Below are 57,671 nucleotides of genomic sequence, written 5' to 3'. Positions count from 1 at the left end.
TCGAAGGTGCTCTTCCCATCGGTTTTGTCTAAATAAGAGCGGAATAAAGAAAATCACATCTATAATATTCAATTTAATGTATAATTTTCTTATATATTTGAATAAAACTGAATTGGCGGCTATGAGAAAAGGAACTGCTGCCATTTTCCTGACTTTAATATTTTTTCCAGGACATTATATCCTTGCACAGCCTACCGTGCTGAAGGGCGCTTGGGTTACACCTGAGCAAGACCTGATCGAAATTCGAAACCTTGGCAGGGATTCAAGTAATGTAATGGCTAATAAGTTAATGCAAGAAGATTATTTTCACCTATTCATGCTAGGGGACACGCTGAGCTTTCAACACATTTATACTAACTCGCGGACGCAATTTAAAATTGAATATGTAGACAGGTATGACTTAAAGGTGGTCAGCTGTGATAAATCAAGTCTGATTGTGAAGCCTGTATCTAAATTGTCAAAAGCCTATTTCCAGAACCGGCCGCTACTGAAACTCAAAAGGAAAGAACAAGTTATCGATACGACGTTCGTTTTTGAAAAATTGGTTTATCACGCCACACAAGCCTGGTTCAGCCCAACCGTTTCATTGCAGCTTGATAATCGCAAAAACCTTTACCTGGAAATCAACAATGGTTTCTACGGTCATAATAAAGACCTTGCAACGGGTCAATATATGGCCGTGTTAGATGACAGTACTTATAAACAGTGTATCACCATACTGCAAAACAGCAGTATAAGAAGTCTGAGATTTGGAAATGTCGAAGTTAAAGACTCCCCGGAAATTACGCTCATCATCTACTTTAATGGGCAGCGAAAATATCTGAAATCCACTTTTACCCCCAGAGTCGCTAATGATCTCTTATCGTTTATAACCTGGCGGTTGCAAACTTACGCTAGTCTGAAGCTTATAGACAGGGGGTATGAGTTGGAGCGTTAATTGACATATAATGAGAAGCGGGAGAGGATTCAATGTTTTCGCTTCACTGAGCCGACACACACATTCTGTAGTCCAAGTTTCCATGAACGACGATCCTATCCGGCATATTTGTAATCAGTCGCCTTGGGGATCGTGGCGACTTCATATTTCAAATTCCACTCTTTAATGTGTTCTAAAATCGGCAAAAAAGCTAAGCCCTTTTCAGACAACCGATATTCTACCCTTGGCGGTAATTCCTTGTAAGCCAGTCTTTCCAATAAGCCGTCTTCTTCCAGCTCTTTCAACTGTTCGGTCAGTACTTTCCTTGAAATGTGCGGCACTATGGCATCTAACTGACCGAAACGCATGGTACGGGTGCCCATTACATTGATAATAATGGGCTTCCATTTATTACCAATCGTGCCTATCGCTCTTGTAAAGGGGCAATTTGAATTGCAAAATCTGTCGTCTCTCATATCCCGAAAAATTTGTAGTTACCCATTGGTAACCAGAATAGACTGTAATAGTTTCAAAAGTAAACTATCGATAGTTCCTTTGCAACACAAATTTAAAATGAGTGAGACAATGAACAAATTAGAAGATAAAGTAGCAGTTATTACAGGCGGAAATAGTGGCATTGGGTATGGCATTGCCCAGGAATTCGTAAATGAAGGTGCTGTGGGAGCTATTGTCGGCAGATCTCAGGAAACTCTTGATAGTTCTGTGGCTCAACTGGGTGGTAATTTCATTGGCATCAATGCGGATGTAACTAACCTTGCCGACCTGGAAAGGGTCTTTAAAGAGACATCAGAGAAATTCGGTAAAATAGACGTGATTGTAGCCAATGCAGGTGGCGCCGTTACGGGAGCAGCATTTGGTTCTGTGGCTGATACCAGTGAAGCAGACTATGACAGGACAATGGACCTGAACCTGAAAAGTGTCTATTTCACTGTCCATAAAGCATTGCCGTATATGAATGATGGTGGTTCCATTATTCTTATCGGTTCGAATGCAGCGCACCGAGCATATGCCTCATTTTCACTTTATGGCGCTGCCAAAGCGGCTGTCATTCATTTCGCAAAAGGCTTTTCAAACGACCTTTTGCATAGAAAAATCAGAGCAAATGTAATATCACCCGGTACAACAGATACACCCGTATTTGACAGGTTTGTCCCCTTAGAACAACTTGAAGCTGTGAAAAAATACTGGGCAGATGTAATGCCGATAGGCAGGATCGGGCAACCCTCTGACATTGGCAAAACAGCGGTTTTCCTGGCTTCCGATGATTCATCGTTCATGCTTGGCGCTGAACTTCTTGTTGATGGCGGACTAAGCTATTTGTCTAAATAATTGACTCCACACCTACGCAGGCTTATTAAGCTGTGTCAAAAAATAATTTCAAAATGAATAAATCAAAAAATAAAGAAGCGAGCTACGCAATTGTCGGCTTCGGAAAGATCGGTCAGGCTTTGGCCAAGGCGTTTGCCCGCAAAGGCATCGAAGTATCCGTTGCAACGGCGCGCGACCCGGAGAACTTTGCATCCGATGCGGCCGCAATCGGACCCACAATCATTCCCACAACCCTGTCGGAAGCCGTAAAGGCGGATGTAATATTTTTGGCGGTGCGTTTCGAATCGCACGCGGAAGTCGCAAAGGCGCTACCCAGCTGGGAGGGAAAAATCATCGTCGATGTGACCAATGCCTACGGCGTATCTCCTGAAAAGCTGGGAGGACAGCCTTCTGCAATAGTCGTTGCCCGGGCCTTCACCGGCGCAAGACTCGTTAAGGGCTTCAACCACTTAGTTGCTGCCGTCATTGAGCAGAATCCGGCCGTACATGGTGGCAGGAGAGTCGTGTTCCTGGCGAGCGACGATGAGGGCGCAGCAGCGGATATTGGTGTGCTCGCGGAAAATCTCGGTTTCTCCCCGATCCAACTTGGCGGGCTTTCGGAAGGCGGATTGCTTGTGCAGGCACGCGGAAATAGCTGGGGTCACCTGATCTTTAAGGACCTGGTCAAGTTCAACGAATAAGTCGTGATCGCAAATTTCGATGCGATCCTGCCTCGTGGGCGAAAAGGCCCACAGTCTCAATTTTCAAAAAAAGAAATAATGAGTAACTTAAAAAACAAAGTAGCCGTCGTGACGGGTGCTTCAAAAGGAATAGGTGCGGCTATCGCAAAACACTTTGCCCATGAAGGCGCAAAGGTGGTTGTCAATTACGCTTCAAGCAAAGAAGGAGCGGATAAAGTGGTGAAAACCATTACCGATCACGGAGGCACAGCCATTGCGGTACAGGCCGATGTATCGAACGAAGCCGACGTAATCAGGCTGTTTGAAGAAACAAAGCAGGCTTTCGGTACATTGGATATTTTAGTAAACAATGCCGTCTTTCAGCAATTTTTACCTATTAAGCAGGCGTCAGCAGAAGCTTTTCACCAACATTTCAACGTCAATGTGTTGGGTCCGGTACTTACGATCCAGGCAGCATTGAAACTGTTTGGCGATAAAGGTGGCAATGTCATCAACATCAGTTCGGGTGCAAGCAAATCGCCGATGGCCGGAGTCTCTTTGTACTCTGCAACGAAGGCAGCATTGGATGCCATCACGATTTCTTTGTCGAAGGAACTGGGCGCAAAAAACGTCCGTATCAATTCCATTTTGCCGGGCGCTACGGAAACAGAGGGTGCAATCAGTGCGGGCGTCACCCCTGGCAGTGAGTATGAAAAAATGTTTGTCGCCAATACCCCGCTCGGCCGCAGAGGCCAGCCCGAAGATATCGCGAAAGCAGCCGTATTTCTTGCTTCCGATGATGCAGCATGGATTACTGGGGAGCAGATTCTGTTTCTGGCGGGATGTTTGGGTTTTGAATGAGATAACTTCCGCTGCGAATGGCGGAAGTTGTTTTATTAATCAGCAGCCTTAATCATTTTAATGTTTTCGCTTGACCGACCCTGCGCACACATCCCCCTCCTCTATGCCTGCCAGCCAGACTCTCAATGTCTTAATTCTTTCATTGGTAAGCTCGGTCTTCAAATTTGCGACACACATAGAATGAACGCTACCATAATAGCCAGGTTCCCTGTCAGGGTATCTGGCTTTTACTTCAGCATCGCGAAACTGAATCCACAGGCGTTGAGAGGCTCTTAGGTTTTTTATAAATTCCTTATCCGTGGTATATTCCTGTAAGATTTTTTGATAAACCGAATTGATCTCTTTCTCTGCTTTTGCATAAGCGTTTTCGTTCACTTGCCCGAATGAAATATTTAGCGATGCTAGAAAAAAGAGGGAAGCTAACAGGTATTTCTTCATTTGAATGTCAGTCTGATGTTTGGGTGTAATGCTGTAAAAATGGGAAATTTTCACCAACAGCCCTCGATGGCTAGCTAAACCTACTTTTTCTGCTTCTTTGCTGAAAGCATTCCAGATGCGTTTTCCAAGGCCGATCGAGAATGTCTCGTCTGGATTATTGATCGTTTAAGAGCCGATATTGGTCTGTTCGAAAATGGTCGAGTTTACTCGCGAATAGTCGAGAATGTTTGTGTTTGTTCGAGAATTCTTGAAAATACTCGAGTTTGTTCAGGACTGCCATTTTAAATTACTTTAACAGTTCTGCAAATAGCCCACCGAGAAGTTTTCTATAAGTTTGGTAAAACGCATTCTTACAGCACATGACCAGACAGCTTTACTATTTCGCAAGCTTCCTTTTTGTTATTCTGATTTTGCAGGAAATTTTGATAACGACGATGCTAAAGGTTGTCGGACGAGGGGCTTATGCCTTAGGTTCATTCATGCCATATTTTATCTTGGTATCAGTAACGCAGGCATGCTGCAGCGTAATCGCATTGGTTTATTGCTACGGCCGTCAATACATCTGGTCTTTTCGGGCTGGCTGGCTTTGTGTAATTAGGTTGTCGGTGCACACAGCGGTTGTTTATGAGATTCTTATTAATCAAAACCTTGAAAGCTGGTATTACTATTCTTACTGCGCCGTGTCCGCCGCAAATTTGCTCTTGGGGGTAAGTTTGGTTGTATCCAAAAGCCGGGAGCATTTTTGGCTGAAATGGATTGGCATCGCATCGATTTGCGTCGATACTGCTCAGATAGCACTATTGATTTGGTACAACGTCTTCGCCGATTTCCAAATGAAGGCGATGCTTTCGCAAGCTGATTTTCCGCTAAGCTGGCTCATGGTCGCAATAACAGGATTATGGATCATACATTTTGTCAGTGAGGTAAAAGCCGTTAAAAGTTTAAATAGCATACCCAAGATGTCGTTGGTTGGTTTTATACTGGTGTCCATTATCGCTAGCTATTTTTCCATCTCCCTCGGCGCCGACTTTTATGAAGAAAGCAGGGCTCCACTGCCCGAGCGAAACCTTTCGGCAACAGAACGAGCTCTTGCAAACCGTTTTGAATCGCATCTTTTTAAAAGTCATGACGGTGAAAGATTGCCTTACCGTCTGATGAAACCGCTTAACTACGATTCAACCCAAAAATATCCGGTGGTCCTTTGTCTGCACCATGGCGGAGCGCACGGGCGGGACAATGTAGCGCAGGTCCAGGGCTCCTATGGCCCGGTGTTAGCCAATTACGACAACCGCAGAAATCATCCTGCTTTCCTGCTAATACCTCAATGTGAAGTAGGAAAAAATTGGATGGACCCGGACGTGGATTCTGCCATTATGGAATTAATAGCTTCCATGGAAAAACAATACAGTATTGATACCCTACGACGATATGTGATCGGTGAGTCAGGCGGCGGCTATGGATCATGGCATTTCATTGGTAACCATCCGGGTCTGTTTGCAGCGGCTATTCCAGTCTGCGGTGGAGGTGAAGAAGGGTTGGTAAAAAACATGGCGGATGTTAGCATCTGGGCTTTCCACGGAAGCGACGACTTGCTTGTTCCGGTAAGCTATTCCAGGAAAATGATCAATGCACTTCGTAAAGCAGGCAGTAAGCCTCGCTACACAGAGTTTGCAGGTGCCGACCATTATATTGGTAAGCGGGTTGCGGAAACACCGGGCGTTTGGGACTGGCTTTTCATGCAGAGGCGTAAAATCTAAAATCTATCTAAGTTTCAGGCACTCTGATTTCAACGCAAGAAATTTCAAGTAAAATAAATCGTTAGCTAACTTCCAAAAGAATGTAATCTCTCTCATTTACATTGGACTACAATGATTTCAACTTTCAAAATGCCCAGGTTTGTAATGATTTTGTTGTCTTTATTTCTGACAATGCAGCTGATGGGGCAGTCGAAATATGAGGGGCCGAAAACGATTGGGGATCTGAAAGGTAAGATTGAAGAAGTGCTGAAAGAAACTCAAACCCCTGCCGTAGGTGTGGCGTTAGTGCAGGGGGATAGTACTATTTGGGTGACTAGTCTTGGAAAGGCAAATCTCGAAACGAGTGTAAATGCGGATGAAAATACAATGTTCCGGATCGGCTCGGTTTCGAAAATGTTCGTTTCGCTCGCTATTCTGAAATTGCAGGAAGAAGGTCGTATTAGTCTGGATGCAAAAGTGCGAGATCTGGTTCCTGATGTGGCATTTGTTAATCCATGGGAAAAACAGGCGCCGATACTAGTGAAACATTTGCTGGAACACACCACTGGTTGGGATGATTTGCAGTTGAAGGATTATGCAATGAACGATCCTAAACTTACGCTGAAACAAGGTCTTGACTACAACCCGAAATCACGGACTTCTCGCTGGATGCCTGGGACACGAATGGCCTATTGTAACTCTGGCCCACCCGTAGCTGCATACATCATTGAAAAAATTACCGGGCAGAGTTTTGAAGATTATATTCAAAATCAGTTTTTCACACCGATGGGAATGGAGTCGATGACTTATTTCATGACCGATATTTATAAAAAAAATGGTGCGGCATTATACCAGGATGACAAACTGCAAAAGTACTGGAACATTATCGTGCGACCTTCCGGGGCGATCAATGCCTCTCCAAAAGACATGGCCAAAATGCTCATATTCTTTACCAATCGCGGCCGGATTGGCAGTTTACAGTTATTGTCGGAGAAGTCTCTTGAAAGGATGGAAACTTCCACAACCACCATTGGCGCCAAAACGGATTGGAATATGGATACGGTTTGGGAAACTACACATCTGCTCACAAAAGCTTCATTTACCGCTCGCACGGCGGCGGGGTGATGGGTGGATTAACGGATTTTTCATACCTGCCAAACCATCAGTTGGGTTACGCAATCATGATCAATTCGGGCAATTTCAATGCATTAATGCGAATTCAATATCTGGTTCGCGAATTCCAAACCCACCATTTTAAATCCGACCTGGCCTTCAGGCCGGGAACACCGGGCTCAGCTCCCAAAATTGACATTAAAGGGTATTACATGTTGATCAATCCAAGGATTCAGCTCACGGACTATCTGCAACGGATTACGGATATACAACACATTTGGGGCAACGACAAATTTGTTTTCCACTCTGGTCTATTTGGTGGCGGAGTGCTAACTTACAAGGCCATCAATGACCATCAGTTTGCGTCCAAAGAGACTGGAAAAATCAAGATGGTCAAGGCAAAAGATCCCATTGCCGGCGATGTACTCCAGGCAGATACGCTGCTGTTATTGCGGATTTCACCGATAATAGTTTTTGGGCAGCTTGGCATTCTAGGTTTGTGGATTTGTTATACGGCGGGTTCAATCATTTTCGGGATCGTCTGGTTAGTGAATTATTCAAAAGGCAAACCAGGTGCAATAAAAAATCGCGCTATTATTTTGTGGCCAGTGATGGCTAGTCTGGCAATGATCATCGCTACGATTATGTCGTCTGTGGGAGCGAAAGATCCGTTTGAACTATTGGGAAAACCAAGTTACGCTTCCGTCTCACTAATGGTTTTCACAATCGCTTTTGCGTTAACCACTGCTATGTCTCTCTCTTCAAAATTTTGGTAAAGCGAAAGGCTGCTTTTCAACAAAGCACCTATGTTCACATGGCCATTTTAACAAGTCTCCACCTAATCGCAACCTGCTATTTCTTTTGGCATGGGTTAATCGGCATTCAAACCTGGAATTGATTAGAGGAATGCGGATTCCTTATTCATGCCCAACTTCCTGTGTTTCTTCTCGCGAAAGGAAAAGTAGCCCGCAGCGATGACGGTATTGAACTGTTGACTGAAATGGGGAATCTTCCAGTGCTTCGCAGGCTGACCAGACGCGCAAAGCAAGCGGCTCATTTGGATTTCTGATCTCCGAAGCCTTGCTGGTTAGCCGATTTGCGAAGCTAGCTTATTGAAATAGGATTTACCTATCCTGTGTAAATTTGCCTTAGGATCAGGAAGTGTTTCGGGTAATATCTGTGTTAGTTGAAAAAGGTCGAGTTTGTTGGAAAATGGCCGAAGAAGGTTAATAAAGGTCGGGTTGGGCGTAGGCATGTTAACGAGGCTGCGAAGCCAGGAAGTCTATTCCTATGTTGGAATTTTTAACTTTCTTGGAACTAATATATTTACATATTAATGTATTACGATGGCCAATGCATGTGCCTACTAATTTCATCTTAAGCTCTATTACTGTGAGACTATTTAAATATGTACGTCCCGAGAGGACAGATATTTTAGAAAATCTATGCATCCGGTTTACGCAGGCAAGCGAGTTGAATGATCCATTCGAGCAGTTGTTAAACGTGTCTACCTTGATGACAGAATCTCAATATCGAAATGTTCTTCATCCACTGCTGACACATCCTCAGCTACAAGGAATTTTCAATGACTTTCCTTCTTATGTAATGGAGGAGAATTTCCCAATTCTCACTAAAGCCGAAAGACAACGGATACAAAAATTTGTTACTTCACCTGACCTTAAGATACTATTGAACGCCCTTGCGGATCCCGATGCTTTACCCAAATTAATAACCAAACAACCTGATCTAAGCAGCAATCTAAAAAATAATCTAAACACGAGATTTGGAATTCTAAGTCTTACAACAAGAAACGACAACCTGACCATGTGGAGTCATTATACTCTGGACCATAAAGGCTTTGTTATTGAGTTAAGCCCGGAGTCACAGATTTTTCAGAACACCAAGGCAAAGATTAAATTACTTAGAACAGTCCAGAAGGTCTCATACAAGAGGCATAGACCCAATGCGACTTTGCTAGATGCCTTAGATTCAAATAATGGCGATGGTTTCACGAACTTGTTAAAAAAGACTTTTTTGACAAAAAGCTTGGACTGGAAATATGAGCAAGAAATGAGAATGATGTCGGCGCTTACTGATGAAGATGTCCGAGAAATCTATCCTGGAATTTTTATTAGAGATTTGAGGCCTTCATCAATACTGAACATTTTTTTCGGAGTAAATTCGGATTCAGTTTTAAAAAGTAGGGTTATGTCAATCATAGCTCATCCTAACTTATCGCATGTTGGCGTTTTTCAAAGCCTCCTCCACGAGGAAGAGTATAAAGTGATTTTTGAAAGAATTTAATATGGACATAGTAACCTTTGAAAAGCCACCAATTGAAAAAGATGTTGAAAGACCTGTGGCTCTTGCTGGACAAGGATATCCATATAATCTAATAGCTAGTACCCGCAGATTCGAAGAGCTGATTTACAGTATTTGTAAGGCAAAAATATCCGACATTTTTGACGAGGGTTTTGACGGGTTCGATGAAGTAAGTCTAATGACAGGTGTCGCAGACAGAGGGCGCGATTGTGCGCTTTTTAAAAACGGAAAAGCCCATGGTCTAGTTCAATGTAAGAATTACAGTAAAAATTATAGTAAAGAAGACTTCGGCTTAGAGATGACCAAGTTTATCCTCTACAGCCTTTTAGAAAGAAAATTAATCTACGATAAGAAAGACTTTACTTATTATATCGCGGTCTCGACTGGTTTTACAGCAGAATGCTCCGAATTCATAGTCGATTTCCAGAATAATATTCAGAACGAAGCTAACCTAGCACGTTGGATTCAGAAAAATCTTTTATTGCCTACTCTTGCGCCGCTCAGGTTGCAAGATCGAGTTGAGGAAGTAAAGGATATTCTATCGTGCATTCGTGTAAAGAGAATTATTCCCCAGGATCTTGATGCCGATTTGAGTAAGCCAGCCTGCCTGACATTTATACCTTTATTTTTTGCTGTTAGAACAGTTACAGACAATAGCCTGATTGCCGAATTGAAAGATGTTTTGACAGGGAAGCTGACAAAGGAGAAAATTGTAAAGGAGCTGAACGCAGGTTCGGTTGGATTGGAAAGTGAGAGAAACGAGTTTGAGGGCATTCACCATTCGCATATCGACAGAAACGAGACAGAGGAGTTGTTTCAATGGATTTTGGCAGAACCGTCAAGGAACGGTGAGGGTAAGCCATTAAATGTTTGCTTACTCTCCGGTCAGGCAGGATACGGGAAGACTGTCATACTTAGAGATCTATATCACCAAGTTGCTCAACAAGGTACTCCTGTTTTAGGTCTCAAAGCAGATAAGTTGTATGCTTATACGATCTCGGATCTGCAAAAAAGCATTGGCCTGTCAGTTCCGGTGGTTGATTTTGTCGAAGCGAGTTGCAGTTACTTTCCGTTGACAGTGATATTGGTTGATCAAATAGATGCCTTGTCGCAATCGATGTCATCGGATCGTACTTTTCTCAATGTGTATCGATTTCTAATCGATAGTTTTGCGAATAAAGAAAATGTTAAAATTGTCATCTCGGTACGAACAAGTGACCTCCACTATGATCCCTCTCTTAGAGTCTTTAAAGATGTAAAGACGGTAACGGCCCAGCTTCTCAGCGACTCTCAGGTTATGGAGCAGTTTTCAAAAATCGGGATAGTGAAGGACTTGGTATCCCCAAAATTATTAGAATTGCTCAGAACGCCGAATAACCTTAACATTTTCTCGCGAATAGCGCGAAATGACAGTAGCTTACATGCTACAACAGTACAGGATCTATACTTCGAGCTTTGGAATAGTAAGGTAAGAAGTATCTCCGGCCCACTTCCGGTTAAGCCCGACACGGTAAAGAAAGTTCTTTACAATATTTCAACTGAGATGTTTAAGTCTCAACGTATAACTGTTTCAGTTTATCGCTTTGAAGATCATAGCGCAGAATTGAATTACCTTGAAAGCGAATATTTGATAAAAAGCGAAGGAAAGCAGCTACAATTCTTTCATCAATCATTTTATGACTTTGTCTTTTCAAAACAATTTGTCGAAGCAGGAAAGGATTTGCATGAATATATAATTAGCAATGAGCAATCTATCCATATTCGGTCAGCCGTAAAAATGATCTTGGCGTATCTCAGGGATTTCGATCCGCACCTTTACGCCGAAATGACTGATAAGATTCTATGGGATGATCAAGTTTTCTTCCATATAAAACACCTTCTTGTATCATCCATACTTTCGCAGGTTACGCCTACCAAATATGAATTGGGAGTCATGCTGAAAGCGTTTAACACATCCGTTCATTTTGCCACTTCGATTTTCGAGCAGGCCAGTGACATTGCATGGTTCAACTGGACTGCGAAGAATTCATTGATGGAATTTTTAAAAAGGGCAGATAAAATCCCCTTCCTTGCCAGTTGGGCAGAACCGTCCATTAATGAGCTGATCTCTATTGGGCACGCTTGTACAGGATTTCTCCTCAATTTTCTATCAAACCACAATCTTACAGCCGCTTGGGCATTTGCCAAAGAAATTCATGACCGGTCGGTTATAAAAAACATTTTATACTCATTGGAAAATTTTAGTAACCCGATCTTATGTGAGCTTTTTGAACGTTATTCCAGTTTCGAAGAGGATGATTCTTTTGGATACTATCATGTCTTAAATAAAATTTTGAAAACAAATCCTGCCTTTGTACTAAATAAGATTGAGAAAGCTCTGCCTTTACATTATAAGAGTGACAAGCGGGCAAGAGAATACGAAGAAAGCACGGTTCTTAAAAATCTGGCTAAAAGTGTTCCCGAAAAATTATTTCCTGTTTTGTTTGAGATCATCCGTATAGATATCGAGAAAACAATTTTGTTTGAAGATAACATTCTTGGAGACTATAAATATCGGACTATTGATCTAGACGAAGATTACTTGGAGAGAGGGGAGTTTCTTTATCGCATGACAGCCATATGTCTTCGTAAATCGGCTACGTCGAAGGCCGCCAGTTTTAATGCGTTTCTAAGCGCTCACAAAAAATCGGAATATTATTCAATATTAAGATTGTTAGTATTCGCATTTGGCGAAAATGAGGCTACTTATAGGAATGAGGTTTTCGATTTATTTACATTTTTTATGTATAGTCGCCAAGAAGACTTGGATTCCCCACTTGGATATGAGATGCGACAGCTATTAGAGAAAACATTTCCTTCCTTTGATAGAGGACAGACCATTTACGCCTCCAGAATAATTGAAAATATAGTTAATAACGATGAGATTTACTTTTATGATGATCCAAAATCAGGAAAACGCAAAATTCGATCTTTTTGGGGGCGAACAAAATATCCATGGCTTTTAAAACTGCCGAGTGATTTTTTGTTAGTAAATCCACTTTTGCATATGCAGCTTTTGGAGCTTAAAAGAAAATTCCCTGATTATCGAGATAATGAGCCAAGGGACGCTTCAATGAGAGGAGTGTACAGTCCCATTCCCGAGAAAGCTCATGAGCATATGAGTAAAATGAATTGGATAAAGTCGTTTAAAAAATATAATGGGGAGAGAGATAGATCGGGTGAACATATTTTTGAGGGTGGAGTAGATGAGTTAGCATCAGCATTCCAAGCTGCCGTTAAAAAAAATCCTACGATAGAAAAGCTAGATATTCTAAGCTCCTCAATTGACGATCCAAATATTGACATTAAGTATGTAATCTACGGTCTTCGTGGATGGAGTGAAAGTGCTGGGGATAGAATTAAGGCAATTCCTTTATTTAAACGATTATTAGAGAAAGATCATGAGCAATATCTTCGAGATCTGATTAGTATAGCTTCAAACCTGATTGGTACAGAAAATGATGACCTTGATGTAATTAATTTCTTGGTAAAGACTTCATTGCGGTTCAACGAGGACTTCCATAAAATGCAGATGGATGATAAAAAAGGTACATCAATACGGAAGTTGGCGACGATAGGCGTCAATACACCGTATGGGGCAGCAGCGAAAGTATTAGTACATGTTGAAGACTCAAAATTTATAGACCTAATTTTTGAAACCTTCAAGGAAATTCTTTTCAACGCGCCTGTTGAAGCCAGGGCGGCTGCACTATGTCAGTTTGCGTTTCTAATGAATCTAGATCGGGATAAAGCCTGTGATCTATTCGCTTCTATTGTGAATTCGGAAGGCGACATAGATGTGCTTGCATCGGCTATTTGGTCATTTCAATATATGGGAAATTACAATTTTGCTACTTTGCATCCAGCTTATTCTAAACTGGCAATCTCGAAGGATCTTGGTAATGAAGACAGTCACCACCTATTCATACTGTTGTATGGATCTTACATGTACAATCAGCCGGGGGCAAAGGATTTATTGTATTTACTTCTAGATAACAATAAACATAGCTGCTCAGGTGCTGTTATTGATATCATGAAGCATTACAATCAATTTTTAAATGAGAAGGACAAGAATGACGCTTTGCTAGATTATGTGCTAAGCAAATCGGAGGAGGAAGATTATGAAAAATTAAGTTGGAGCTTTTTAAATGCAGAACATTTAAGGCTAGACGATATTCATTTATTTCTGAGAAAGTATGTTCAGTCAAAGCATTTTACATTGACGGAATACTTCCTTGAATATTTAACGTTACAGTCTGGCCAATCACCATTTGTTGCAGTAGAGCTGTTCGAAAAGGCTATGAACAATAGTACTTTGAAGATACAGTCACGGCTCGCGCTCCGCTTAGACAATTCCCCTATGAAGTTTATTGTCGGGGCGTTCAATGCATTAAATGATAATGATGACAATAGTAAAGCGACGCGGAAAAAACTCCTCAAACTTTTTGATAAAATATTAATCGACTATCGCTTCAAAAATAACGCGGAGAAAGTACTAGAGGAGCTTTTGTAAAGACGTACCTTCACAAAAGCTCTCTTTGGTTACCAAACTTATAAAGAATTAATGATTTCCTACATCTCCTTCAACCGCTCCCGCAACCCCTTCATATCCTCACTAATCTTCACATCCAATATCTTAGCATAAATCATCGTCTGCTTCAAAGACCGATGCCCCAGCATTTTTGAAACCGTCTCAATCGGCACCTTATTACTCAGCGTAACCGTAGTAGCGAACGTATGCCGCGCGATGTGAAAAGTTAGTGTCTTGGAAATCCCGCACAGGTTAGCAATCTCCTTTAGATAAGCATTCATCTTCTGATTACTTAAAACCGGCAGCACAACGCCAGCCGCACAGCATTGCGGATGATCCTTGTACTTCTCGATAATTTCCAGCGCCGTATCCAGTAGCGGAATACGTGTAGGAGCATCTGTTTTCTGCCGGGTCGTGTCAATCCACGGCTCGCCGTCCATGCCGATGACAATGTCAGTCGTTTTCAATTGCTTCACATCAACATAAGCTAGCCCGGTGTAGCAGCAGAATAGAAAGATGTCCCGCACCTGGCTGATCCTTTCCACTTCAAAGACCTTTTCCGTTAGTCGTTTCAGTTCGTCCCTGGATAGCGGATTCTTAACGACTTCTTTCTTGGTTAGCTTGAAACCCTGAAACGGATCTTTCTTCAACCATTTGTTATTGACGCAGATCAGCACAACCTTTTTCAGATTGCTCATATACTTAATTGCCGAGTTATGGTTGCAACCTCGAGCGCTGCGGAGCCAGAAATTGAATTCAGTAATGAATTCATAATTCAAGTCTTTGATAGCCATATCGTCCTTCTTGTACTTCCACTTGATAAAGGAGGCGGTATGCTCCTTAGCGGTCTTATAACGCTTCAAAGTGAGCGGCGCGAACTCTTGTCCGACCAGAGCTTCCATCTGCTCATTATGGTGCGAAAAGACTTCGAGGATTGTACGGGTTTCATTGCTTTTGCCAAGCAAAATGTTTTTCAAGCCTTCGGCAGAAATTTCTATGTCATCCTCGATAAGAATTTTCTTGGCTTGGTAAACCTTCGCCGTGAGCATGTCCAAATACGCATTGAGCGTTTTCGCGTCTTCCTTGTTTCCGGCTGGTCGGCCAACTGAGGAATTCCACCTTTCGGTATTCCATAATTTCTTGGTAGATAGCTCGGCGACCTTGCCGTCGACGGTAATTCGCAGATAGATGTAGCGAACTGTTCCTTTTTGATTTCTGGCTGGCTTTAAATAGAAAAGCAGACCAAATGTTTTCTCCAACATAACTCAAGCGTTTAAAAGTGGTTAAATATCGAATTACCACGCTTGCCAATCAAGATGTTTACGCCGTAAACATCTTGTCTATCAATTTGTTATGCCGTTTCCAGTGAGTCTTTTTCTCAAAGTGAGTGAACTACACGAAAGACTCACTGAAAACATGGGAATTTTTGTTTTTTTTGATATGATCTGAAAAACAAAAATGCCCGCAAATCATTGATTTACAGGCATTTTGTTTGACTTTGAACTTATTTCAAGGGAGGGAGACGGGTCTCGAACCCGCGACCTCTAGAACCACAATCTAGCGCTCTAACCGACTGAGCTACAACCTCCGTTCTGAGGGAAGAAACCCCTTTCGAGGATACAAAAGTAGGAAAAGGTTTGAAGGTTGCAAGGCCAGCTGTGCACTTTTTTTTCAACCTTCAAACCTTTACCTAAATTCACATTCCTTATTTCGCCGCAACGTAAAGAGCGTCAGCAGCTTTCCAATCCACTACATTCCAGTATGCGTCTATGTAGTCGGGACGTTTGTTTTGATATTTTAAGTAATAAGCATGCTCCCACACGTCCAATCCGATCACTGGCGTTCCTTTTGCCTCTGCGATATCCATCAATGGATTATCTTGGTTTGGTGTCGAAGTTACAGCAATTTCCCCTCCTTCTTTCACGATCAACCACGCCCATCCTGATCCAAAACGGCCTGTTGCAGCTTTTTTAAACTCATCTTTGAAAGCGGCAAAAGAGCCGAATTTCGCTGTGATCGCCTGGCCTAATTCTCCTGTTGGTTCACCGCCTCCGTTTGAAGAAAGGGATTTCCAGAAAAATGAGTGGTTCCAATGTCCACCGCCATTGTTGCGAACCGGTGCTGGTGCTTTACTGATATTTGCGATAATTTCTTCTATGCTTTTGCCTTCCAGTTCGGTTCCTGCTATGGCTGCATTCAAATTGGTAACATATGCCTGATGGTGACGGTCGTGATGTATCTCCATGGTCAATGCATCGATATGCGGCTCCAATGCATTGTTTGCGTAAGGTAAGGGATCTAGTGTAAATGCCATTTTCAGTGTAGTTTAATGATTAAAATGTACTGTACCAGTTGGCTAACAGCAGAAAAAGCCTTTATGTTCTTAATTTCCTAAAAAATTTGAGCAACAGCTCCTGCGATTCATTACCCAAAATTCCTGTCGTAAGCCGCGTTTTAGGGTGTAAAATCGGTTTGCCCAACTTTGAGAATCCACGCTTTTCGTCGGCTGCACCAAAAACCACACGACTCATCTGGCTCCAATAAAGCGCCCCTGCACACATTATGCAAGGTTCGAGCGTCACGTACAATGTGCAGTCCTGCAAATATTTGGCTCCGAGGTTGTCGGATGCCGCCGTGATGGCGATCATCTCTGCGTGGGCAGTTACATCGTTTAGCTTTTCGGTCTGGTTATAGCCTTTACCAATAATTCTTTCACCGATCACGACCACGGCGCCAACGGGAATTTCGCCTTCGTCATAGGCGATTTCTGCCTGCCGCATTGCTTCTGCCATGAAAAAGTTGTCGAGAATGTCTGCCTGAATGTCTAGTTTCATGAAGTCTGTTAATGAAAAACGGGACACTTATCGCCATGCAATAAATGTCCCGCCAAATGTTGTGTTTATCAATTTTATGGTTTCAAAATACGAATAACCGTATTCTTATTGCCATTGGTTACCCTCAACAAATATAGCCCCGAAGCATATCCTGAAAAATCCACTTCTGTCGTTTTCTGACTAATGGATTTTACAGCTCTGGAACGCCCGTTCATATCAATGATCTCTGCGTTTGCAGCTTTTGGTGCAATGTTTTCTGTGATTTCAACCGTGCATTGCGATGTCACTAACGTTGGATAAACATTCACCCAATCAGCGGATTTCGGCGGTTCTACACCCAAAATCGGGTCAACCTGCACCCTTGCACTTCCTGCACCTTTTCCTGTCCCGCAGCCGTTTGTCACTTTCGAAATCGTGTAAGTTGTGGTCACTTTTGGTGAAAGCTTAAAAGTGTAAGGCGTTACCGACGCAGTGATCAGGGAATCCTTTGTGCCATTGCTCAATGTAAATGTCCACGGCGCTTTTCCAGTCGTTTCAATCTTCATATCGGCCTTGTCTCCAACCAGGATCGTCTGCGTGCCTGTGATGGTTGCAACGGGCAGCGGACTTGCTGTGATGGTGATCGCGCTCACGCTTCCTTTGACGGTAAAATCAGGATTTGGCCCGGAACTGATCACCCTTACAAAGTAACTTCCTGCAAGCGTCGTGTCCGGGAATGTTGCTGTTACGGAACTGGCCGTTGCCACAGATGGAATCGTTACAAATTTGGCATCGGCATTCTCTTTTGAAATCTGGACTTTGAATGTGTTTTCAGCTGGAAAATCGCCCGATTGCTGGAAAGGCAGATTGAATGTTTTACCTGCACAAGCCTCTGCCACAGATGGGTTACCCGAATTAATGGTCGGCACTTTCACCGTCACTAGCGCGCTTCCAATAGGCGTTCCTTTTCCGCAGGCATTGGCAACTTCTGTTAACAAATATGTTGTCGTTGTGATTGGCTTAACCGAAATCTGATGATCGGCCTGATCCGTCGTGTCCGTTTGTCCATCGGAAAGCGCATACATCCATGGACCATCACCGGTAAATTTGATTCTGATCGTTGCTGATTGTCCCAAATCAATGGTTGAGTTTCCGGAGATAGTTGCGGAAGGCAATGCTTTGATGTGAATCCTGATTTCTTCCTTCGGACTTTCGCATCCATTGGCGCCCGTTTGCGTTACGTAGAATGAATAGTCCTGAACTTTCTCTGTAAATGGCGTAAATGGCACACCCTGGAATTCCGTGTCCGTTGCATTGCGATACCATTTCAAAATTGACCCGGTTGCATCCAGCCTTGGCGCAGCCTCGTTTTGGCAATAAGCAAGTGCAGTTGTGGTTTGTGGTTTCGGCGTCGTATTAATTTTTACATCAATTTTCGCTCGGTCCCCAAAACATCCTTCCAAAGCCTGACCTACAAAATATGAAGTGGTGCCGCCTTCTGCCGTAGATGGAATCGGTGCATTGTCACTTGGATCGCCGCCTGTTGCATTCGTGCCATACCATTTCAAAACTCCATTGGTTACCGGTGTTGCTGTCAAAGGCTGCGCTGCTACAAACTGGCATATTTCGATCAATGGTTTCTCAATTCCTGGTAATCCCGGAAGTGGTTTTACACGTATTTTTTGAGCAACTCTTGGCATTGGACTTTCGCATCCTTTTGCCGAAACCTGTGTAGCGTAAGCAATTGTCTCACCTGCATTTTTTAAGTTCACAGGCGGTGGAGTCTTTGATGCGGTCCCGCCTGTTGAGGTAGTATACCAATTGACAGTGTTTCCGCTAGCGGGTTGCGCAACTAGCATGTAAGGTTTATCGTTACGTTCCTGACATTCCGCAGCAGAGACCGTTGGCAAAGCCGCAGGTAATTCATTTATGATAACTCTAATCTCGGCACGTGGACTTTCACAGGATAATCCGCCACTTGAAACCGTTTGGCTTACAAAGTATGAAACTGTTCCTACCGCTGTGGTAATGGGCTTTGGAGCGGCTGGTAGTGGATTTCCAACCGTTTCGCCGCTGTACCACTTCAAAGCGGTGCCCGAAGCTGTTAATGCAACTGCATTGGTTACGTCCTTGCAATATTCTATGTTGGCAACAGCTGGTTTGTCCGGTAAAGCTTTTACTTCAAAGCTTACAACTGCTCTTTCGCTTTCGCAGGTTTTTACAGTTTGCGTAACATAAAAATTCTTGATTCCGGCTGATGAAGCTTTTGGAATTGGCACTGTTTCTGAACCAACGCCCCCGGTTGCACTTTCGTACCATCTTAAACCAGTTTTTTGAGCGACCGCGCTTGATAGCAGTGATGATGGCACTGTTGTATTTAAACAAACTGGATCAATTGCTGAAACGGTCGGCTTTGCAGGAGTCACACAGGCATTCACCACAACAATGATCTCTGCTCTTGCGCTTTCGCACCCACCAACAGTTTGACTCACAAAATAACTTGTCGTTCCAGCTTTGGCAGTCGATGGTTTTGGTGCAGATGATAATGGCGAACCACCAGTTGCGTTTGCGTACCACTTCAAATTTGCTCCGGTTGCAGTCAGCACTTCCTCGGGATCGCCAACTGTGTAGCTTTTATTAGCAACTCCTGGCTTCGCAGGCGGTGTACAAGCACTAACAGTCACAACTATTTCAGCACGTTCACTTTCGCAGCCACCCACTGTTTGACTTACATAAAAACTTTTTGTTCCTGCTGTTGCAGTTGATGGTTTTGGAACGGAGGCCAATGGAGAACCGCCGGTTGCAGCTGCGTACCACTTCAAGTTGGTACCGGTCGCTGTCAAAACTTCTTCGGGATCTCCAACTGTGTAAGTTTTATTAGCAACTCCCGGCTTCGCAGGCGGTGTACAAGCACTAACAGTCACAACTATTTCTGCACGTTCACTTTCGCAGCCACCCACTGTTTGACTTACATAAAAACTTTTTATTCCTGCTGTTGCAGTTGATGGTTTTGGAGCAGAGGCTAATGGAGAACCTCCAGTGGCAGTTGCGTACCACTTCAGGTTGGTTCCGGTCGCTGTCAAAACTTCTTCGGGATCTCCAACTGTGTAAGTTTTATTAGCAACTCCCGGCTTCGCAGGCGGTGTACAAGCACTAACAGTTACAACAATTTCTGCACGTTCACTTTCGCAGTTTCCCAATGTTTGACTTACATAAAAACTTTTTGTTCCTGCTGTTGCAGTTGATGGTTTTGGAGCGGAGGCTAATGGAGAACCGCCGGTTGCAGCTGCGTACCACTTCAAGTTTGTTCCAGTCGCTGTCAAAACTTCTTCGGGATCTCCAACTGTGTAAGTCTTATTAGCAACTCCCGGCTTTGCAGGTGGTGTACAAGCACTGACAGTTACAATTATTTCTGCACGTTCACTTTCGCAGTTTCCCACTGTTTGACTTACATAAAAACTTTTTGTTCCTGCTGTTGCAGTTGATGGTTTTGGAGCGGAGGCTAATGGAGAACCGCCGGTTGCAGCTGCGTACCACTTCAAGTTTGTTCCAGTCGCTGTCAAAACTTCTTCGGGATCTCCAACTGTGTAAGTCTTATTAGCAACTCCCGGCTTTGCAGGTGGTGTACAAGCACTGACAGTTACAACTATTTCTGCACGTTCACTTTCGCAGTTTCCCACCGTTTGGCTTACAAAATAACTTGTTTTTCCAGCCGTAACAGTTGATGGTTTTGGAGCAGAGGCCAGTGGAGAACCGCCTGTTGCGGCCGCATACCATTTGAGATCAGCTCCTGTCGCAGTTAATGATTCTTCCGGATCCCCAATAGTGTAAGACCTATTAGTTACAACTGGTTTGGCTGGCGGCGTGCAGGCGTTGACCGTCACATCTATTTTTGCTCTTGCGCTTTCACAGCCGTTTGCGGCTTGGCTTACATAATAACTTTTGGTTCCTGCTGTGGTGGTTGATGGCGTCGGCGCTGTTGCTGATCCGGTTCCACCCGTGGCATCGTCATACCAGAGAAGACCGGTGTTGGGCGTTGCAGACAGTGCAACTGCTTTGGCTCCCTGCTCGTAGGTCACTGGAGTAAGAACAGTTGGCGCTGCCGGAATTGCATTCACTTTCAATGCCACACTCTCTGATCCGGTTGTCACTACAACCGAAAGCAATGTCGACACGACACGAATCTTATAAGCTGCTCCGGCGGTTGTTCCTGCGGGAATGGTTGCGGTGATTGGGGTTACTGCTGCGGTGCCGATTTCAATGGGAGCTGTGAATGCGCCGGAAGCGTCGGACAATTGCGCCACAAAAGCTGTTAAGGGAGCGACAGTGCCGGTTGTAGTAAATGGAACAGTCACATTTCCACCTGCGCAGACCTCTGCCGGACTGGGGGCACCCGTGGTAATTGCCGTTTGCCCAAATGAATTTACCACGCTCAAAAACGCGGCCAGAATCGTAAAAATACTCTTTTTAATAGATGTTCTGTTCATGTAATTGTCTTAATATCTTTCAGCTAACCAGTTAGTCTGGTAAAGTTAGAGATATTTTTCAAATACACTTTCCCCTGTTTTAAGGAAGCTCGCTTTTCCGCTCGATAAGTGAACTATAGACTACATCCTGGATTTTTCTGCGCGTGCGGTGCGTCGTAATTGCCGCATTTTCAGGGTCGGGGTTGACGCGATTTGAAAGGAAAACAAACACCAAATCTTCTTCCGGGTCCACCCAAACCATTGTGCCCGTGAAGCCCGTATGTCCGAAAGAATTTACAGACGCTTGTGGCGATACGTAAGAACTGTTGCCGTCGCCAGGTGCTTTGTCCCATCCAAGTCCGCGATGGTGAGATTCATCATATAATCTTGAAAACATCGGAACCGTTGCATTTTCATAATATCTCCGACCGGCATAACTGCCTTTCCAGAGATTCATTTGAAACAAAACCGCAAGGTCCCGGGCTGTCCCAAAAAGCCCGGCATGGCCTGCAACCCCTCCTACGATGGCTGCCATTTGGTCATGCGCCGTGCCTTGTATCAGCTGATTCCTGAAACGATAATCCTGTTCGGTTGGCGCAATTTGCTTCTCCGAAAAACGACGCAGCGGATTGAATCCCAAATAAGCCAGGCCCAATGGTTCGTAAATGTTAGCCGCAACGAAAATGTCTAATGGCTGTCCCGTTACGCGCTCAATGATCTTTTGCAAAGTAAGAAAACCGAGGTCGCTATACAGATAACCATAACTCCCTGCACGGTCTTTTCGGTTGTTCATAGGCGATTCGATCACCCATTTCCACACAGAATCGCGCATGGCTCCTTTGGCAAAAAGCTTTGGCGCAACTTGCAGATAAAAAGCCGTGTCTGCTTTTGAACTATAATATTCCGGCAACAATCCTCCTGCACTGGTTTTGGTTCGATCCCAAAGCGGAGGGTAAAATGACACCATTCCGGTCCGATGCAAAAGAATGTCGCGGACGGTGAAATTCTGTTTGTTCGTGCCAACAAGTTCCGGCAGGTAAAACGATGCTTTTTCATCCAGATCAATTTGCTTCCGGTCGTATAAAAGCATTACAGCCTGCAATGTGGCAGACACTTTTGTAAGCGAAGCCAGATCATAAATGGTTTCTGAAGTGACTCTTTCGGGGGTGCGGTAACTCAGCGCACCAAATTGTTTATCATAAACGATTTTCCCTTTTCTTGACACCAAAACCTCACAGCCCGGAAAAACATGCTCATTGACAGCCGACGTGGCAAGCTCATCGATCTTTTTGAGCGAACTTCCGTCCATTCCCACACTTTCGGGCGTGCCGAATGCAATGCGGTTGATGGGGATTGTGCTCACGCCGCTGCCTGCTTTGTAGGACGACACCGAAACGGGCAACCGGCCTTCTGATTTTATGGCGCCAAATATGATCTGCGGCACAATTTCCTGCTGATCCTTCCCATCCTGGCTCGCACAAATAAGCACATCTGTTTCAGGAAAAAATTGAATGCTGTATGGTGTCCCGAAAATGCAAAGAATGACTTTTTTATTCTGCTCTTTGAGGCGATTGACAAAACTTACCATGCCTGCATTAACACCATAATTGCCACGCGGATTGGACGAAATGCCATGCACATCCACAATCACCGTGTTATATGGCTCCAAGTAAGTCAGCATTTCCGAAATCTGCTCCGGTGACGATGGCCCGTCATAAAATGTGTAGGATCGCATTGGTTTGTAAGTCGAAAGCATTTTCTGAAATGCAATGCCACTTCCCTCTCCTATGCTCACAGAAGCCATATTGTCGCCGATAACAGATCCAATCGGCAGCATATCATTGCCGTTTTTAACAACCGTGACCGATGCCTCGCACAACTCGCGATAAAGTTCTTTGCTCTTTTCGGTGTTCAGGTCTGCATAAAGGTTATTGGTGTCAATTGGTTTATATTGACTCAATCCCGACCAATATTTAGCTTGCAGAATGCGCTTAACTTTATCATCTATGATTTTTTCACTGATCCTTTTCTGATCGATGGCGTCTTTGATTTTAGCAATTGTTTCGGCAATGCTTTCAGGGTAAAGCAACACGTCATTTCCGGCGATAAGGGCTTTGAGATTGACTTCTGCGGCTTTTCCGGTTTTCAAAACCCCGCGCATGTTCATCGCGTCCGTAAACACCAGTCCGCGGAATCCAAGCTCTTTGCGCAAAAGTCCGGTTACCACTTTTTCAGAAAGCGAGCTGGCCAAATTCGGCGTGCTATCCAACGCTGGAATGTATAAATGTCCGCTCAAAACACCCATCAGGCTGTCGGCGATCATGCCGCGATACGGATAAAGGTCGGTTTCACTCAGTTGCTCGACCGAATGCGTGAGAACGGGCAATGTAAAATGTGAATCTGCGTCCGTATCGCCGTGTCCGGGAAAATGCTTGGCTGTGGCAATGATTTGGTTGTGCTGCAAACCTTTCATATAAGCAATCGCCTTGCGCGTCACGTTTTCACGATCTTCTCCAAATGAACGAATGCCGATCACGGGATTACCCGGATTGCTGTTAATGTCTGAAACGGGGGCAAAATTGATTTGAATGCCCAACCGACTGCATTGTCTGGCGATGTCGCTGCCCATTCTGTAAATGAGCGCGTCGTCCTGAATAGAGCCGAGCACCATTTGTTTGGGGAAAGAAATCGTGCTGTCAAGGCGCATGCCAAGGCCCCATTCGCCGTCAATGCCTATAAAAAGCGGGATTTTTGATTGGGACTGGTAACGATTGGTAAGTTGCGCCTGTCCCAATGGTCCGCCTTGGAAAAAGATCAGACCGCCAATGTGGAAGTCGTTGATCAGCCTGTCAATGTATTTGTAATGAGCTTCGTCGCGATTGGAAAAAGTGGCCACCATGAACAGTTGGCCAATCTTTTGCTCTATTGTAAGCGTTTTCAGCGTGCTGTCAACCCATTCATTTTCGGGAAGCACCAGCACGGGATCAAATCTTTTCTTCGCTTTTTTAACAGACAGCTCGACGGGTTTAGTTGTGGAAATTTCTGGTTTTTCAACAACGGCAATGATCTTCCACGCAACGGAAGCCATTGAAGTTAGAACCACCAGCAACACTACACCTGCAACTAAACGAAACCGGCTTAACAACCAATTTTTCATACTCCGAACCACTGAATTTAACGAGGGATTGTTAGGTTATCTGACTTTTGCACTGCTTTCAATGAATTTATCAAAGGTTACAATGATAACAAATTCCAGTTTGAATAAATCCGAAAAAAAAGTGTTTTAATGCAATTCTAATATTTCATTTTTCTCCGTTATTTCGGCAATCCAGTGCTGTCACGCACTTTAACTGGTCAAGCTGCGGAAAATCTCTTCCAGAGAATTTCCAGTTTCCCGAAGTTTTTCCAATGAGCTGTCACTCACCACTTTTCCTTTGTTAATGATAATCACGCGGTCGCAAAGCGCTTCCACTTCCTGCATAATGTGTGTTGAAAAAAGCACCGTCTTATCTTTTCCCGCATTGCGAATAACCTCACGAATTTCTTGTATCTGATTGGGGTCCAGCCCCGTAGTCGGCTCATCGAGGATCAAAACGGAAGGGTCATGCAGAAATGATTGCGCGAGTCCAACTCTTTGACGATAACCTTTTGAAAGCTGACCGATTTTTTTTCGTTTTTCGACTTCCAATCCGCAAAGCGCAATCACTTCATCCACCCGCGACTTTAAAACTGCCGACTTCATGCCATACATTTTCCCTGAAAAGATCAGGAACTCAGTCACATACATATCCAGATACAACGGGTTATGCTCTGGCAAATATCCAATTGTCCTTCGCGCAGGCATAGGCTGCTCCGCCACGTCATACTCAGCGACTTTGGCCGATCCCTCTGAGGCTTTGAGATAACCCGTCAATATTTTCATCGTCGTAGATTTCCCTGCTCCGTTCGGGCCAAGAAAACCGACGATTTCACCTTTTTTCAAACTAAATGAAATGCCATCTATCGCACGCTGCGCTCCGTAGATTTTGGTGAGGTTGGTGACTTGAATGGACATTTTTTAATGAGTGAATGGGTGAATTCTCAATGAGTGAATATGCTTGAATTAAACTTTCAAAAATAGCTTATTTCTGTATAACAGATACATAAATGCCCATTGAACCATGATGTAGGCGATCACTTCTCCTACGGCCTCAATGGTGTGTGGGAAATAACTGAGTATGCCGCCGAATATCGCCTGGGCCGTGTAATTGAAGTTGATGTAACTGCCGACCATGTAAATCACAATGGAGTTCATGCCGATCACTACAAAAAACAATGTCCATTTCCGATAGTTGAGCACATCGACGATCCAGTAAAACAATGCCAGCAACAATGTGCTGAACCCGCCTGCACACAGCACGAACGAACTCGTCCAAAGATTCTTGTTGATCGGGAAAAAGTAATCCCACACGACGCATAGCAGCAGGCTGACAATTCCTGCGAAAACCAGGTAAACCACTTTGCTGTTTTTGGATAAAACCTCTTCACTTGTGCGTAAAAGCTCACCCGCAAAAATGCCCATTAACCCGGTTGCAATCGCCGGAACGGTTGAAACCAGGCCTTCCGGATCATGGATCGTTAAATGCAAGCGTCCGGGAATGACCATTCTGTCGATATAACTTGCTGGGTTGCATTCCATTGTAAGCAAACCCGCACCGCAGCCCGGAACCGGAAAGAAAGTCATGAACAGATAATAACCGATCAGAATGCCGATGAACCAGATCCATCTGGTTCTTTTTTCGGTGTATAAATAAATGATTTGGGCGAACATTCCTGCCAATCCAATGCGGGCTAAAACGCTTGGATAGCGCATGTTATGCCATTCGGTGTGGAATAAGCCGTTGTTGTAAATGACGCCGAGCAACACCAAAATGAGTCCGCGCTGGATCACTTTCCGGATTAATTCCGATGGTGGCACTCCTTTTTCAAGTCGGCTGCCGAGTGAAAAAGGCGTCGAAACGCCGGCCATGAAGAGGAATGTTGGAAAGATGAGGTCATAGGCGCGAAAGCCGTTCCAATCGGGGTGTGTAAACTGGTGTGCCATAAAAATGGCCCAGGACCAGCCTGTAACCTTTGCGAGCACTGCGAAAATTTCTTCGCCTCCTGAAATCCAAAACATGTCAAAACCACGCAACGTATCCAGCGACAACAATCTCTGCGGCGGAGAACTATCTTTCATCTGATAAATAAGGGTAAAGAGAAATAAAATTTGGCAAAAGGGGCATTGTTAGGAATAAAAACTATTTACAATTACTGTAAAGATTGCGAAAAATACCATTTATAATTTGGAGCTAAATGACTTTTATTCAAAAAACCATATAAGTGCCGCAATCGATTATATAACCCGGTCGCCGGCTGTCGTTATAAGCGTCAATATTTCAAATCACCATTCTTGACTCCATGAAAAAACCACTAATGCTTTGTTTGTTGGCTGTAACCATGTTTTTTGCGAGCTGCGCAACTTCCAACACGAGCAACACATCGGATAATGACGAGGCTTACCGCAATGAAGAATCCGTCCCCAACAGCAAACTCAACAACAAAAGGCTTGAAAAAAACCTGGACCGCTTTGCAAAGGAGCTTGACCTCAGCAAACGCCAGCAAAAACAATTGAAAAAAATCGACCGCAGATACGCCCGAATGGATCGCAAACTTTCCAGAAGTGACGACGACAAACGCCGCGACCACAAAAGATTATCCGAAGAAAAACGACAAGAAATCATCGAAGTCCTGACACCCGAACAACAGCAAACTTTGCAATCTCTGACCAAAAAAGGACGTTTCAGTTTAGATCAGCTTTTCGGAAAATAGCACTGTCTGAATGATAAGAATGGATTCAAATCCTTAAATATTATGATATAAATGGATTTGAATCCTTGAATATTATGATTAAAATGGATTTGACTCATTTTTGTTTATCTTTATGGTGCGTTTTAACAACACCATGATAGACAGAAATCAACTGGAATATGCGCTCAGCCATCTTTTCAAAGGAAAGGCGTTTATTATATATGGCCCAAGACAGGCTGGAAAAACGACTTTTTCGGAACAATTGCTGGCAACAGTAGGGAAAAAGACATTGAGGTTAAACGGCGATGACGCCGATATTCGCGAGTTATTTGCCAAGCCTAATACTGCCTTTTTAGAGAGGTTAATTGGAGAAAACGAAATTGTCTTCATTGACGAAGCGCAACGCATTCCGGAAATAGGGCTTGTCATTAAAATTATTGTTGACCAATTCAAAAAAGTGCAAGTTATAGCAACGGGCTCTTCCTCTTTCGAATTGGCTGGAAATATCAATGAGCCACTTACAGGCAGGCGTTATGAAATGCAACTCCTCCCATTATCATACAATGAACTGCTCAAACATTCCGACTTCCTAAATGAGCAGAGGTTGCTGGAACAGCGCATGATTTATGGATGCTATCCAGAGATTATTGTCGATCCAAACAACGCTGAAAAACACCTCAAATTGATCGCTAACAGCTATTTGTACAAGGATCTTCTGACATTGGAACAGATTAAAAAACCTGTTTTGCTTGAAAAGATAGTTAAAGCAATTGCATTGCAGGTCGGCAGTGAGGTTAATATAACGGAAATTGGCCGTCTGGTGCAAGCTGATAACAAAACTGTTGAGAAGTATATTAATTTACTGGAAAAAGCTTTCGTACTCTTCTCAGTGCCTGCCTTCTCCGGAAATTTACGAAACGAAATCAGAAAAGGCAGAAAGTTGTATTTCTACGACAATGGCATTATCAATGCAGTTACCAATAATTTCAATCCTTTACAAAATAGAAATGACGTCGGCGCATTATGGGAAAATCACATTATTAGTGAGCGGGTTAAACTGCTTAACGAAATAGGGACGGACGCAAAGATATATTTCTGGAGAACCACTCAGCAGCAAGAAGTAGATTATATCGAGCAAATAGGAACAAACTTGCGCGCTTTCGAATTCAAGTGGAACCCCAATGCAACGCAACGTTTTCCCTCAACATTTCTTACCGCTTATCCCAAAGCAACCACAGACGTTGTCACTCCAAAGAATAGGGACGAATTTTTAAGAAAGTAGCTGAATTTTCATTCCAACCCTCCCAACCAAGCTTCCACAGTCGGCCCGGTCATGTCGAATAATATTCCTGGAAGAAGTCCTAGCAGGATGGTGAGGATGACGAGCGGAATGAGCATTCCTTTTTCACGTCTGGTGAGGTCGGAGAGGACGTGGAGGCTGCCGTTTTTGTACCAAAATGCTCCGAAAAACATGCGCTGGTAAGTCCAGAGAAAATATGCGGCTGCCAGCACGATGCCCAATGTGGATAGCGCCGGAATCCAGACGGGCAATGCTTCTGATTGGAATGCGCCCATTAATGTGAAAAGCTCGCCTACAAATCCCGAGAACCCGGGAAGTCCTAACGATGCGAAGAATGCGATGCCGGTGATAATGGTATATTGTGGCATGACAGCGATCAGCCCACGATAATGATCGATTCGGCGGTCGTGGGTGCGGTCATAAACGACACCGGTAAGAATAAACAGCATGGCTGAAAGCACGCCGTGACTCACCATTTGGTAAATCGCGCCATTAATGCCTTCGGCTGTGAATGCTGCAACGCCCAACAACACAAAACCCATGTGCGAAACGGACGAGTAAGCTATCATTTTTTTGAGATCGCTTTGTCCCAATGCATTGAATCCGCCGTAAACAATGGAAATCATGCCGAGTATGGCCAGCGGAACTGCGCTGTGTTGCGCTTCAACGGGAAAGAAACCATCGACAATTCTGATAAACCCATAACCACCAATTTTCAGCAAAATCCCAGCTAGTACGACGGAAATAGGCGTTGGCGCTTCCACGTGCGCATCGGGCAGCCACGTATGCACAGGCACAACGGGCAATTTGACTGCAAATCCAACAAACAAAAACCAGAAGGCAAGCAGCCGCAACGGAATGCTGCCAATCGAATATTCCGAAGCAATGCTCAACAATGATCCCGGAATGTAGTTGTTGGGATCGGCCAAATAAGCAAAGCGGAATGTGTGTACAAGCTGTTCAGGAGCGATTTTGCCGTCGATCAGCCATTGTTGAATTTGCGAAATAAGGTCGGGATGGATGGGATCGTCAATGCCCAGTATGCCGACTGCCTTGGCCGTTTCGAGCGGATCTATTACAGACAAATACAAGGCGATCATCACGATCAGGATCAGCAGGGAGCCGAAAAATGTATAAATGAAGAACTTCAATGCTGCATATTCGCGCCTCGGACCGCCCCACAAACCAATGAGAAAATACATTGGCAGAAGCATGAATTCGAAGAAAAGATAAAAAAGGAAGAAGTCCTGCGCCAAAAAGCAGCCTATGACGCTGCCCGTCAAGAGCAGATACAATGCAAAATAAGCGCGCGATTTTTGAACAATGTTCCAGGAACTGATCACACCCACAAACAAAACAACAACCGCCAAAAGCACGAGCGGAAAGCTGATCCCGTCCACAGCAAGCGCGTAATCAATGGAAACAACGCCCAAAGCGCCAATGGGCAATGTAATCCAATCCGTAACTTCACTTAACTGGTGTCCCGGATTGCCGTTATCGAAAGAAAAGTAAAGAAAAGCTGCAAGCAAAAACTCCAATGCAAGTGCAACAAGCGCGATGATCCTGAAACTTTCGGGGCGTTTTGCTGGCCAGACAGCCACGGCAGCGGCTCCGAGCAAAGGAATGGCAATAAGTAATGTAAGTATATGATCAATCATCCAGTAAGAATTTAAAAAGCAGTCAGTTAAGCGGATTTGCTTATAATATGACCAGCCACAATATCAGTAAAAATAAGCCCATCACGGTCACAATGTAATAGGATTGAATTTTCCCATTTTGCAAATTCCGTACTGCCTGACCGCCAGACCTGATGGAATAAACGATGAGATTAACGCCTCCGTCCACAAAAAACCTGTCGAACCAGCCGATCAAATGGCCGAGCACAACGCTCATTTTCGCAATGCGGTCGATTATGGAATCAATAAAGCGCTTTTCAAATATTTTTAAATATTTGGTAATGAAGGCAAACGGAATGATGAAATAGTCGGTGTTGGAATAATCCCTTAACCAAGCAAATTTTCGCGTTTCAATTACCAGATTGTCGACTGGTTTTGAAGCAACAACTTTGAATGGATTTTCAGTTTTGGTTTGCCTGAAAGCCAGAGAAATCGAAACGAAGGTTACGGCGCTGGCAATGACGGGCACCCAGGCCAAATGTGCTTCGGCTTCCTGCCCAATGAACGCCAAAAACCAACCCGCAGCATCGAAAGGATTCCAGGAAAACCAAAAAAATAATGACAATGCAGCCAAAAAAGCCATTGGCAGCCACATCAATGCAGGCGATTCATGCGGATGAATTTGGGAAATTGAAAACCTGTTTTCTCCAAAAAACACCAGCCATAATTGCCTTGTCATATAATATGCCGTAAGTCCGGCGGAGAAAATGACCAGGATTGGAAAAACATAAAACAAAGCGCCCAACTCTCCTGCCCAAAGAAAACCTTCGGTAATGATGGCGTCTTTTGACAAAAATCCTGAGAAGAATGGCAGTCCAGCCAATGAAGCTGCACAAATCGTAAAGCAACTGAACGTTACCGGCAATGCTTTCCGCAATCCGCCCATCGTGCGCATGTCCTGCGGGTCGAAGTTTAAATCAGCATTCGCCGGCGAAACTGCGTGTATGACCGATCCGGCTGAAAGGAATAATCCGGCTTTGAAGAATGCGTGCGTAGCGAGATGGAACATGGCAGTCTGCCAACTTCCGAAACCGACGGCAACGACCATTAACCCCAGTTGCGACATCGTAGAATAAGCCAGCACGCGCTTGATATCCCACACTTGCATGGCCTTCACCGCCCCGATCAGCATTGTGATCGTGCCAATGATGGCAATGACGAGCCTGGCTTCAAAAGTGAGCAGAAAGGAAATTCTTGCCAATAAAAAAATACCGGCTGCAACCATTGTGGCTGCGTGAATGAGTGCCGAAACCGGCGTAGGGCCTTCCATTGCATCCGGCAACCAACCTGAGAGTGGAAATTGGGCCGATTTTCCCATGCAACCGCCGAATAGGCAAAACCCGATTGCTGTTAAGATCCCGGGATTTATTGTGTCAAGGTTTGATGCAATTACTTCAAAGTCGGTAGAACCAATATAGTAAAACAACATTAAAATGCCGGTCAGAAAGGCTGCATCGCCGATTCTGTTTAGTACGAATGCTTTTTGCGCAGCCCACACAGCCCTTGGTTTTAAATACCAAAATCCAATTAGCAAATAAGATGAAAGCCCAACCAATTCCCAGAAAATGTACATCACCAGCAAACTTCCGGACAGCACAATGCCGATCATTGAAAAGAGAAAAAGCTGAATGAATGCGAAATAACGGTGCAGGTTTTTGTCACCATGCAAATAGGAAATCGAATAAAGCTGGACCAATAACGCCACAAAATGCACAATGGCGAGCATGATGCAGGTCAGCACATCGAATCGGAAAGAAAGGTCAATGGGGGTCTGGCCGATTGAAAGCCAGTGAAAATTGATAATGTGGAGCGCGTGAATGTCAGCATATAACAAGCTGATGACCAAGCCCGAAGCAGTGATCAATGCGCCTGCCCACCCTGCTGGCTTGTTGAACCCTTTACCAGCTGACCACAATAAAAGAAAACCCAAAAACGGCAATCCCAACAGCAGATAAGCAGGTAAAAAGTACGCAGAATCGGGCATAGGGTGCTGGACTTCGTTTGTTTTCGGCAAATATCCTGAATTCGTTCAAACAATGCTAGATGTCTTTCTCAATATCCTCGATCTTGCCCGAGCCGTGGATTACTTCCAGCAATTCTTTGAGGTCATAAGTGGAGCGATTGTAGGAATTTCCCAAAACAATAATGACCGCCTCGTCTTCGGGGCAAACCCAAAGCATGGTGTTATAACCTTTCCACCAGCCGCCGTGGTAAATAAAGCGCGGCGTGTTGTCTTCCTTAATGTGCATCCGGAAGCCATAACCGTAATTTCGGATGCCTGCACGCTCGAAACTTCTGGGTTTGAATGCTTCATCAAGGAGTTTTTTATCCAATAACAATCCCTGAGACAAGCCATTATAGAAGCGATAAATGTCGCCCGTGGTTGAATACAAGCCTTTATCGCCTACAACATCATCATAATAATCTTTCGCCAACCGACGCCCAAACTGATGCCCGGCCGTCCTGAATTGTACAGCGGCACTGGATGTGTCCGTTACCAAAAATGAATTGGTCATGCCAAGCGGCGCGAAAATCTGATCATATAAATAAGTGCCAAATTTCTCTCCCGACACTTTTTCAACGATGGCGGCAAGGACGCAGTAATTGGTGTTGCAATAGTTAAATGACCTTCCAGGGCGGTTATAGGGCGTTGGCGTGGGCACAACCTTGGCATACCAGTCCATAATATCCAGATTATCAGGATATTTTTTGCCGTGACGCACGCTATCATCGAAAGAATAAATATAATTGGGCAGTCCGCTGCGGTGGCTCAGCAGCATGTCAACTTTTACGCCGTGATATGGGAAATCAGGAAAAAACCGCTGCACGGAATCGTCCAGACTCACCCGGCCTTCCTGCACCAGTTTCAAAACCGCAACGGCAGTGAATGGCTTGGAAAGTGACGCAAGCTGAAACCGTGAATGGCTGTTGAGTGAATCCTTTTCTTTGATATGCGCAAAACCAAACGAGTTTTGATACAAAACCTGCCCTTTTTGAACAATAAGCACGTTTCCATTAAAACCGGCTCGCTTTTTGCGCCTGAAAATGTCTTCTATTTTAGAGATTTTCAATGCCGTCGCCGCATCAGGATTCTTGACTGGAACCGGGTCCAGCTTGGAAACCATTTTGCCATCGACCATGATTTCCTCAGGTCCCGGCTTGGTTTTTCGCACCAGTCCCCACGAAACAACTAGGATAACCAGGACAGCTAATGCCGCCCACCACACTTTCGGCTGCACTTTTTTCAACATGGGCTTCAAGCCATTAATTTTCATCAGAACGTCGCTTTGCTAACGAAAAACCGAAAGCAATTTTTATACTAGAGCAATGCAAATAAAGCGCACAATATTTTACGGAACTAATACTTTCGCATGTTCTTTACGGCCATTATTTTGGTAAGTTAACAAATACAGGCCCGGCGAAAGTGGCGTGATAGGATACAGATCAACATATCCAAGCGCATCTATTTGATAATAGAATGGTCTCGGCGATCCACCCGGATCGCTAAATTGCAGCGCATCAGGATTAATATCTGTTCCAAAAACCGAAATTTTGCTGGCCGAGGCAGGATTGGGAGCGACATAGAAAGTTGGCTTATCACTAATTATACTAACCGCCACATTCGGCGACAGCGCAAAACGATCGTCCAAATCGATCATGCGCAGTCTGTAATAATGTGTGCCTGGGCCAGGCTTTTCATCAACGAATGCATAAGGTGTCCGTCCATCCGTTTCGCCATTTGCTGCCACCGTTCCGATCGCTTCGAATGTTTGCGAATCAGTGCTGCGTTCGATCACAAATTCTTTGCTGTTCTTTTCCCAACCCGTTTCCCATGAAAGCTGCACTTTCCCTTCATTCGAGGAAGCTTTGAAATAGGTCAGATCGATCGGCAGGACAATGGCCAGAACCTCGCCGTTCACAATGATTTCGTCAAACCAAAGCGTGCCGTGAATGTTGGAAGGACTGTATCCATAAATCCGGAACGAAAAAGTATTTTCGGACAGATTATTGAACTCGGCAGGAACAGAAAAAGTGTAAAACAGATTTGGTTTGACCAGTGACGATGCGCTAAGATCTGACGCAAAGCCGTCCATACTCGTGCGAATTGTGAATTGCGTCGGCCCATCAGGTGAGCGCCGCAGACGCAGGGAAATGCTTGAAATATTGTATTTGAATGACTTTGCTGAAAAAGCAAACTCCATATAGCGGCCGTTGGACAAAGCAATGGGCCAGGGCCTCACCACATACGCCGCCACAACAGCGCCCCCTAATCCATAGCCATCATTCAGCGCATTAGTATTTGCTCCGCCTACTAAAACGGCATCATTCGGAACAAAATTCGCATGATTGGAAACCCCGGCCAGCATGTTATCCATCGACCATTTAATTTTAAAAGCATCCTGTGCAGCGCCTCTGGAAACAAAAAGCAGCACCATTGACCAAGTCAGAATGGTGCTGCTAAAAAACGAATAAAAGTCCTTTTTCAAGTCCATGATCTTTAAGATTTACAGTATTTGCTTGATTGATACGGTAAAGCTTAAAATGGGTCACGGGGGTGGGGAGATTTTTTTTTAAAACTCCGCGCTCTTCGGATATCTCGGGAATGGAATCACATCGCGGATGTTACCCATGCCCGTGACGAACTGCACCAAACGCTCGAATCCGAGGCCGAAACCGGAGTGCGGCGCGGTGCCGAATTTCCTGGTTTCCAGATACCACCAGATCGTTTGCGGATCAATGCCAACTTCATGAACGCGGCCCAAAAGTTTGTCATAATCCTCTTCACGCTGACTTCCGCCAATTATTTCTCCGATCCCTGGAAAAAGCACGTCCATCGCACGAACAGTCTTTCCATCCTCGTCAAGCTTCATATAGAACGACTTGATTTCTCTTGGATAATTGGTCAGGATAACGGGTTTCTTGAAATGTTTTTCCACCAAATAACGCTCATGCTCGCTCGAAAGATCGATTCCCCAGCCAACCGGATATTGGAATTTCTTTTCTTTATGTGGTTTTGATTTAAGCAAAATTTCAATGGCCTCCGTGTAAGTCAGACGTTCAAACGGATTGTCAACTACAAAACTCAGCTTTTCAAGAAGCGGGATAGAACGCTCATTTTGAGGCTTGTTCTTTTCCTCTTCCGCCAATCTGTTTTGCAAGAAATTAAGATCATCCTTGCAGTTTTCCAAAGCATAAGTGATCACTTTCTTGACAAAATCCTCAGCAAGATCCATGTTGTCTTCCAGTTCGAAAAACGCCATTTCAGGCTCAATCATCCAAAATTCGGCCAAATGGCGAGTTGTGTTGGAATTTTCTGCACGGAATGTCGGACCGAATGTATAAATTTTGGAAAGCGCCATCGCGCCCAGTTCACCTTCGAGCTGGCCCGAAACGGTGAGGTTCGCTTCTCTTCCGAAAAAGTCTTCTTTGAAATTGATCGCCCCTTCGTCTGTTCGCGGTAACTTGTTCAGATCCAATGTTGTAACCCGGAACATTTCGCCAGCACCTTCCGCATCGGATGCTGTGATGATCGGCGTATTTAAATAGAAAAAACCGCCGTCATTGAAATAAGAATGGACCGCGAAGGCCAATGCGTGGCGAATGCGCAGAATTGCACTGAATGTGTTAGTCCGTGGCCTCAAATGAGCGATTTCACGCAAAAATTCGAGCGAATGCTTTTTAGGCTGCAATGGAAAAACTTCCGGATCAGCCGTTCCATAAACCAGAATATCCTCAATTTTCACTTCAACCGCCTGTCCAGAACCTTGTGATTCTACCAATTGCCCGGTAATTTTTAGACAAGAACCTGTTGTAACGGAAAGCAAAAGTTCTGCGGAAAACTGACCTGGTTCGGCCACAGCCTGTATATTATGAATCGTGGAACCGTCATTTAACGCGATAAAAATGGCGTTTTTACTCTCACGTTTTGTCCTAACCCACCCTTTTACAACAATGGACTGGTTTTCAGGAGATGTTTGTAAAATTTCTTTGATTTGCAACGGTCCCATTTTTCTAAATTTCAATCTTTAATTAACTGAATGCTTGTAAATCCGGCCTTCCGAATGAGGCGCAAAATTACAAATTACCCTACGAAAACCTATTCCGCGCCCCTAACTTACTTTTGCTTGGGAACCGGGTGTTGTACAGAGCCGTTTTCGCCTTAATTTTATCGTTTACTTTCGGATTAAAGACTATTGCCTTGAACAATCGAATCGCGCTCATATTATCAGTTGTGTTTCATCCGCTGATTCTCACGAGTTATCTTTTTGCCTTATTATTTATCTTTTCGCCCGATCTGGTCGGCGTCAGCGCGTTTGAATTGCCTGCTTTGGGTAGTTTGCTGCTGCTATTATTCCTGAACACATTCATAGCCCCCTCGCTTGTTGTTTATTATTTTCAAAAAATGGGCATCATCAGCACCATGCATGTGGACGACCTCGCCGAGCGCAGACTGCCGTATCTGGCCTGCATCATTATATATGCGCTTGCCACCTATTTATTTGGCTGGCAATTGCAGCCTATCAGCGAAATGGCCCCTCAAATTTCATTTATCCTGGGCGGTGCGACTGTCTCATTATTAGTTGTTACGGTGGTTAGTTTGTTTTGGAAAATCAGCGCGCACGCAACCGGAATCGGCGGAACAATTGGGATGATAACCTGTCTGCTTATGCGCAATGACGAAGCGCAATTGCTTGGTCCACTTATCGTTACCTTGTTGATTGCGGGCTGGCTGCTAAGCGCGAGACTGCATTTAAATGCACACACGCCAGCTCAAATCTTCGTCGGCTTTCTTAGCGGCATTATGGTGAGTAGCCTGACGGTTTATTTCTTCTTTTGATCAAAACCAGATCGCAATGTATCAACACATTCTTTTCGAAAACACCAATGGCGTCGCACGGATCACATTGAACAGGCCGCAAGTTTACCACGCATTGAGCCCGGCTTTAATCAACGAAATCACCATTGCTGTAAAAGCAGCTGAAAGTGATGATAATGTGCGTGTTATCGTGATCACGGGAGCTGGCGAAAAAGCATTCTGTTCCGGCGCCGACCTTAAAGATGTTTCAAATTCGGGAAAAACCGCCGGTGAAATTTTGAGAGAATATTATAACCCAATGATCCAGGCCATCAGGACTGTCCCGAAGCCTGTTGTGTGCCGGCTCAATGGTCTGGCAGTGGGTGCAGGATGTTCCCTAGCCCTCGCTTGTGACCTTGTCATCGCCCGGGAAGACGCCTATTTAAGTTTACTTTTTGTTCAAATCGGCTTAATGCCAGACGCCGGCGCCACCTTCTTTTTGCCGCGCCTGGTTGGCATGGCAAAAGCATTCGAGATCGCTTCGACAGGCCGTAAAGTTTACGCCCCGGAAGCGGCCAGCATTGGATTAATCAGCCAGTCCGTCCCTCCGAGTGAACTGGACAATGCGGTTGATAAAGCAGTTGCCTATTATCGCTCAGCCCCCACAAAAGCAATTGGCGCGATGAAGCAGGTTTTCAACCAATCCTTCCACTCCGATCTGGCTCAAATGCAGGAATTGGAGTTAATAAATCAGGAAAAACTCTTCAACACCGCCGATGCCCGCGAAGGGATTACATCATTTCTGCAAAAGAAAGCCCCTGATTTTCAGGGGCGATGAGATGAAATAAAAACTTTTTCCTAACTTTTCACCCGAACAATTTGCTGCAAACAACCTCATTTCCTATCTTTGCAGTCCAATTCAGGATATGGCAAAGCATCAGCCGCCAAAAATGAATTTGGAAATATTAAGGTTTCGTAGCTCAATTGGATAGAGCACCTGACTACGGATCAGGAGGTTTGGGGTTCGAATCCCTACGAGACCACTACTAAGGCGCCTTTCGCAAGATTGGCGCTTTTTTTGTTTTATTTAAGCTGTAAGAATTCTAAAAACATTTCATACCCCTGCCGCAGAGCGGCCGCTCGGGAGAAAAACGAAATGCAACCAAGGCAGCGTTTCAAATTCATCCTAAGTATGTTTTGGACGTCGAATACTTTCTACATAAAGCGAATTAAACCTTCTCAAATCATGGACTTCAAAGATCAGATCAAACAGTTCAGCGACCGGGTTTCCAAAATGAAAGATAACATTCATACCGAGGAAGCAACCAAAAATGCATTTATCATGCCGTTCCTTCAAATTTTGGGTTATGATGTCTTCAATCCCATCGAAGTTGTGCCAGAATTTATCTGTGATATCGGTATTAAAAAAGGAGAAAAGATTGATTATGCTATCTTTCGTGATGGATCTCCGATCATTCTAGTTGAATGTAAACACTGGAAGCAAAAACTGGACATTCATGATGGACAGCTTTTGAGATATTTTCATGTCTCAAAGGCTAAATTTTCTATGCTAACAAATGGTCTGATATTTAGATTTTACACAGACCTTGTTGAACCAAATAAAATGGATGAAAAACCATTTCTAGAATTTAATATCGAAGAAATAAAAGACGGACAAGTCGAACAGTTAAAAGAATTTCACAAAGCTTATTTTGATGTAGACAGTATTTATCAATCCGCCAGCGAGCTGAAATATATAAGCGAGATTAGGCATCTGATAAACCAAGAGTTCGTCGAGCCGAACGATGAGTTTGTGAAGTATTTTGCGAAGCAGGTTTATCCTTCTTTGATGACTGCAAAAGTGGTTGACGCATTTCGAACTTTGGTGAAAAGAACCATCACAAACATCATTAACGACACTATAAATGATCGACTTAAATCAGCCATCACCAACCCGGATTCGCCTATTCCAGAACAGCCAGCACCTGGAGAGTTAACTCATGCAAATTCTCCTGCTGAAAAGGATAAGGAAGTAGTTACTACGCCTGACGAGATGGAAGGATATTATATTATTAGAGCCATGTTGAGAAAGAAAGTGCCCGCTAATCGAATTACTCATAGGGATGCACTATCTTATTTTGCAGTATTTTTAGATGATAATAATCGCAGACCAATTTGCAGGCTTTACCTGAATGGCACAACGAAGAAATACTTAGGCCTTTTTGATGCTGAAAAGAAGGAATCCAAAATTGAGATAAAAAGCTTGGACGATATTTACAATTTCGGAAAAGAGTTAGATAGGACAATTAATTTCTATCTTGAACAAAAAGCTACTTCTAAGGCATAATAGGTTATGCTTAGGGTAATCTCTTTTCAGTTATTCTTTAACTTAGTCGTTATAGATAACATCAAAATGATTACCCTACTAATCTTCTCTTTGAGTTGGAATCTCAAACCTCCCTACCCCCGAATCAACCGCTCCAAACGCTCCATCATCTCGTCCTTCTCCTTCAACATCCGCTCATACAACACAATTTTTTCTTCATGCAGCTGAATAATCTTGTCGATTGGGTTGATGTGCTGAATGTTCAAAGCGTTATTATTGACAGCATTATCTGAGAAGTTACAGGATATGTTATTAATCGCCCTTTCTTCATCAAAATTCCGAATAGCCTCAGCCGGAATTTTAAGTATGGCCGAAACCTGCTCTAAAATGTCTGAATCGATTTTTTCTCTTTGTTCTAGTAAAGAAACCTTTTGCTGATTCCAATCGTCGCCGAGTTCGAAAGCCAGAAAATCTTGCTTGATCCCAAGCATTTCGCGGAAGCGTTTCAGATTGCGACCTTCGTGGATCTTCGGGTTGGAGCTAGCATTAGTCATGCAGAAAGTATTTTTTTGAAAAGGCAATTTATATAAATCCGTCGGGAAGTTTCCGGATAATTTACGCGCATTGCAGTGTAAGTTACCGGACAGAATGCTGGCACGCTGACTTTCCTCTTCACTAACGCAGCTTCTTCCCTAACCAGGCTCTAACTGGCTCATCGAACAACTTTAAACTTGCATAAGCCAGCGCAATGGCTCCTGTAAATGTGAGCAGTGCGTATGGCGAAGCTTGCCATAGCGAGATGCCCTTGTGATTGCTTACCCAGGCGACGTAAAAATAGACGAGCACATAATGCGTCATGTATAAAGGATAAGAAATGTCGCCCAGAAACTTGCAAATTTTCTCTTCTGTTTGCCCACGGACCACACCACTTGCGCCGATATAAACAATGAGTGGAAAGACAATGATGATGCAAAAAGCCTCGTACAAACCGTTCATCCAGAGGTGCTCTACACCGCCGATTCTTGGCATTACCAGAACAACCGCGACCAGGATGCCACACCATAAGAAAGCATTTTTGATATAAATTGGCCGTGCTGTCCGCGACAAAAGCAAACCCGCAAAAAACGGAAATATTGTGCGCGTGATCCCAATGCGCATGTGTTCGGCATTCAATGTCCAGCCACCGGTGACGTCTCCGTTCGCGCTGGTTAAAGCCAAATGCAAAAGCGCCAGGCCAGCTAGTGCTACAACAACGGCTAATGCTTTATTTGACAATTTCCTCATTCCCAATGCGTAAAGAATGTTGGCTATATACTCGAAAAACAATGACCAGCCGACACTATTGAGCGGATGCATTTCGAACCAGCCACGGATATCCATCGAAAGCGGGACGGGCAGAAGCGTCCATCCGATTAGCATGACCACGATCAGCTTCCATACGGGAACTGTGTGAATGAGCGGCCAGATTGTCGAGTCTGTAAAGTAAAAGCCGATGGCGCCGAGCGTCATGCCGAGTATAACGAGTGGTTGTAGCCGCACAAACCGGCGACGAAGAAAGCCGCCGATCGTTAATTTGTCCCGCCTGTCGTCATATGCATAACCAATTACAAAGCCGGATAACAAAAAGAAGAAATCCACTGCCAGATAACCGTGATTTACAACATTGGTAAAGCGGCTGCTGGCAAGGGGCTCAGTAAGGTGAAAGAACACCACAATGATGGCTGCGACACCCCGGAGGCCATCTAAGATTTGATAATGTGGTTTTGAACCAAGGTCATTATTGTTGTTCATCACGGATAGAGGAGATATTTTATCCGTACGGCCTTGAACTTCTGCAATCCCGGCTCCCAGCTTTTTCTGATGTCCGCTTCGGAAACGCCAGCAATGATCTGTTTTCTCAGTTGGTCGGTGCCAATGCGCAGATCAAATGCTGATATATCCTGGTTGGCCCTGCCGGGAGTGAAGAAATTGGCTTTGTCCGGATAAGCATTGTACAGCTCAATCAACCACGATAAATTAATCTGCCGGCTTTCGCGTAGCTTTTCAATGTCATATTTGCGCAGGTCGAGGCCATAGCAAACAGAATCTTTGTGATTGGGTTTCTCACTCATGCCGGGAATGCTTACCGGTTTGTACGAAAATGAATATTTGCCTTTCAATGCGGGTGCCCCCAGAATAGTAAATGGCATGTAAGTCCCCCGGCCTTCATTGATAGCCGTTCCTTCAAACATACACAAGCTCGGGAAAAGCATCACGGCTTGCTGCGTATTCAAATTGGGTGACGGATTTATCGGCAATGTGTAAGGCATATCATGATTGTAATTGGCAACCTTAATGATATTCAGTTTGCATTGTTCTTTCACATATCCTTCACCGTTAAGATATTGCGCAAATTCGCCGATCGTCATCCCATGCGTCATAGGAATATAATGGATCCCAATGGCAGATTTAAATTTATCATCCGTCATCACCGGTCCATCAACCACATATGCGTTTGGATTTGGCCTGTCAAGAATCAAGAGCTCTTTATTGTTTTCTGCACAAGCTTCCATCACATATTCAAGCGTGTTGATATTGGTATAATAACGGCAGCCCACATCCTGAATATCAAAAACCATCAGGTCGATATCCGCCAGCTGTTCTTTATTGGGTTTCTGATTTTTGCCGTATAAAGAGATGATTGGAATGCCCGTTTTAGCATCTGTCTCATTGCTCACCACTGCTCCGTTGCTCGCATTGCCTCTAAAACCATGCTCCGGCCCAAACACCTTAACAATCTGATTTCCAAGGCTCAATAAACTGTCTACAATACTTTTTTTACCAATCAAGGAACTCTGATTTGCAACCAGTCCGATGCGCTTTCCATTTAAATAAGGCAAATATTTTTCAGTCTGATCCGCCCCTGTGATAATTCCCGACTTGCTGGAACTGTGCTGGTCTGATGATGCAATTTGTGCGGAACATTCAATGTTGCCGATCACAAGCAGCATTAGAAAAAGTATAAAACTAAATCTTATCATTTTCAGACGGTTTGTAGTTTAGTGATGGCCACCGCGCGATGCAGTCAAATTGATAAGGCTAAAATAGCAAATTTAGCGAAGGCATTACGTAAGCTGTCTTCGCTTTGCTTGAAGGCTGCAAAGTCAATTATCGTCATAATGCTCCTTTGCGGCTATGACGAAGACAGTTATAGTCAGCTCAAAGATTTGATACACAAAGCGGTGCTTCTTGTCAATTCTACGAGACCACAAGCCCGAAAGATTGTTTTTGAGTTATTCTGGCTTGCCAATTCCCAGTTGGGATTCTCAATAAAAATTAGACTAGCAGCAGCTTCCAATCCAATTAAGCGTTGGTTCGAATGTTACATTCGGATCAACTATTCGCAGGCCTCAGGCCGGTCAAAGCCAGGCAACCTCAACGGATTGCCTGGCTTTTCTTCAATGTTAATTACTGCCGATTACCGATAAATGAAGGCTTTGTCTTTGAGCAACTCACCAGTTGAGTACCAGGTTTTTTGTGTTTTGACATTGCCTTTTGCATCAAATGTGTGGGCAAATTTGAAAGTAGGACCTGATGTATGTCTGACCTTTACCAGTTTCGTCCCGAATTTTCCAAAAATCGGTAAATACGGATCTCCTATCTGATGTAAATCATCAGCACCAAACACAATCGTATTGATTATCCCATTTTTGTCTAAATCAAGTGATCCTCCGACATAATCCGAATATTCAAATGCATTGTAATCACTCACAGTCAATGACTTGCCAGTTCCATGTGTTGTCAGATGTTTGGTAACATTGCCCAAACCGTCATATGAAAATGTTATCACGGACTTCTCCGGAGTTGCACTGATAACTTTTATGAGTTGCTGCTTGGCATTGTATTCAAACTTAGCATTGGTATACAAATACGGCGATCCACCGGACCCGATTTTGTAATGCGCTGTTTGTAATTCCGTTGCTTTTCCATTCTCGATACGCCATTTCATTTCCCGCTTTTTAAAAGTGCCTTCATATCGTGTCGCTACAACCCAGTCGGTCCAATCGGCGCCGTATTTATATTCCACACGCAATGATTTGACCCCATAATCCTGGGCGCTATTTGTGTATTGCACTTCTTTTAACCGACCGTCGGGATAGTAAATTAACACTTCATCACCATGCTTCACGAGCTTTAACGAAGGCGCAGTTGCTGGAATTCCTGCTATACGAGCACCCGTATCATTGCCCGAAGGCTGTTGAGGAGCGGGCAGCAAACTTTCATTTTGACAAGACACTAACATTAAACCGGCAGAAAGACTGACCATTAATGCGGTTTGTTTTAACAAGCTTTTCATAGCAAACAGTTTTTAGATTAGAGATGGATTTAACGGCACAATACTAGATTATGCCGCAAAGGTTATCCCTAACCAATGAATAAGCGGTGGGAACGAAACAGCGAACGGTTATCTCCTTTTGCTTACTGCCTGTCGAGTTGCTTGTCAATTTCTAATGCAGCGCTGATCAATGCCAAATGCGTGAACGCTTGCGGGAAGTTGCCGAGGTGCTCGGCCCTGTGGCCGATTTGTTCGCTGAACAAGCCCAAATGGTTGGCATATCCATTCATTTTCTCAAAACTGTCGAGCGCTTTTGCGACTTCCCCGCTTTTGGCAAGAGATTCAATGTACCAGAACGAGCACATATTGAATGTGCCTTCTTCGCCGGCTAGGCCGTCGAATGATTCTTCGCCATTTTTGTAACGATATAAAAGCACGTCTACACCAAGCTGTTCTTCCACAACTTTCAATGTCGAGAGCCAGCGGGGTTCGTGGGGTGCGATGAAATGCATGAGCGACATAAGCAAAACGCTAGCGTCGACGACATCGGCACCTTTGTATTGCACCCACGCACCTATTTTATCATTCCAGAAGTTTTCATAAATGTCTTTATAAATGGCGTCACGCACTTGTTTCCACTCATTTTCGGGAAAAGGAAACGATCGGTGCTGACCAATCTTGATCGCACGGTCCATCGCAACCCAGCACATAAGCCGACTGTGCAGGAAGTTTTTTTCGGTGTTGCGGATCTCCCAGATCCCGTGATCAGCCGTGTCCCACCTTTCAACGACCACATTTACCTGTTTCACAATGGTTTCCCAAAACTCAAAAGTGATCGCTGAATGCTGTCTGTTATAAATGTAAATCGTGTCGATGAGTTCGCCATAGATGTCAAGCTGATTCTGATCCTGCGCCCCGTTTCCGATCCGGACGGGTTTTGAATTTTGATAACCGCTCAAATTCGCTACTTCCTTCTCTTCCATGTCATGCCCGCCGTCAATCGTATACATGAGATAAAGCTTGTCTGCCTGGCAGCGGTCGTGAATCCATTCCAGAAATGCCGTTGCTTCTTCCGTATATCCGAGCCTTAGAAACGCATACATTGTAAACGCCGCGTCCCTGATCCAAGTAAAGCGGTAATCCCAGTTGCGGCCACCACCAATTACCTCGGGCAGACTGAATGTCGGGGCGGCCACCATTGAACCCAGTTCCCTGGAAGTGAGTAATTTAAGCGTAATGGCAGAGCGGTTTACAGTGCCGGTCCAACGGCCTTTATATGTAGATTTTTTAGACCAATTCCGCCAGAAATCAACCGTTTCCTGGTAAGTATCATGCTTATAAGCTTCTAACGGATTGTCATTTTCAACCTGACCTTTACCGCATTCCAACACCAGATAAGCCGTTTTTCCCTGTTCAAGAGTGAACTCCGCATAACCCGCATTGTTCTTGATCTGCAAAGGAACGTCGGCAATCAGGCGCATTACTGTCCCGTCCTCATTATCTGCATTGAAATAAACGCAATCGTCACGCAATTCACAGTTATGTTGTGTCCCGCCGTAATCGAAAGCAGGCTTACATTTCGCCTGAAAAGTAATTTTTCCACGAACCGTTTTTACCTGGCGCACAATGGCATTAGACTTATCCATCAGGTCGTTGACCGGCATATAATCAGTTACTTCCGCAATGCCTTCCTCTGAAAAAAACCGGGTGAGCAGCACTGCCGTGGAAGGCAGATAAAGTTGCTTTGTGTTATAACCTTCCAATAATGGATAAATGGCGAAGCTGCCCCCATTATCATTGTCCAACAATTTTGCAAAAACCGTCGGCGAGTCAAAAGCAGGATAGCACATAAAATCAATAGAGCCATCCACGCATACAAGCGCAACGGTTTTCAGATTACCAATCACTCCATAATCCTCAATCCGCGTATGTTCAGGGTTCTTTTTAGGCATTTGGCTTCTCGTAAGTTTGAAAGTCAAACTTGTAAATTATCACGCCAGTGCATGAAAACCCTTGGCCTCATATTTTATCCCTTGACCACAATCACGCTCGTCACAGATTCATCCTTCATGCTAACCCATTTTTGCCGCTCCTCGTCGTTTCCGTATGCCAGTAAACCAGCTTCATTTTCGAAGCTGACTAGGTGAATTTCATAAGGAGGATCGAGCTCGCCGGCGATGAAGTGCTCGGCGGTGGGCCTGATCCGCATCAGCAGTTTACCATTGTGGCGTTCCAGCAAGGGTAACACCCGTGATTCGAATTCATGGAAAGTGTCTTCTTTTCCGTCGCGGACGTAAACAAATTGTGTGATGTGGATCATGGCTCGTCTAATTAGTCAAACATTTCCAAATAATAAATCAACTAATTCAAATGTCGATATTCATTTGGCGTGACGCCGGTTCTTTGCTTGAATAGGCGCGTGAAATGTTGTTGATACTTGAAACCCAGCTGGTAAGCAATTTCACTGAATGATTGATTGGCTTCAAAAATTTTCATTTTGGCTTCCTCAATGAGTCGTGATTGTATGAAATCCAATGCGGTATGCCCAGTCTCTTTTTTGATCAGATCACCAAAATAGTTGGGAGATAAATGCAGCGAGTCAGCGCAATAGGCCACGCTGGGCAGGCCCAACGTCTGCGCTTTGCCTGATTTGAAATACTCATTAAGCAAAGCTTCAAAACGCACCAAAATGTCTTTGTTTTCATTGCTGCGCGTGATAAACTGACGGTCATAAAAACGCATGCAATAGTTTAGAAACAGCTCAATGTTGGATACAATCAATGTTTTGCTATGCTTGTCAATGTTCTGGTCAATTTCGGAGCTGATCTTTTGGAGGCAATCTACAATCGTATCCTTTTCTTTTTTGGACAAATGCAATGCCTCGTTGACCTCATAGGAAAAAAATGAATAATCCTTCATCACCCTGCCCAGATGTGTGCCCGCAATCAAATCGGGATGGAAGACTAATGCGTATCCCGAGGGCTTGGTCATAACACCTTTGCTGTCAATGCCGTAAACTTGCCCGGGAGCCACAAAAACCAGCGTCCCGTCTTCATAATCGTATGGCTGGCAACCGTAAATGATATCGCCGCACTTAATATTTTTGAAAAAAACAGCATAAATGCCCATGTAACGCCGGAAATGCTGGACCGACGGTATTTCGCTGAAATTGATCACACTTACCAGCGGATGCAGCGTCTCTACACCAATCCAGTTATTGTACTGCTTTACCGTATCAATTCGCTCTACCTGTTCCATAATCTCGCATTTTTAAGGTCAAATATAACTAAGCCGACACGACTCATTCCATAAAATTGGCATAATCAGTAAAACTGGTAAATAAACCTGTAACCTGTATAAAACGGTGCGGGCTCCTGGCGCGACCTTTGTAACATTCAATGGCAAAAAAATCTTACGGCAATGATACATCTCAATAAATCAGGCATTTACACTTTGTTGTTCGGAGCAATGCTTTCGACCGCAGCATATAGTCAAACCAAAAAATCAGCAAACATGACACAAGTTCAAGATGCAGCTCTTTTTCCGAAAGGAGACAAACTGCCCGACAGCTATTTCACCGGCGGCGCTTTCCTGACGCCGCTTATTGCAAAAGATAAAAACAATGACTTCATGATGGGCAGCGTGACTTTTGAGCCGGGAGCCCGCACGCACTGGCACACACATCCGAGAGGCCAGGTTTTGATCGTAACGGAAGGTGACGGTTTTTATCAGGAAAAGGGCAAACCGGCACAGCCCATCAAAAAAGGCGACGTCGTCAACATTCCCGAAAATACCGCGCATTGGCACGGAGCTGCGGAAAAAACCAAAATGGTGCATATCGCCATCACCAACTATGAAGGCGAGGCCAATGTGGTTTGGCTGAAACCGGTTTCGGATGAGGAGTATGCTGCGGTAAACAAACAGTAAAAAGCAATCATCATGAGCCGATACAACCCTCTCTTTCTCCTTATTTTCATTTTTTGTCCAACTGCCATGAAGGCGCAAGTGAAAACAGACCAAAGTCGGGCGCTAAGTCCTCAGCAACAAAGCATTTCTATCATTTCCGCGTTAACCGCCGCGGGCGATATTGAAAACTTGTCGACACAGCTCAATGCTGGCCTGGATGCAGGGCTCACAATTGAAGAAACCAAAGAAATCCTCGTCCAGCTTTATGCCTATTGCGGTTTTCCAAGAAGTCTGAACGCGATCACCACATTGATGAATGTGGTTGAAAAAAGGAAGGCAAGTGGCATAAACGACAAGCAGGGAAAGTCGGCTAATCCCAATAACAACCCCTCGGATAAGTATGATCAGGGCCGGAAAGTGCTGGAAATTTTGACCAAAACACCGCAGACCAAACCAGCTCCCGGCTTCGGTGAATTCGCCCCGAGGATTGATGCATTTCTGAAGGAACATTTGTTTGCGGACATTTTTGAAAGTGATGTTTTGAGCTTCCAGCAACGCGAGATTGTGACCATTTCTGCATTAACCGCCATGCAGGGCGTCGTGTCGCAATTGCAGGCTCACGTCAAAATGGGAATGAATACGGGGATCACTGAAAATCAGCTCGCAGCAATTGCAGACCTCATTGAAAAACACGTCAGCAAAACGCAGGCGAATACATTAAGAACGATCGTTTCAAAACCTTTGACTCCCGTTATTGAAAAGGATATGATGGTCCGGATTTCGGAAATTGAAATTGTGCCGGAATTTCTGGCGGAGTATAATGCCATTTTGAAAGAAGAATCGTCCGCGTCTGTTGAAAAAGAGCCGGGCGTGATCGCTATTTTTCCCATGTCAGCCAAAGAGCAACCCAATCAGATCCGGATCGTGGAGATTTATGCCGACAGCGCCGCTTATCAATCGCATTTGAAAACCCCGCATTTCCAGCATTATAAAACGAATACGCTTAAAATGGTAAAGTCCTTAAAGCTTGTGGACATGCATTCGCTTGACCCGGAGACGATGTCGGAAATTTTTAAAAAACTGAAATGATGAAAGACGCATTCAAAAAAACATGCATAGCTAAACAACAGTGGCTGACATGGGCATTCAGCATATTCTTACTCGGCATTATGGCTTGCAAAACAGACAACAACATTCCCGCGGAAAATTCAGAAGAGGAAGTGCGAGAAACCGGCACGCCGCCTTCTGATTCAACCAGCCGGTTAAGGATTAACATTGGGTCAAAAGCTTTTACCGCGACACTCGTGAAAAATCCGACTGTAACTGCATTCAAAGCAAGACTGCCACTGACAGTGAATATGAGCGAACTGAACGGAAATGAGAAGCTTTATAACTTCCCGTCGAACCTTCCATCAAACGCTTCAAACCCCGGGAACATCCGGAATGGCGACCTGATGCTTTACGGCTCCAACGTGCTGGTGCTTTTTTATAAAAGCTTCCCCACGCAGTATGCATACACCAGGCTTGGGCGGATTGATAATGTAAGTGGACTTGATGCGGCGGTTGGCGCGGGTAATGTGACGGTGACTTTTGAACTGGAATCAAAAAAATGAATACAGAAAAAGACATTTTCGAGCGAATGCGCGCTGGCGGGCAGATTCCGAAAGATGATCCTGAATATGGGAAGTTTGCAGAAGTTGTAGCCCGGACGATCCGGTTATGTGTTGAAATGAATGCGACTGCAACGGATCTGGGCGAAGTGCGCCGAAAGCTAGGCGAAATTATCGGAACCGAGATCGACGATTCGACGACGATATTCCCTCCGTTTTATACCAATTTCGGGCAATTTATCACTTTGGGTAAAAATGTGTTTATCAACCACGCCTGCTCCTTTCTGGACATTGGCGGGATCACAATTGAAGACAATGTGCAGATCGGGCCGAGGGTAAACCTTACTTCCGAGAATCATCCGCTTGACCCTGCAAACCGGACCACGCTCATTCTGCAACCCATTGTCATTAAACGGAATGCGTGGATCGGCGCGGCTGCCACCATCCTGCCGGGCGTTACGGTCGGAGAAAATTCCATTGTTGCAGCCGGTGCGGTTGTGAGCCGCGATGTGCCGCCAAACTCAATCGTGGCTGGCATTCCGGCAAAAGTTATCAAGTCATTTTAGCTTCTTAAGCACTAGTGTTCCGCGCAATCATCTGTTCATTAGTCCTATCGATCCGCAACTGGTTCAATTGTTTTAACCTCACCGCGAAATTCACTTATCACCATGGACAAAAACCAAGCAAACAACAGGCCGGAGAAGGAGGATCATCACGAATCCCGACGCGACTTCCTGAAAACATCTTCCATCCTGACAGCTATCGCCGTCGCCCCTGTTGCCGTTGCCAAAGCTGCGGAGCATAATTTGGGAGAAAAGATCAGTGCTGCTTTTGAAACGACACCCGTCAACATGACGGTCAATGGCGTCAAGAAGCAGTTGAACGTGGAGCCACGTTCAACGCTTCTGGACACGTTGCGTGAGCAGCTGGATTTGACCGGAACCAAAAAAGGCTGTGATTATGGTCAGTGCGGCGCATGCACGGTGCATGTGAATGGCCAGCGCGTGCTATCCTGTCTGAGCTTGACTGTCATGCATGAAGGTCAGGAAGTTACCACTATTGAAGGCTTGGCAAAGGGTGAAGAACTGCACCCAATGCAACAGGCTTTTATCAAACACGACGGTTTTCAATGCGGTTACTGCACGCCGGGACAAATCATGTCTGCGGTTGCCTGCATTAACGAAGGTCATGCCAATAACGAAGCTGATATTAAGGAATTTATGAGCGGGAACATTTGTCGCTGCGGGGCATATCCCAACATTGTGAAGGCGATTCAGGAAGTTAAAAACGGGGGGCAGAAATCATGATACAATTTCAATACGAACGCGCGACCACAACGAAGGCTGCCATAAACGGATTGGCCAATAACAGCAACGCAAGATTTATTGCTGGCGGCACCAATCTGGTTGATCTGATGAAACGGAACATTACTGCGCCAACCAAACTGGTGGACATTAACATGGTCCCGCTCAAAGACATTCAGCAGCAAAATGGTAAAACGAGCATTGGCGCACTGGCATTAAACAGCGCCGTGGCCGATAATAAGCTGATCATCGAAAAACATCCGCTGCTTTCCCAGGCATTGAATGCAGGTGCATCAGCCCAAATCAGAAACATGGCGACTGTGGGCGGCAACATGATGCAGCGCACGCGATGTCCCTATTTTTACGACACTGCATTGCCGTGCAACAAACGCGAACCCGGCTCTGGCTGCGGCGCATTGGAAGGTTTGAACAGAATGCACGCCATTTTTGGGACGAGCGAGCAATGCATTGCCGTGCACCCGAGCGATATGTGCATTGCATTGGTTGCATTGGATGCCAGTGTTCTAGTAGCCGGACCAAAAGGCGAGAGACGCATTCCATTTGAAGAATTTCACCGACTGCCGGGAAATCAACCCGAGAAAGATAACACACTTCAAAACAATGAAATGATCATTTCGGTAGAGATACCGGACAATGCTTTTGCTAAAAATGCGCATTACTTTAAAGTTCGCGACCGGGCATCTTATGCATTTGCACTGGTGTCTGTGGCAGCGGCTTTAAATATGGACGGGAAGGTGATTAAGGAAGCGCGGCTGGCAATGGGCGGCGTGGCGCACAAGCCATGGCGGCTGAAAGAGGCTGAAAAAGCATTGGCAGGAAAACCGGCAACGGAAGAAACTTTCAGACAAGCGGCGGAAATTGCGATGCAGGGAGCTAAGGCTTTCAAATACAATGCATTCAAACTGAAACTCGGTCCGAATGTGATTGTAGAAGCATTGAAAAATGCAGCTGGCCTGGTTTAGTTTTCCCAAAATCCTTGAATGAAAAGATCATGAATGAAGCATTTTTTGATAAAAAAGATTACAAACCACTCGACAGGGTGGATGGCCGCCTTAAAGTAACGGGCGCAGCCAAATATTCGGCAGAATATGTCTTGCCAAATATGTCCTATGCCGTGCTTGTCGGCAGCACAATTGCCAAGGGAACCATTGAAAGCATTGATTCAAAAGCAGCCGAGCGTGCGCCCGGCGTTTTGGCGGTGATATCACATTTGAATGCCATCAAATTGCCGAGTTACCAGTCCAAAGGGGAGCATCCATCGGAGCCGTCGACAAAGGGCCAGCCGTTGCGCGTGTTTTTTGACAACAAAATTTATTCGAATGATCAGCCGATTGTGGCCGTTGTCGCAACCAGTTTTGAGAAAGCACGGCATGCCGCAACGCTTGTGAAAGTTCAATATAATAAGGAGCAGCATCAGACTGATTTAGAAGCAAATGCAGAAAAAGCGGTGCTGCCCGCATCTGGCAAGAAAAACCCGAAATCCCCGACGGCAGATTATGACCGCGGACAGATTGACGCATTTGCCAATGCGCCGGTTAAGTTTGAAGCGGAATATGTGTTGCCAACCGAAGTGCATAATCCCATGGAATTGCAGTCGATTACGGCGCATTGGGAAGCAGACGATAAGTTGACCGTCTATGACAAAGTGCAGGGCACAAAAATGACCCAGAAAAATTTTGCCAAAGAATGGAATTTGCCGGAGGAGAATGTCAAATGCATTGCAACTTTCGTAGGCGGCGCTTTTGGAAATGGACTGCATAACTGGCCCCACGAAACGGCGGCTATCATTGCTGCGAAGCAAGTGAAAAGACCGGTTAAACTGGTGTTAACGCGTGAACAAATGTTTACGATGGTCGGTTACCGGCCCCGGACGTGGCAAAAGATTCAAATGGGAGCGACGAAAGATGGCAAACTGGTGGCAATTAATCACCAGTCTATCGGGCAGACTTCCACTTACGAGGAATTCACGGAATCCACTTTGCAGCAAACGCGCATGATGTATGCGTCGCCAAATGTCAGTACGCGTTACCGCATTTTGCCGCTTAATCTTGCCACGCCGATCTGGATGCGCGGACCAGGCGAAGCAACGGGTGCGTTTGGCTTGGAATCGGCGATGGACGAAGTGGCGCATTCGATTGATATGGACCCCGTTGATTTCCGATTGCTTAATTATACGGAGTCTGATCCGGACAAGAATATGCCCTGGTCGACCAAATATTTGAGAGAATGTTATGATGAAGGCAAAAAAAGGATTGGCTGGGAAAACAGAAAAATGCAACCGGGTTCAGTGCGGGACGGCGAATGGCTTGTGGGTTATGGGATGGGCACAGGGACTTTTGGTGCAAACAGAAATTCAGCCACCGTGCACGCAGAACTGGATAAAGAAGGCAACCTCGTCATGCACTGCGCCATCACGGACATTGGCCCCGGCACTGGGACCGCTATGGTGCAGATCGCTTCCAACACGACAGGGATTCCAACCGAAAAAATCGCATTTCACCTCGGCAATTCTGAGTTTCCGAATGCAGGCTTGCAGGGCGGTTCGTCTACGGTAAACAGCGTTGGCCCGGCGGTGCTCGCGGCTTGCAATGCATTGAAAGAACAGCTGATTACGATGGCGGCGGCCAAAGGAAATGCGGCGTTCGCCTCGGCAAAGCCGGATGATGTGATGTTTGATAAAGCCGAAATCCAGCTTGGCGGAAAGTCGGCCAAACTGACATTGGGAGACTTGTTGAAGCAAAATAACATTGAGAAAATAGAGACTACGAACGAATCCAAGCCCGACGAAAACCGCAATAAATACTCTATGAATGCATTTTCAATGCATTTTGCAAAGGTTCATGTGCATCCATTCACAGGTCAGGTGCGGGTGAAGAAAATCGTTTGCTGCGCAGATGCCGGCACAATTGTTAGTCCGAAAACTGCCGCAAGTCAGATGATTGGAGGCGCAACTGGCGGCATTGGAATGGCCCTGACCGAAGATGCGGTTATGGACCACCGTTTCGGCCGCTATGTGACCAAAGACTTGGCAGATTACCACGTGCCTGTGCATGCTGATGTGCCTGAAATCGACGTATATTTCGTCAATAAGCCTGATTTGCTGGCTGATCCGGTCGGCAGCAAGGGCTTAGGAGAAATTGCCATCATTGGCGTCGCTCCTGCGATTGCCAATGCCGTTTTTAATGCAACCGGGAAAAGGATCAGAGAGCTGCCAATCACGCCGGATAAGCTGATTTAGGCTTTTTAGCAAAATCATAAAAGTAAAAAACCGGGCAATGATGTCCGGTTTTTTTACTTAACAGTTTAATATAAGGTTTTCTGCAGATCAGTTTCCGCCACTGACTCGGCACTTCTCTACACTATGTTTATTTTCAACCTGCTGCTGGATCCTCAATTTCAAATTGCCACATCATTTCAAGGCTCAAAGCTCTTGCTATTAACCGTTAGTTCAACCAAGTCAACCAGTTGAAAATTGTCAGCCATATTTCACATGCAAGGGCATACAATTCGATGCCTAGTTTTATTTTAACTAAACAATATGGCTATGAAATTCTCACATGTTTTTTTGCTATCGATTTGTATGATCTCATTTTTTGCTGGTTGCGAAAAAAAGGAGCTGGATTCACCCTACATTACAATAATAAGTCCAACGCGAAATCAAGCATTTCAAGACAAAGATAGCATCCAAATTAAAGCGCTGATTAAGCCACACAACGCATCGTTAGTTAATTCACAAATTACCGTTAGGGATAAAAAACGCAACGTAATTGCAGCAATGAACATAGGATGTGCCTGCGCAGGATTACAGGTTATCAATCTGGAGCGCTCATTTATTTATCCCGTAAAAAAGACTGAAGACGTAATGGTCGAAATTTGTGCTAAGTTAAATAATGGAGAAACGATATGCGAACAAGTCCCATTTGTGTTGATTGGAGAATAGAATACTAGTCAGCAAACATTGCCCTAATAAGTGTCCAGCTTATTGGGGCTTTTTTCTGTTGTAACCGATTTCGTATTTTCGCAAAAGTGCAGGCTTCCAACTCATTCAAGCGACTATGGCTCAGGAATATATTGAAATCCGCGGTGCGCGGGAGAATAACCTTAAAAATGTCTCATTAAGCATTCCAAAGCGTAAAATCACCATTTTTACAGGCGTTTCCGGGTCAGGTAAATCTTCCATTGTGTTTGATACGATCGCGACTGAGGCGCAGCGGCAGCTGAATGAAAATTTCAGCATGTTTATCCGAAATTTTCTGCCAAAATATGCGCAGCCTCACGCAGACGCCATTGAAAATCTGAGCATGGCCATCGTTGTGGACCAGAGGAGATTGGGTGGAAATTCGCATTCGACTTTGGGCACAATTACCGACATTTCTCCCGTGCTGCGACTTCTGTTTTCCAGAATCGGGACGCCGCATATCGGCAATTCCAATGCTTTTTCTTTCAATGATCCGCAGGGAATGTGCCTGGAATGCAATGGGTTGGGAAAGAAAATGGGCGTTGTGGCTGACTCGTTTCTGGATTTGACCAAGTCGTTGAATGAGGGCGCGGTGCAGGTCCCAGTTTTCGCGACCTGGGAAAAAAGCAGTTATGCGAGCTCCGGTTTTTTTGATAATGATAAAAAGCTTTCCGACTTCACACCCGAAGAAATGGACCTGCTGCTTTATGGAAAAAACCTGAAATTCAAATTGCAAGTGGGTGGCGGGACGATGAATGCAACTTACCTGGGCGTGATTGAAAAATTCGAAAAGTCATATATCAAGCGGGACATTAAGACATTGTCCGAACGGACGCAAAAGGCGGTTGCACCATACATTGCGCTTGGGCCTTGTCCGGCTTGTAAGGGTGCGCGGCTGAGCCAGGCTGCGTTGAGTTGCCAAATCAAGGGCAAAAACATCGCCGAAATGTCGGCCATGGAAGTGTCTGAACTGCTGGATTTGATCAAGGAAATAAACGATCCTGTTGCCGGGTCAATGCTTGCCACATTGTCTGAACGATTACAGCATCTGGTGGACATTGGTCTGGAATATTTAAGTCTGGACCGTGAAACGAGCACATTATCGGGCGGTGAATCACAACGGGTTAAGATGGTTAAACATCTCAGCAGCAGCCTGATCGATGTCATGTATATATTTGACGAACCGAGTGTAGGTTTGCATCCAAGGGACGTTCACCGACTGAATGAATTGCTCGGCAAGCTGCGCGACAAAGGCAACACGGTGATCGTTGTTGAGCATGATCCGGATGTGATCAAAGTGGCTGATCACATTGTGGATGTAGGGCCGCATGCGGGAAGCAAGGGCGGACAAATCGTGTTTGAAGGGAGCTTTGCGGAGCTAACCCAGGCGGATACGCTCACCGGTCGACACATCAAACAATCTTTGCCAATAAAAGAAAAAACGCGCAAGCCGTCTGGTAAGCTTTCTGTCAAAAATGCAAAAGTCAACAACCTGCATAATGTTAGTGTGGACATTCCCGCAGGTGTGCTTACCGTTGTCACGGGCGTGGCGGGTTCGGGTAAGAGCTCGCTGATCAATCATGTTTTCCTAAAACAGCATCCAAAAGCAATTGTCATTGATCAGTCCGCCGTCGGAATTTCTACGCGTTCAAACCCAGCCACTTATACGGGCGTGATGGACGACGTGCGCAAGGCATTCGCGAAAGCCAACGGCGTCAGCGCGTCCTTGTTCAGCTTCAACTCGCAGGGTGCTTGTGAAAATTGTCAGGGCCTGGGCGTCATTTACACTGATCTGGCATTTCTCGACGGCATTAAAACGCCTTGTGAGGTGTGTGAAGGAAAGCGCTTTAAAGAGGAAGTGCTGGAGTATAAGCTGGACGGTAAGTCCATTTCGGACATTCTGGAAATGACGGTGTTGCAGTCACTCGATTACTTTACCCAAACCGACATCCGGCATAAATTACAGGCCATGAGCGATGTAGGCCTCGATTATCTGACGCTTGGACAACCGTTAAGCACATTGTCGGGCGGTGAATGTCAGCGCATTAAGCTGGCCAGCGAGCTGCACAAGAAAAGTGGCGTCTATGTGCTGGACGAGCCGACAACGGGTTTGCATATGTCCGATATCACACATTTGCTTTCCATCATGAATCGCCTCGTTGATGCGGGGAACACGATGATTGTGATCGAGCATAATCTGGATGTGATAAAAAACGCAGACTGGATTATAGATATGGGCCCGGATGGTGGCACAAAAGGTGGAAATGTGGTTTTTGAAGGAACGCCTTTGCAATTGCTGAATGCGGAAGGCTCAATTACAAGCCAGTATTTGAATAGTGCCAGCATTGCCTGAGCATGGGCGCAAAATCATTTTCCATTGACAATTGCCAATGTCTTTTGGTCCGGTAATCCGTTGTAATACTTGTCCAAAACAGCCTGAAAAACAGGATCTGCATTGTTGACAAGGCTAAACAATGTCATGCAAGATCTGACTTTGAGATCGTCCGGACTTCCCAGAATTTGATTGGCTGTTTTGTTTTGAACGGCTAAAAACGCATTTGAAACTTCAACAAGCCTCTTCCCAAGCTCGGGATGTTGCAGATAACGGCTGGCCTGGTCGAGATTTTCGATTCCATAAAAAGCCGATGTGCTGCTCACGCCCAGACCGGCTATTTGCGGAAAAATATACCATATCCAATGACCACGCTTCTTGCCGGCTTTGATTTCAGCCAAAGCTCCTGCGTAATCCCGCTGCTGGGCTTCTAAAAACTTGGTCAAATCGGCTTCTGATTTCATGGTCAAAGGATATGTTCTTTACAACCGAATTTCCTATAATTAGTATTTCAATTCCTTGATCTTGGCAACAACGCGACTTGCGACGAGCTGGTAACCTCTGTCGTTCAGGTGAATTTCGTCCGTGTTAACATTGGACCGCATGCCTGTTGGGAAATTGTTTTTTTGCAAATCAGCCAGATCCTGGTCAGTTGGCGTGTAGCCAATGGCCGCCATTTCTTCTGTTGAAGGCGGTGTCATGGGCACAAATGACTGGCCATATTTCGAGGCGAGTCTGTCATTAATCGAAGTCACCTGATTGTACTTTTCCACGCCAGGTATTTCCAATGCCGATAACAGAATGCCGACGACGAGAAACCGTTTCGGATCGTCGATGTAAGCAATTGAGTTGTCCAGCGCCGCCAAAATTTCCTCTTCTGCATTGGGCTTTCCGATGTTGTTACGGCCATACCAAAAGATCTGCGTGGCGCTTTTAAGCTTTTCCACATCGTCTAACAAAAACCGCGAATTCTCAGGGATTTCAGCAGTGCTTTCTGCATCGGGCGTCACTGTGTATTTGTCGCCAAACTCTTCGCTGCCCGTGCGTTTAATCG

At 44.8% G+C, this 57,671-nt stretch carries 46 protein-coding genes, 2 tRNA genes and 1 pseudogene (1 of these 49 cut by a window edge); 24 read left to right on the top strand and 25 right to left on the bottom strand.

Annotated elements, in window-relative coordinates; all coding sequences use genetic code 11:
• Positions 1-121: 121 nt before the first annotated feature.
• A complete protein-coding gene (locus LZG73_RS19090; protein ID WP_233853507.1) occupies positions 122-937 on the top strand; it encodes a hypothetical protein in 816 nt (271 codons plus the stop codon).
• A gap of 95 nt (positions 938-1,032) precedes the next feature.
• On the opposite strand, the gene LZG73_RS19085 is transcribed toward LZG73_RS19090, so the two are convergent.
• Positions 1,033-1,392, bottom strand: coding sequence for a helix-turn-helix domain-containing protein (locus tag LZG73_RS19085; RefSeq protein ID WP_233853505.1), 360 nt, complete (start codon positions 1,390-1,392; stop codon positions 1,033-1,035).
• 109 nt (positions 1,393-1,501) lie between these two features.
• Between LZG73_RS19085 and LZG73_RS19080 the strand changes: the two genes are divergently transcribed.
• The 3 genes from LZG73_RS19080 to LZG73_RS19070 are packed head-to-tail and all read left to right on the top strand — an operon-like array spanning position 1,502 to position 3,786.
• Positions 1,502-2,266: an SDR family NAD(P)-dependent oxidoreductase gene (locus LZG73_RS19080; protein ID WP_233853504.1), complete on the top strand. Its 765-nt coding sequence runs from the start codon at positions 1,502-1,504 to the stop codon at positions 2,264-2,266.
• Between the two features lie 53 nt (positions 2,267-2,319).
• Complete coding sequence (locus LZG73_RS19075) at positions 2,320-2,946, top strand: NADPH-dependent F420 reductase (RefSeq protein ID WP_233853503.1); 627 nt, start codon at positions 2,320-2,322, stop codon at positions 2,944-2,946.
• A 3-nt stretch (positions 2,947-2,949) separates the two neighbouring features.
• Positions 2,950-3,786: an SDR family NAD(P)-dependent oxidoreductase gene (locus tag LZG73_RS19070; RefSeq protein WP_233853502.1), complete on the top strand. Its 837-nt coding sequence runs from the start codon at positions 2,950-2,952 to the stop codon at positions 3,784-3,786.
• Between the two features lie 57 nt (positions 3,787-3,843).
• Here the strand turns inward: LZG73_RS19070 and LZG73_RS19065 are convergent, their stop codons facing one another.
• The gene (locus LZG73_RS19065) at positions 3,844-4,224 is read right to left on the bottom strand and encodes a lysozyme inhibitor LprI family protein (RefSeq protein WP_233853501.1); all 381 of its coding nucleotides are present in this window, start codon (positions 4,222-4,224) and stop codon (positions 3,844-3,846) included.
• 359 nt (positions 4,225-4,583) lie between these two features.
• Between LZG73_RS19065 and LZG73_RS19060 the strand changes: the two genes are divergently transcribed.
• From LZG73_RS19060 to LZG73_RS19040, 5 genes are all read left to right on the top strand, one after another.
• Positions 4,584-5,981, top strand: coding sequence for a hypothetical protein (locus LZG73_RS19060; RefSeq protein WP_233853500.1), 1,398 nt, complete (start codon positions 4,584-4,586; stop codon positions 5,979-5,981).
• Positions 5,982-6,092: 111 nt separating this feature from the next.
• Positions 6,093-7,085: a serine hydrolase gene (locus LZG73_RS19055; RefSeq protein ID WP_233853499.1), complete on the top strand. Its 993-nt coding sequence runs from the start codon at positions 6,093-6,095 to the stop codon at positions 7,083-7,085.
• A complete protein-coding gene (locus LZG73_RS19050) occupies positions 7,025-7,849 on the top strand; it encodes a hypothetical protein (RefSeq protein ID WP_233853498.1) in 825 nt (274 codons plus the stop codon). Before LZG73_RS19055 ends, LZG73_RS19050 begins: the two co-directional genes overlap by 61 nt.
• Positions 7,850-8,588: 739 nt before the next feature.
• Positions 8,589-9,377 carry a DUF2971 domain-containing protein gene (locus LZG73_RS19045; protein WP_233853497.1) on the top strand — a complete coding sequence of 263 codons (789 nt, stop codon included), beginning with the start codon at positions 8,589-8,591 and terminating at the stop codon, positions 9,375-9,377.
• A gap of 1 nt (position 9,378) precedes the next feature.
• Positions 9,379-13,947, top strand: coding sequence for an NACHT domain-containing NTPase (locus LZG73_RS19040; RefSeq protein ID WP_233853495.1), 4,569 nt, complete (start codon positions 9,379-9,381; stop codon positions 13,945-13,947).
• Between the two features lie 59 nt (positions 13,948-14,006).
• Here LZG73_RS19040 and LZG73_RS19035 read toward each other — a convergent pair whose 3' ends face one another.
• From LZG73_RS19035 to LZG73_RS19000, 8 genes are all read right to left on the bottom strand, one after another.
• Positions 14,007-15,227, bottom strand: a complete 1,221-nt coding sequence (locus tag LZG73_RS19035) for a site-specific integrase (RefSeq protein ID WP_233853494.1) — start codon at positions 15,225-15,227, stop codon at positions 14,007-14,009.
• A gap of 251 nt (positions 15,228-15,478) precedes the next feature.
• Positions 15,479-15,554 (bottom strand) — tRNA-His (locus tag LZG73_RS19030).
• Positions 15,555-15,670: 116 nt separating this feature from the next.
• On the bottom strand, positions 15,671-16,279 hold the full coding sequence (locus LZG73_RS19025) for a superoxide dismutase (protein ID WP_233853493.1): 609 nt from the start codon (positions 16,277-16,279) through the stop codon (positions 15,671-15,673).
• A gap of 61 nt (positions 16,280-16,340) precedes the next feature.
• Entirely contained in the window at positions 16,341-16,799 is a 459-nt protein-coding gene (locus LZG73_RS19020; protein WP_233853492.1) for a nucleoside deaminase, read from the bottom strand.
• Positions 16,800-16,873: 74 nt separating this feature from the next.
• Entirely contained in the window at positions 16,874-21,265 is a 4,392-nt protein-coding gene (locus tag LZG73_RS19015; protein ID WP_233853491.1) for a T9SS type A sorting domain-containing protein, read from the bottom strand.
• A gap of 79 nt (positions 21,266-21,344) precedes the next feature.
• Entirely contained in the window at positions 21,345-24,401 is a 3,057-nt protein-coding gene (locus LZG73_RS19010) for a glycoside hydrolase family 3 N-terminal domain-containing protein (RefSeq protein ID WP_233853487.1), read from the bottom strand.
• Between the two features lie 189 nt (positions 24,402-24,590).
• The gene (locus LZG73_RS19005) at positions 24,591-25,298 is read right to left on the bottom strand and encodes an ATP-binding cassette domain-containing protein (RefSeq protein WP_233853486.1); all 708 of its coding nucleotides are present in this window, start codon (positions 25,296-25,298) and stop codon (positions 24,591-24,593) included.
• 48 nt (positions 25,299-25,346) lie between these two features.
• Positions 25,347-26,462 carry an acyltransferase family protein gene (locus tag LZG73_RS19000; RefSeq protein WP_233853483.1) on the bottom strand — a complete coding sequence of 372 codons (1,116 nt, stop codon included), beginning with the start codon at positions 26,460-26,462 and terminating at the stop codon, positions 25,347-25,349.
• Between the two features lie 221 nt (positions 26,463-26,683).
• Here LZG73_RS19000 and LZG73_RS18995 point away from each other — a divergent pair, with 221 nt between their 5' ends.
• Complete coding sequence (locus LZG73_RS18995; RefSeq protein ID WP_233853481.1) at positions 26,684-27,094, top strand: hypothetical protein; 411 nt, start codon at positions 26,684-26,686, stop codon at positions 27,092-27,094.
• 133 nt (positions 27,095-27,227) lie between these two features.
• Complete coding sequence (locus LZG73_RS18990) at positions 27,228-28,355, top strand: ATP-binding protein (protein WP_233853480.1); 1,128 nt, start codon at positions 27,228-27,230, stop codon at positions 28,353-28,355.
• A gap of 8 nt (positions 28,356-28,363) precedes the next feature.
• Here the strand turns inward: LZG73_RS18990 and LZG73_RS18985 are convergent, their stop codons facing one another.
• The 5 genes from LZG73_RS18985 to asnS form a co-directional block, all read right to left on the bottom strand.
• Complete coding sequence (locus LZG73_RS18985) at positions 28,364-30,031, bottom strand: NuoM family protein (RefSeq protein ID WP_233853479.1); 1,668 nt, start codon at positions 30,029-30,031, stop codon at positions 28,364-28,366.
• A 40-nt stretch (positions 30,032-30,071) separates the two neighbouring features.
• Positions 30,072-32,033 (bottom strand): NADH-quinone oxidoreductase subunit L, encoded by a 1,962-nt coding sequence (nuoL, locus tag LZG73_RS18980; RefSeq protein WP_233853478.1) that lies wholly within the window; start codon positions 32,031-32,033, stop codon positions 30,072-30,074.
• Positions 32,034-32,088: 55 nt separating this feature from the next.
• Entirely contained in the window at positions 32,089-33,324 is a 1,236-nt protein-coding gene (locus LZG73_RS18975) for a serine hydrolase (protein WP_233853476.1), read from the bottom strand.
• A gap of 75 nt (positions 33,325-33,399) precedes the next feature.
• Positions 33,400-34,542 (bottom strand): hypothetical protein, encoded by a 1,143-nt coding sequence (locus LZG73_RS18970; protein WP_233853475.1) that lies wholly within the window; start codon positions 34,540-34,542, stop codon positions 33,400-33,402.
• Positions 34,543-34,620: 78 nt separating this feature from the next.
• Positions 34,621-36,057: an asparagine--tRNA ligase gene (asnS, locus tag LZG73_RS18965; RefSeq protein ID WP_233853474.1), complete on the bottom strand. Its 1,437-nt coding sequence runs from the start codon at positions 36,055-36,057 to the stop codon at positions 34,621-34,623.
• Between the two features lie 191 nt (positions 36,058-36,248).
• On the opposite strand from asnS, the gene LZG73_RS18960 reads away from it, so the two are divergent.
• From LZG73_RS18960 to LZG73_RS18945, 4 genes are all read left to right on the top strand, one after another.
• Positions 36,249-36,887 carry a hypothetical protein gene (locus tag LZG73_RS18960; RefSeq protein WP_233853473.1) on the top strand — a complete coding sequence of 213 codons (639 nt, stop codon included), beginning with the start codon at positions 36,249-36,251 and terminating at the stop codon, positions 36,885-36,887.
• Between the two features lie 16 nt (positions 36,888-36,903).
• Positions 36,904-37,683, top strand: coding sequence for an enoyl-CoA hydratase/isomerase family protein (locus LZG73_RS18955; protein WP_233853472.1), 780 nt, complete (start codon positions 36,904-36,906; stop codon positions 37,681-37,683).
• 131 nt (positions 37,684-37,814) lie between these two features.
• A tRNA-Arg gene (locus LZG73_RS18950) sits at positions 37,815-37,888 on the top strand.
• A gap of 203 nt (positions 37,889-38,091) precedes the next feature.
• Complete coding sequence (locus LZG73_RS18945) at positions 38,092-39,192, top strand: type I restriction endonuclease (protein WP_233853469.1); 1,101 nt, start codon at positions 38,092-38,094, stop codon at positions 39,190-39,192.
• A gap of 113 nt (positions 39,193-39,305) precedes the next feature.
• Here the strand turns inward: LZG73_RS18945 and LZG73_RS18940 are convergent, their stop codons facing one another.
• The 8 genes and pseudogenes from LZG73_RS18940 to LZG73_RS18905 form a co-directional block, all read right to left on the bottom strand.
• Complete coding sequence (locus tag LZG73_RS18940) at positions 39,306-39,725, bottom strand: helix-turn-helix transcriptional regulator (protein WP_233853467.1); 420 nt, start codon at positions 39,723-39,725, stop codon at positions 39,306-39,308.
• Positions 39,726-39,846: 121 nt separating this feature from the next.
• Positions 39,847-40,962, bottom strand: coding sequence for an acyltransferase (locus LZG73_RS18935; protein WP_233853731.1), 1,116 nt, complete (start codon positions 40,960-40,962; stop codon positions 39,847-39,849).
• On the bottom strand, positions 40,962-42,191 hold the full coding sequence (locus LZG73_RS18930) for an exo-beta-N-acetylmuramidase NamZ domain-containing protein (protein ID WP_233853466.1): 1,230 nt from the start codon (positions 42,189-42,191) through the stop codon (positions 40,962-40,964). The genes LZG73_RS18935 and LZG73_RS18930 overlap by 1 nt, the downstream gene beginning before the upstream one ends.
• Positions 42,192-42,314: 123 nt before the next feature.
• Positions 42,315-42,431 (bottom strand): annotated as a pseudogene (locus LZG73_RS18925) (type II toxin-antitoxin system YoeB family toxin); the annotation flags it as partial.
• Positions 42,432-42,628: 197 nt separating this feature from the next.
• Entirely contained in the window at positions 42,629-43,507 is an 879-nt protein-coding gene (locus tag LZG73_RS18920) for a hypothetical protein (protein WP_233853463.1), read from the bottom strand.
• Positions 43,508-43,629: 122 nt separating this feature from the next.
• Positions 43,630-45,438, bottom strand: a complete 1,809-nt coding sequence (locus tag LZG73_RS18915) for a glycoside hydrolase family 15 protein (protein ID WP_233853462.1) — start codon at positions 45,436-45,438, stop codon at positions 43,630-43,632.
• A 74-nt stretch (positions 45,439-45,512) separates the two neighbouring features.
• Positions 45,513-45,806 carry a DUF1330 domain-containing protein gene (locus LZG73_RS18910; RefSeq protein ID WP_233853461.1) on the bottom strand — a complete coding sequence of 98 codons (294 nt, stop codon included), beginning with the start codon at positions 45,804-45,806 and terminating at the stop codon, positions 45,513-45,515.
• 41 nt (positions 45,807-45,847) lie between these two features.
• On the bottom strand, positions 45,848-46,744 hold the full coding sequence (locus LZG73_RS18905; RefSeq protein WP_233853460.1) for an AraC family transcriptional regulator: 897 nt from the start codon (positions 46,742-46,744) through the stop codon (positions 45,848-45,850).
• A 162-nt stretch (positions 46,745-46,906) separates the two neighbouring features.
• Between LZG73_RS18905 and LZG73_RS18900 the strand changes: the two genes are divergently transcribed.
• From LZG73_RS18900 to LZG73_RS18860, 9 genes are all read left to right on the top strand, one after another.
• On the top strand, positions 46,907-47,413 hold the full coding sequence (locus LZG73_RS18900) for a cupin domain-containing protein (protein ID WP_233853458.1): 507 nt from the start codon (positions 46,907-46,909) through the stop codon (positions 47,411-47,413).
• Positions 47,414-47,425: 12 nt separating this feature from the next.
• Positions 47,426-48,481, top strand: a complete 1,056-nt coding sequence (locus tag LZG73_RS18895) for a carboxymuconolactone decarboxylase family protein (protein WP_233853457.1) — start codon at positions 47,426-47,428, stop codon at positions 48,479-48,481.
• Positions 48,478-49,005 (top strand): cyclophilin-like fold protein, encoded by a 528-nt coding sequence (locus tag LZG73_RS18890; protein WP_233853455.1) that lies wholly within the window; start codon positions 48,478-48,480, stop codon positions 49,003-49,005. The genes LZG73_RS18895 and LZG73_RS18890 overlap by 4 nt, the downstream gene beginning before the upstream one ends.
• Positions 49,002-49,568: a sugar O-acetyltransferase gene (locus LZG73_RS18885; protein WP_233853454.1), complete on the top strand. Its 567-nt coding sequence runs from the start codon at positions 49,002-49,004 to the stop codon at positions 49,566-49,568. The genes LZG73_RS18890 and LZG73_RS18885 overlap by 4 nt, the downstream gene beginning before the upstream one ends.
• A gap of 102 nt (positions 49,569-49,670) precedes the next feature.
• The gene (locus LZG73_RS18880) at positions 49,671-50,309 is read left to right on the top strand and encodes a (2Fe-2S)-binding protein (protein ID WP_233853453.1); all 639 of its coding nucleotides are present in this window, start codon (positions 49,671-49,673) and stop codon (positions 50,307-50,309) included.
• Positions 50,306-51,289, top strand: coding sequence for a xanthine dehydrogenase family protein subunit M (locus tag LZG73_RS18875; protein ID WP_233853452.1), 984 nt, complete (start codon positions 50,306-50,308; stop codon positions 51,287-51,289). Before LZG73_RS18880 ends, LZG73_RS18875 begins: the two co-directional genes overlap by 4 nt.
• A 29-nt stretch (positions 51,290-51,318) precedes the next feature.
• Positions 51,319-53,565, top strand: coding sequence for a xanthine dehydrogenase family protein molybdopterin-binding subunit (locus LZG73_RS18870; RefSeq protein ID WP_233853450.1), 2,247 nt, complete (start codon positions 51,319-51,321; stop codon positions 53,563-53,565).
• A 306-nt stretch (positions 53,566-53,871) separates the two neighbouring features.
• Positions 53,872-54,267, top strand: a complete 396-nt coding sequence (locus tag LZG73_RS18865) for a hypothetical protein (protein ID WP_233853449.1) — start codon at positions 53,872-53,874, stop codon at positions 54,265-54,267.
• 115 nt (positions 54,268-54,382) lie between these two features.
• The gene (locus LZG73_RS18860; protein WP_233853448.1) at positions 54,383-56,638 is read left to right on the top strand and encodes an excinuclease ABC subunit UvrA; all 2,256 of its coding nucleotides are present in this window, start codon (positions 54,383-54,385) and stop codon (positions 56,636-56,638) included.
• A 14-nt stretch (positions 56,639-56,652) separates the two neighbouring features.
• Here the strand turns inward: LZG73_RS18860 and LZG73_RS18855 are convergent, their stop codons facing one another.
• Positions 56,653-57,081: a DUF1810 domain-containing protein gene (locus LZG73_RS18855; protein WP_233853446.1), complete on the bottom strand. Its 429-nt coding sequence runs from the start codon at positions 57,079-57,081 to the stop codon at positions 56,653-56,655.
• Positions 57,082-57,120: 39 nt separating this feature from the next.
• Positions 57,121-57,671, bottom strand: partial view of an SGNH/GDSL hydrolase family protein gene (locus tag LZG73_RS18850; RefSeq protein ID WP_233853445.1) — the 3' portion only. It continues 487 nt past the right edge of the window; 551 of the gene's 1,038 nt are visible here — the last part of the coding sequence; the start codon falls outside the window, past its right edge — the gene reads right to left on this strand; its stop codon occupies positions 57,121-57,123.

The organism is Dyadobacter sp. CY326 (assembly GCF_021390515.1).
In the GTDB taxonomy this organism is placed as follows: Bacteria; Bacteroidota; Bacteroidia; order Cytophagales; family Spirosomataceae; genus Dyadobacter.
Note: the sequence above shows the minus strand (reverse complement) of the source record. Positions and strands in the feature narration are given on the sequence as shown.

Bases quoted from the DNA above. Each gene is read 5' to 3' on its own strand.
- LZG73_RS19090 (WP_233853507.1), top strand. From the start codon at position 122: ATGAGAAAAGGAACTGCTGCCATTTTCCTGACTTTAATATTTTTTCCA.
- LZG73_RS19085 (WP_233853505.1), bottom strand. From the start codon at position 1,392: ATGAGAGACGACAGATTTTGCAATTCAAATTGCCCCTTTACAAGAGCG.
- LZG73_RS19080 (WP_233853504.1), top strand. From the start codon at position 1,502: ATGAACAAATTAGAAGATAAAGTAGCAGTTATTACAGGCGGAAATAGT.
- LZG73_RS19075 (WP_233853503.1), top strand. From the start codon at position 2,320: ATGAATAAATCAAAAAATAAAGAAGCGAGCTACGCAATTGTCGGCTTC.
- LZG73_RS19065 (WP_233853501.1), bottom strand. From the start codon at position 4,224: ATGAAGAAATACCTGTTAGCTTCCCTCTTTTTTCTAGCATCGCTAAAT.
- LZG73_RS19060 (WP_233853500.1), top strand. From the start codon at position 4,584: ATGACCAGACAGCTTTACTATTTCGCAAGCTTCCTTTTTGTTATTCTG.
- LZG73_RS19055 (WP_233853499.1), top strand. From the start codon at position 6,093: ATGATTTCAACTTTCAAAATGCCCAGGTTTGTAATGATTTTGTTGTCT.
- LZG73_RS19045 (WP_233853497.1), top strand. From the start codon at position 8,589: ATGACAGAATCTCAATATCGAAATGTTCTTCATCCACTGCTGACACAT.
- LZG73_RS19040 (WP_233853495.1), top strand. From the start codon at position 9,379: ATGGACATAGTAACCTTTGAAAAGCCACCAATTGAAAAAGATGTTGAA.
- LZG73_RS19035 (WP_233853494.1), bottom strand. From the start codon at position 15,227: ATGTTGGAGAAAACATTTGGTCTGCTTTTCTATTTAAAGCCAGCCAGA.
- LZG73_RS19025 (WP_233853493.1), bottom strand. From the start codon at position 16,279: ATGGCATTTACACTAGATCCCTTACCTTACGCAAACAATGCATTGGAG.
- LZG73_RS19020 (WP_233853492.1), bottom strand. From the start codon at position 16,799: ATGAAACTAGACATTCAGGCAGACATTCTCGACAACTTTTTCATGGCA.
- LZG73_RS19015 (WP_233853491.1), bottom strand. From the start codon at position 21,265: ATGAACAGAACATCTATTAAAAAGAGTATTTTTACGATTCTGGCCGCG.
- LZG73_RS19010 (WP_233853487.1), bottom strand. From the start codon at position 24,401: ATGAAAAATTGGTTGTTAAGCCGGTTTCGTTTAGTTGCAGGTGTAGTG.
- LZG73_RS19005 (WP_233853486.1), bottom strand. From the start codon at position 25,298: ATGTCCATTCAAGTCACCAACCTCACCAAAATCTACGGAGCGCAGCGT.
- LZG73_RS19000 (WP_233853483.1), bottom strand. From the start codon at position 26,462: ATGAAAGATAGTTCTCCGCCGCAGAGATTGTTGTCGCTGGATACGTTG.
- LZG73_RS18995 (WP_233853481.1), top strand. From the start codon at position 26,684: ATGAAAAAACCACTAATGCTTTGTTTGTTGGCTGTAACCATGTTTTTT.
- LZG73_RS18990 (WP_233853480.1), top strand. From the start codon at position 27,228: ATGATAGACAGAAATCAACTGGAATATGCGCTCAGCCATCTTTTCAAA.
- LZG73_RS18985 (WP_233853479.1), bottom strand. From the start codon at position 30,031: ATGATTGATCATATACTTACATTACTTATTGCCATTCCTTTGCTCGGA.
- nuoL (WP_233853478.1), bottom strand. From the start codon at position 32,033: ATGCCCGATTCTGCGTACTTTTTACCTGCTTATCTGCTGTTGGGATTG.
- LZG73_RS18975 (WP_233853476.1), bottom strand. From the start codon at position 33,324: ATGAAAATTAATGGCTTGAAGCCCATGTTGAAAAAAGTGCAGCCGAAA.
- LZG73_RS18970 (WP_233853475.1), bottom strand. From the start codon at position 34,542: ATGGACTTGAAAAAGGACTTTTATTCGTTTTTTAGCAGCACCATTCTG.
- asnS (WP_233853474.1), bottom strand. From the start codon at position 36,057: ATGGGACCGTTGCAAATCAAAGAAATTTTACAAACATCTCCTGAAAAC.
- LZG73_RS18955 (WP_233853472.1), top strand. From the start codon at position 36,904: ATGTATCAACACATTCTTTTCGAAAACACCAATGGCGTCGCACGGATC.
- LZG73_RS18945 (WP_233853469.1), top strand. From the start codon at position 38,092: ATGGACTTCAAAGATCAGATCAAACAGTTCAGCGACCGGGTTTCCAAA.
- LZG73_RS18940 (WP_233853467.1), bottom strand. From the start codon at position 39,725: ATGACTAATGCTAGCTCCAACCCGAAGATCCACGAAGGTCGCAATCTG.
- LZG73_RS18935 (WP_233853731.1), bottom strand. From the start codon at position 40,962: ATGAACAACAATAATGACCTTGGTTCAAAACCACATTATCAAATCTTA.
- LZG73_RS18930 (WP_233853466.1), bottom strand. From the start codon at position 42,191: ATGATAAGATTTAGTTTTATACTTTTTCTAATGCTGCTTGTGATCGGC.
- LZG73_RS18920 (WP_233853463.1), bottom strand. From the start codon at position 43,507: ATGAAAAGCTTGTTAAAACAAACCGCATTAATGGTCAGTCTTTCTGCC.
- LZG73_RS18915 (WP_233853462.1), bottom strand. From the start codon at position 45,438: ATGCCTAAAAAGAACCCTGAACATACGCGGATTGAGGATTATGGAGTG.
- LZG73_RS18910 (WP_233853461.1), bottom strand. From the start codon at position 45,806: ATGATCCACATCACACAATTTGTTTACGTCCGCGACGGAAAAGAAGAC.
- LZG73_RS18905 (WP_233853460.1), bottom strand. From the start codon at position 46,744: ATGGAACAGGTAGAGCGAATTGATACGGTAAAGCAGTACAATAACTGG.
- LZG73_RS18900 (WP_233853458.1), top strand. From the start codon at position 46,907: ATGATACATCTCAATAAATCAGGCATTTACACTTTGTTGTTCGGAGCA.
- LZG73_RS18895 (WP_233853457.1), top strand. From the start codon at position 47,426: ATGAGCCGATACAACCCTCTCTTTCTCCTTATTTTCATTTTTTGTCCA.
- LZG73_RS18890 (WP_233853455.1), top strand. From the start codon at position 48,478: ATGATGAAAGACGCATTCAAAAAAACATGCATAGCTAAACAACAGTGG.
- LZG73_RS18885 (WP_233853454.1), top strand. From the start codon at position 49,002: ATGAATACAGAAAAAGACATTTTCGAGCGAATGCGCGCTGGCGGGCAG.
- LZG73_RS18880 (WP_233853453.1), top strand. From the start codon at position 49,671: ATGGACAAAAACCAAGCAAACAACAGGCCGGAGAAGGAGGATCATCAC.
- LZG73_RS18875 (WP_233853452.1), top strand. From the start codon at position 50,306: ATGATACAATTTCAATACGAACGCGCGACCACAACGAAGGCTGCCATA.
- LZG73_RS18870 (WP_233853450.1), top strand. From the start codon at position 51,319: ATGAATGAAGCATTTTTTGATAAAAAAGATTACAAACCACTCGACAGG.
- LZG73_RS18865 (WP_233853449.1), top strand. From the start codon at position 53,872: ATGAAATTCTCACATGTTTTTTTGCTATCGATTTGTATGATCTCATTT.
- LZG73_RS18860 (WP_233853448.1), top strand. From the start codon at position 54,383: ATGGCTCAGGAATATATTGAAATCCGCGGTGCGCGGGAGAATAACCTT.
- LZG73_RS18855 (WP_233853446.1), bottom strand. From the start codon at position 57,081: ATGAAATCAGAAGCCGATTTGACCAAGTTTTTAGAAGCCCAGCAGCGG.